48 protein-coding genes, 1 tRNA gene and 3 pseudogenes (1 of these 52 running past the window's edge) are annotated in these 57,671 nt (G+C 45.5%); 21 read left to right on the top strand and 31 right to left on the bottom strand.

The window, feature by feature from the left end; all coding sequences use genetic code 11:
* Window positions 1-314: 314 nt before the first annotated feature.
* The 4 genes from QZW47_RS08415 to QZW47_RS08400 all read right to left on the bottom strand — a co-directional run bounded on the left by QZW47_RS08415 (window position 315) and on the right by QZW47_RS08400 (window position 4,356).
* Entirely contained in the window at window positions 315-794 is a 480-nt protein-coding gene (locus tag QZW47_RS08415) for a DUF4079 domain-containing protein (protein WP_293126011.1), read from the bottom strand.
* A 999-nt stretch (window positions 795-1,793) separates the two neighbouring features.
* Window positions 1,794-2,138, bottom strand: coding sequence for a DUF1815 family protein (locus tag QZW47_RS08410; RefSeq protein ID WP_293126009.1), 345 nt, complete (start codon window positions 2,136-2,138; stop codon window positions 1,794-1,796).
* 317 nt (window positions 2,139-2,455) lie between these two features.
* Window positions 2,456-3,187: a DNA repair protein RadC gene (gene radC, locus QZW47_RS08405; protein WP_293126007.1), complete on the bottom strand. Its 732-nt coding sequence runs from the start codon at window positions 3,185-3,187 to the stop codon at window positions 2,456-2,458.
* A 935-nt stretch (window positions 3,188-4,122) separates the two neighbouring features.
* Window positions 4,123-4,356, bottom strand: coding sequence for a hypothetical protein (locus QZW47_RS08400; RefSeq protein WP_293126005.1), 234 nt, complete (start codon window positions 4,354-4,356; stop codon window positions 4,123-4,125).
* A gap of 240 nt (window positions 4,357-4,596) precedes the next feature.
* On the opposite strand from QZW47_RS08400, the gene QZW47_RS08395 reads away from it, so the two are divergent.
* Window positions 4,597-5,613, top strand: coding sequence for a succinate dehydrogenase/fumarate reductase iron-sulfur subunit (locus tag QZW47_RS08395; RefSeq protein ID WP_293126003.1), 1,017 nt, complete (start codon window positions 4,597-4,599; stop codon window positions 5,611-5,613).
* Between the two features lie 93 nt (window positions 5,614-5,706).
* Window positions 5,707-5,898: a chlorophyll a/b-binding protein gene (locus QZW47_RS08390; RefSeq protein WP_293126001.1), complete on the top strand. Its 192-nt coding sequence runs from the start codon at window positions 5,707-5,709 to the stop codon at window positions 5,896-5,898.
* A gap of 345 nt (window positions 5,899-6,243) precedes the next feature.
* Here the strand turns inward: QZW47_RS08390 and QZW47_RS08385 are convergent, their stop codons facing one another.
* The 6 genes from QZW47_RS08385 to QZW47_RS08360 all read right to left on the bottom strand — a co-directional run bounded on the left by QZW47_RS08385 (window position 6,244) and on the right by QZW47_RS08360 (window position 11,950).
* Entirely contained in the window at window positions 6,244-6,861 is a 618-nt protein-coding gene (locus tag QZW47_RS08385) for a pre-peptidase C-terminal domain-containing protein (RefSeq protein WP_293125999.1), read from the bottom strand.
* A 246-nt stretch (window positions 6,862-7,107) separates the two neighbouring features.
* On the bottom strand, window positions 7,108-8,556 hold the full coding sequence (locus tag QZW47_RS08380) for a trypsin-like peptidase domain-containing protein (protein ID WP_293126147.1): 1,449 nt from the start codon (window positions 8,554-8,556) through the stop codon (window positions 7,108-7,110).
* A gap of 204 nt (window positions 8,557-8,760) precedes the next feature.
* The gene (locus QZW47_RS08375; RefSeq protein WP_293125997.1) at window positions 8,761-9,894 is read right to left on the bottom strand and encodes a redoxin domain-containing protein; all 1,134 of its coding nucleotides are present in this window, start codon (window positions 9,892-9,894) and stop codon (window positions 8,761-8,763) included.
* 542 nt (window positions 9,895-10,436) lie between these two features.
* Window positions 10,437-11,255 (bottom strand): Ycf66 family protein, encoded by an 819-nt coding sequence (locus QZW47_RS08370; protein ID WP_293125995.1) that lies wholly within the window; start codon window positions 11,253-11,255, stop codon window positions 10,437-10,439.
* A gap of 292 nt (window positions 11,256-11,547) precedes the next feature.
* A complete protein-coding gene (locus QZW47_RS08365; protein WP_293125993.1) occupies window positions 11,548-11,667 on the bottom strand; it encodes a photosystem II reaction center X protein in 120 nt (39 codons plus the stop codon).
* Window positions 11,668-11,719: 52 nt separating this feature from the next.
* Complete coding sequence (locus tag QZW47_RS08360) at window positions 11,720-11,950, bottom strand: hypothetical protein (RefSeq protein ID WP_293125991.1); 231 nt, start codon at window positions 11,948-11,950, stop codon at window positions 11,720-11,722.
* Between QZW47_RS08360 and QZW47_RS08355 the strand changes: the two genes are divergently transcribed.
* Together QZW47_RS08355 and QZW47_RS08350 are read left to right on the top strand one after the other, a co-directional pair.
* Window positions 11,949-12,233, top strand: a complete 285-nt coding sequence (locus QZW47_RS08355) for a YggT family protein (protein ID WP_293125989.1) — start codon at window positions 11,949-11,951, stop codon at window positions 12,231-12,233. The genes QZW47_RS08360 and QZW47_RS08355 overlap by 2 nt on opposite strands.
* Window positions 12,234-12,252: 19 nt before the next feature.
* Window positions 12,253-12,489 carry a hypothetical protein gene (locus tag QZW47_RS08350; RefSeq protein ID WP_293125987.1) on the top strand — a complete coding sequence of 79 codons (237 nt, stop codon included), beginning with the start codon at window positions 12,253-12,255 and terminating at the stop codon, window positions 12,487-12,489.
* A gap of 141 nt (window positions 12,490-12,630) precedes the next feature.
* Here the strand turns inward: QZW47_RS08350 and accC are convergent, their stop codons facing one another.
* Window positions 12,631-13,983 (bottom strand): acetyl-CoA carboxylase biotin carboxylase subunit, encoded by a 1,353-nt coding sequence (accC, locus tag QZW47_RS08345; protein WP_293125985.1) that lies wholly within the window; start codon window positions 13,981-13,983, stop codon window positions 12,631-12,633.
* Between the two features lie 230 nt (window positions 13,984-14,213).
* On the opposite strand from accC, the gene QZW47_RS08340 reads away from it, so the two are divergent.
* The 3 genes from QZW47_RS08340 (at window position 14,214) to QZW47_RS08330 (ending at window position 15,060) form a co-directional block, all read left to right on the top strand.
* Window positions 14,214-14,297 (top strand) — tRNA-Leu (locus QZW47_RS08340).
* A complete protein-coding gene (locus tag QZW47_RS08335) occupies window positions 14,265-14,426 on the top strand; it encodes a hypothetical protein (protein WP_293125983.1) in 162 nt (53 codons plus the stop codon). Before QZW47_RS08340 ends, QZW47_RS08335 begins: the two co-directional genes overlap by 33 nt.
* A gap of 253 nt (window positions 14,427-14,679) precedes the next feature.
* Entirely contained in the window at window positions 14,680-15,060 is a 381-nt protein-coding gene (locus tag QZW47_RS08330) for a hypothetical protein (RefSeq protein ID WP_293125981.1), read from the top strand.
* On the opposite strand, the gene QZW47_RS08325 is transcribed toward QZW47_RS08330, so the two are convergent.
* From QZW47_RS08325 to QZW47_RS08305, 5 genes are all read right to left on the bottom strand, one after another.
* The gene (locus QZW47_RS08325; RefSeq protein WP_293125979.1) at window positions 15,057-18,536 is read right to left on the bottom strand and encodes a CHAT domain-containing protein; all 3,480 of its coding nucleotides are present in this window, start codon (window positions 18,534-18,536) and stop codon (window positions 15,057-15,059) included. The genes QZW47_RS08330 and QZW47_RS08325 overlap by 4 nt on opposite strands.
* Window positions 18,537-18,987: 451 nt before the next feature.
* Window positions 18,988-19,650 (bottom strand): hypothetical protein, encoded by a 663-nt coding sequence (locus QZW47_RS08320; RefSeq protein WP_293125977.1) that lies wholly within the window; start codon window positions 19,648-19,650, stop codon window positions 18,988-18,990.
* Window positions 19,647-20,111, bottom strand: coding sequence for a hypothetical protein (locus QZW47_RS08315; RefSeq protein ID WP_293125975.1), 465 nt, complete (start codon window positions 20,109-20,111; stop codon window positions 19,647-19,649). The genes QZW47_RS08320 and QZW47_RS08315 overlap by 4 nt, the downstream gene beginning before the upstream one ends.
* A 272-nt stretch (window positions 20,112-20,383) precedes the next feature.
* Window positions 20,384-21,655: an FAD-dependent hydroxylase gene (locus QZW47_RS08310; protein ID WP_293125974.1), complete on the bottom strand. Its 1,272-nt coding sequence runs from the start codon at window positions 21,653-21,655 to the stop codon at window positions 20,384-20,386.
* Window positions 21,656-22,558: 903 nt separating this feature from the next.
* Window positions 22,559-25,636 (bottom strand): PAS domain S-box protein, encoded by a 3,078-nt coding sequence (locus tag QZW47_RS08305; RefSeq protein WP_293125972.1) that lies wholly within the window; start codon window positions 25,634-25,636, stop codon window positions 22,559-22,561.
* An 875-nt stretch (window positions 25,637-26,511) separates the two neighbouring features.
* On the opposite strand from QZW47_RS08305, the gene QZW47_RS08300 reads away from it, so the two are divergent.
* Window positions 26,512-26,841, top strand: coding sequence for a hypothetical protein (locus tag QZW47_RS08300; RefSeq protein ID WP_293125970.1), 330 nt, complete (start codon window positions 26,512-26,514; stop codon window positions 26,839-26,841).
* 146 nt (window positions 26,842-26,987) lie between these two features.
* On the opposite strand, the gene QZW47_RS08295 is transcribed toward QZW47_RS08300, so the two are convergent.
* Entirely contained in the window at window positions 26,988-28,124 is a 1,137-nt protein-coding gene (locus QZW47_RS08295; RefSeq protein ID WP_293125968.1) for a serine/threonine-protein kinase, read from the bottom strand.
* Window positions 28,125-29,137: 1,013 nt separating this feature from the next.
* Window positions 29,138-29,803: a glycosyl hydrolase 108 family protein gene (locus QZW47_RS08290; RefSeq protein ID WP_293126145.1), complete on the bottom strand. Its 666-nt coding sequence runs from the start codon at window positions 29,801-29,803 to the stop codon at window positions 29,138-29,140.
* 99 nt (window positions 29,804-29,902) lie between these two features.
* On the opposite strand from QZW47_RS08290, the gene QZW47_RS08285 reads away from it, so the two are divergent.
* From QZW47_RS08285 to QZW47_RS08275, 3 genes and pseudogenes are all read left to right on the top strand, one after another.
* Window positions 29,903-32,083, top strand: coding sequence for a tetratricopeptide repeat protein (locus QZW47_RS08285; protein WP_293125966.1), 2,181 nt, complete (start codon window positions 29,903-29,905; stop codon window positions 32,081-32,083).
* Window positions 32,084-32,330: 247 nt separating this feature from the next.
* Window positions 32,331-32,908, top strand: a pseudogene (miaE, locus tag QZW47_RS08280) (tRNA isopentenyl-2-thiomethyl-A-37 hydroxylase MiaE).
* 226 nt (window positions 32,909-33,134) lie between these two features.
* The gene (locus QZW47_RS08275; protein ID WP_293125964.1) at window positions 33,135-33,617 is read left to right on the top strand and encodes a GNAT family N-acetyltransferase; all 483 of its coding nucleotides are present in this window, start codon (window positions 33,135-33,137) and stop codon (window positions 33,615-33,617) included.
* A 136-nt stretch (window positions 33,618-33,753) separates the two neighbouring features.
* Here the strand turns inward: QZW47_RS08275 and QZW47_RS08270 are convergent, their stop codons facing one another.
* From QZW47_RS08270 to QZW47_RS08260, 3 genes are all read right to left on the bottom strand, one after another.
* Window positions 33,754-37,587 carry a PAS domain S-box protein gene (locus QZW47_RS08270; protein WP_293125962.1) on the bottom strand — a complete coding sequence of 1,278 codons (3,834 nt, stop codon included), beginning with the start codon at window positions 37,585-37,587 and terminating at the stop codon, window positions 33,754-33,756.
* 164 nt (window positions 37,588-37,751) lie between these two features.
* Window positions 37,752-39,143, bottom strand: a complete 1,392-nt coding sequence (locus QZW47_RS08265) for a malic enzyme-like NAD(P)-binding protein (protein WP_293125960.1) — start codon at window positions 39,141-39,143, stop codon at window positions 37,752-37,754.
* 786 nt (window positions 39,144-39,929) lie between these two features.
* On the bottom strand, window positions 39,930-40,325 hold the full coding sequence (locus tag QZW47_RS08260; protein WP_293125958.1) for a hypothetical protein: 396 nt from the start codon (window positions 40,323-40,325) through the stop codon (window positions 39,930-39,932).
* Window positions 40,326-40,688: 363 nt separating this feature from the next.
* On the opposite strand from QZW47_RS08260, the gene argS reads away from it, so the two are divergent.
* Complete coding sequence (gene argS / locus QZW47_RS08255) at window positions 40,689-42,446, top strand: arginine--tRNA ligase (RefSeq protein WP_293125956.1); 1,758 nt, start codon at window positions 40,689-40,691, stop codon at window positions 42,444-42,446.
* 347 nt (window positions 42,447-42,793) lie between these two features.
* On the opposite strand, the gene QZW47_RS08250 is transcribed toward argS, so the two are convergent.
* The 7 genes from QZW47_RS08250 to QZW47_RS08220 all read right to left on the bottom strand — a co-directional run bounded on the left by QZW47_RS08250 (window position 42,794) and on the right by QZW47_RS08220 (window position 46,657).
* Window positions 42,794-43,192 carry a type II toxin-antitoxin system RelE/ParE family toxin gene (locus tag QZW47_RS08250; RefSeq protein WP_293125954.1) on the bottom strand — a complete coding sequence of 133 codons (399 nt, stop codon included), beginning with the start codon at window positions 43,190-43,192 and terminating at the stop codon, window positions 42,794-42,796.
* A complete protein-coding gene (locus QZW47_RS08245; protein WP_293125952.1) occupies window positions 43,182-43,679 on the bottom strand; it encodes a hypothetical protein in 498 nt (165 codons plus the stop codon). The genes QZW47_RS08250 and QZW47_RS08245 overlap by 11 nt, the downstream gene beginning before the upstream one ends.
* Before the next feature lie 61 nt (window positions 43,680-43,740).
* Window positions 43,741-44,583 (bottom strand): YheC/YheD family protein, encoded by an 843-nt coding sequence (locus tag QZW47_RS08240; RefSeq protein WP_293125950.1) that lies wholly within the window; start codon window positions 44,581-44,583, stop codon window positions 43,741-43,743.
* 171 nt (window positions 44,584-44,754) lie between these two features.
* Entirely contained in the window at window positions 44,755-45,201 is a 447-nt protein-coding gene (locus QZW47_RS08235; RefSeq protein WP_293125948.1) for a nucleic acid-binding protein, read from the bottom strand.
* Window positions 45,201-45,548 (bottom strand): hypothetical protein, encoded by a 348-nt coding sequence (locus tag QZW47_RS08230; RefSeq protein ID WP_293125946.1) that lies wholly within the window; start codon window positions 45,546-45,548, stop codon window positions 45,201-45,203. The genes QZW47_RS08235 and QZW47_RS08230 overlap by 1 nt, the downstream gene beginning before the upstream one ends.
* An 80-nt stretch (window positions 45,549-45,628) precedes the next feature.
* Window positions 45,629-46,318: an ImmA/IrrE family metallo-endopeptidase gene (locus tag QZW47_RS08225; protein WP_293125944.1), complete on the bottom strand. Its 690-nt coding sequence runs from the start codon at window positions 46,316-46,318 to the stop codon at window positions 45,629-45,631.
* Between the two features lie 15 nt (window positions 46,319-46,333).
* Window positions 46,334-46,657, bottom strand: coding sequence for a helix-turn-helix transcriptional regulator (locus QZW47_RS08220; RefSeq protein ID WP_293125942.1), 324 nt, complete (start codon window positions 46,655-46,657; stop codon window positions 46,334-46,336).
* 253 nt (window positions 46,658-46,910) lie between these two features.
* On the opposite strand from QZW47_RS08220, the gene QZW47_RS08215 reads away from it, so the two are divergent.
* From QZW47_RS08215 to QZW47_RS08175, 9 genes and pseudogenes are all read left to right on the top strand, one after another.
* A complete protein-coding gene (locus QZW47_RS08215; RefSeq protein ID WP_293125940.1) occupies window positions 46,911-47,177 on the top strand; it encodes a hypothetical protein in 267 nt (88 codons plus the stop codon).
* A gap of 1,012 nt (window positions 47,178-48,189) precedes the next feature.
* Window positions 48,190-49,959 (top strand): group II intron reverse transcriptase/maturase, encoded by a 1,770-nt coding sequence (gene ltrA, locus QZW47_RS08210; RefSeq protein ID WP_293125938.1) that lies wholly within the window; start codon window positions 48,190-48,192, stop codon window positions 49,957-49,959.
* A 19-nt stretch (window positions 49,960-49,978) separates the two neighbouring features.
* Window positions 49,979-50,278 (top strand): annotated as a pseudogene (locus QZW47_RS08205) (hypothetical protein); the annotation flags it as partial.
* A gap of 582 nt (window positions 50,279-50,860) precedes the next feature.
* On the top strand, window positions 50,861-52,654 hold the full coding sequence (gene ltrA, locus QZW47_RS08200; protein ID WP_293125936.1) for a group II intron reverse transcriptase/maturase: 1,794 nt from the start codon (window positions 50,861-50,863) through the stop codon (window positions 52,652-52,654).
* 19 nt (window positions 52,655-52,673) lie between these two features.
* A pseudogene (locus QZW47_RS08195) lies at window positions 52,674-52,982 on the top strand (hypothetical protein); the annotation flags it as partial.
* Window positions 52,983-53,043: 61 nt separating this feature from the next.
* On the top strand, window positions 53,044-53,412 hold the full coding sequence (locus tag QZW47_RS08190; RefSeq protein WP_293125934.1) for a hypothetical protein: 369 nt from the start codon (window positions 53,044-53,046) through the stop codon (window positions 53,410-53,412).
* A 57-nt stretch (window positions 53,413-53,469) separates the two neighbouring features.
* Complete coding sequence (locus QZW47_RS08185) at window positions 53,470-54,447, top strand: hypothetical protein (RefSeq protein ID WP_293125932.1); 978 nt, start codon at window positions 53,470-53,472, stop codon at window positions 54,445-54,447.
* Between the two features lie 430 nt (window positions 54,448-54,877).
* Window positions 54,878-55,963 carry a hypothetical protein gene (locus QZW47_RS08180; protein ID WP_293125930.1) on the top strand — a complete coding sequence of 362 codons (1,086 nt, stop codon included), beginning with the start codon at window positions 54,878-54,880 and terminating at the stop codon, window positions 55,961-55,963.
* Between the two features lie 343 nt (window positions 55,964-56,306).
* A complete protein-coding gene (locus tag QZW47_RS08175) occupies window positions 56,307-56,588 on the top strand; it encodes a YiaA/YiaB family inner membrane protein (protein ID WP_293125928.1) in 282 nt (93 codons plus the stop codon).
* 77 nt (window positions 56,589-56,665) lie between these two features.
* On the opposite strand, the gene QZW47_RS08170 is transcribed toward QZW47_RS08175, so the two are convergent.
* The 3 genes from QZW47_RS08170 to QZW47_RS08160 form a co-directional block, all read right to left on the bottom strand.
* The gene (locus tag QZW47_RS08170) at window positions 56,666-57,133 is read right to left on the bottom strand and encodes a ferredoxin (protein WP_293125926.1); all 468 of its coding nucleotides are present in this window, start codon (window positions 57,131-57,133) and stop codon (window positions 56,666-56,668) included.
* 79 nt (window positions 57,134-57,212) lie between these two features.
* A complete protein-coding gene (locus QZW47_RS08165; RefSeq protein WP_193974477.1) occupies window positions 57,213-57,599 on the bottom strand; it encodes a DUF1257 domain-containing protein in 387 nt (128 codons plus the stop codon).
* Between the two features lie 40 nt (window positions 57,600-57,639).
* Window positions 57,640-57,671, bottom strand: partial view of a DUF2997 domain-containing protein gene (locus tag QZW47_RS08160; RefSeq protein WP_194071124.1) — the end only. Its footprint extends 178 nt past the window's final position; only the last 32 of its 210 coding nucleotides appear in the window; the start codon falls outside the window, past its right edge — the gene reads right to left on this strand; its stop codon occupies window positions 57,640-57,642.

The raw sequence follows: 57,671 nt of genomic DNA, 5'->3' as shown, positions 1-57,671 counted from the left end.
AAGCAAGTTTTTCTGCAAAATAACGTCCTCACGGTCTTGGTAGTTGCTAAACTTAGCCAAGTCTTGCTCTGAAACATATAGTTTTTTTGATTTTTCAAAACGGAACCATTTAAGCTGAATATCAGACTTATTTAGGTTTATTTTTTGGTCTCTATGCCCTTAAATTAGCCTAAACAAGGGGAGTAGGGGGTTGACTTTCATCGCTCCAGTCCTGCCTTTTTTTAAGAGATACTCTGATTCTCTTGTCCCCCCTTTTTTTAAGGGGGGTTAAGGGAGATCGGAGCTGATCTGAATGACAAAATACCGATACTACGTTAAATCGACAAACCCAATTTTAAACCGAAAGCCGCGTGCAGCACCATAAGTGCTAGGGCAGTCGTCCCCAAATAAGCATGAACCGCGCGCAGTGCTAGCTTATTGCCTCCAAAACCCGTCAGTGAAATCAAGCTACCAGCAGCCAGCAACACCAGCACTCCCGAACCTGTCCAAAAGTGCGGGCTTTCCATCACAGGTTTGTGCTGCATTACCAGCGACAGCAAGCCGCCAGTATAGCCCAAAGCTAGAAACAGAAACATCCACGGTGCTAGCTTGCGGTGATCCGCGCGACTTTTGAGCGCGACATCCTTATCGGCAGCCAAACGTCCCTGCCATCCCGTATACCCGACGAAACTGCCCATCGCCACCACCACAATCCCCATCATGACAGGATGTCCCCAATGGGTAATTGGTTCTGGAATTCCCAGACTGCGAAATTGGCTGGCGATGGGTTCTAGAAGTTCGCTTACATTTACCATTTGATTTTGATTCCAACCTAGGCGATAAAATTTTTCGGACTAATTCTTAAAATATTATAAAATTATGAGTATTGCAAGTGCGATCGCCCGCTTCAAAAAACCGTTTACCGTTTAACGATATAGCAACGGCGTCCGAAGGTGAGGACGTTCTCGAATTGCTGACAAATCAGCTTTTATTGCTTCTGACTGATGACGAATGACGAATGACTGATGACTGATGACTGATGACTGATGACGAGTGACTTCTGCGATCCCAGCCAAACATGATGCAGAAGCTTAGATTTAGACAAAACTTAGCCGGCTAAAGCCGGCTGTGAGATTGTTACAGCAGTGAAGCTGTTTCAAGTTAATTGTGAGCCTTATCAGCTAAATCGAAAAGCAAAAATAAAAGCAATTCGCCTGCACATCACACCCCGGGGCGGCTTTTCGCCCAATCTTCACAGCCTCATCCTCACTCTGGATGTTAAATTTTACCTGCCTGCTTAAAGTTAATTTTAAGGTCTTGACTTTGGAAGGTCAAAGTGAGAAATTAACATCGCAGGCGACGAACATTAGCACTTCTACGTTTTGCGAATCGCTCTTAAGGGAGAATTAAATTCTGCCAAAAAAACTAGAGGTTCCAAGTTTGACATTTCCTGCATCAAGTACGCAGATACCTTTAATCCTCAAAAATCTGGCTGATGCCGGAGTTTTCCGTTTGTGGCACCATCTGAAATGAAACTCTCATGTCAGATGTGGAGGTATCTGTCAAAGCCTTTAACAGATTGTTAAAAGCGCCATTGAGAGCGCGCGCTATGAATAGCGTGACTGCTGTCGGCCCTGGCAGACTTCGATCGACTGAGGACGAAACTGAATGTCTGAGGGCACCCCGAAAGCACCCTTGTTTGTTGGGCTGCCATCGCTGGGCAACCTGTTCCTCTCAACTAACTCGCTGGGGATTGGGTTGTCGCAGGCTTGCCACCGACTTCACGCTTTACTTGCCTCGGAACCGCGCCATCGCTAAACTCGCTGCGCCGGCGCCAAAGTAGCTTCCGAAGGTTGGATCTGGTACTTTACGAGATTTGCCAGTTCTTGTAACTGACTAATCGCTTCTGCACCTTCGAGTTTCATCAGTTCGCGGTCGTCCCGCATCTCAGTCCAAGTGATACCGTAATCTGACACTAAAAATCGAATCAGATGGTTGTCCGTCAAACTGACCATAAATGAGGCACTGTTCATCTGACCCCCGCAAGTGTAGCAGGATGCCAGATAACCCCGACGCTCTAGCACGATCGCCAAAGCTTGGAGGTTCATTACCAAATCTTGGACGAATTTACGGTGTTGTTCTGCAAGTCTCAGAAACACAGTTATCCTCCTATCACCACACCGTGTATTTTACACCCAATTTAATAATTTCTTAAGCATTGGGCTTTTAGGTGTTGGTTCAGTATATGTTTAGTATGCTTAAAAAAAATCGAATTAGCGACCTCTTCAGCCTACTTATACTAGATTAACCGAGTTGCGATCGAAACTAAGTATCAGCAGCGACATTCAGCCACAACACTTTGTCGCGCGGGACTCTAGGCGAAAAATTCGCCTGCTGTGACGGCTGATTCAGCCCTCGCACAGCCCACAGATACAAATAACTAATGATAGCAATCGATATAGTTAAGTATAAAAGTTCAATCGCCCTGGGGATACTCATCCCAAAGCGTTGTAGTCTGCCGCAAGCTCCGAAAATCGCCATTTCCCAAAATCAAGTGATCCAGCAGCGGAATCGACAAAAACTGCGCTCCGGCCAACAACTGCCGCGTCAAAGCAATATCCTCAGGGCTCGGCTCGACATTCCCCGAGGGGTGATTGTGCGAGATAATCGCCCGCGTCGCTCCCTGGCGGATTACCTCCCGAAAAATATCCCTGGGATGAGCTAAAGTTTCCGTAGCGGTGCCGATCGTAATTACCTGAGTTCCCAGCAGCCGATTTTTCACATCCAGCAGCACCACAGCAAAGTGTTCCTGAGACTGCCACATCAAATCCTGACTCAGAGCATCCGCAGCCGATTGTGGAGAGTCAACCACGGCCATTTCCGGCGGCCGCGACTGAAATACCCGTTTACCCAACTCCACCGCAGCCAAAATCGAAGTAGCCTTCGCCGGGCCGATCCCGTGAATCTGTGTCAACTCCTGCACGCTAATGCTGCGAAGCACGGCCAGAGGGTCACGGGAATGCAAGCTCAACTGATTTAAAATATACTGTCCGAGTCCGACGGCCGAAAGTTTCCCTGGGCCCTGACCGGTACCGAGCAAAATTGCAATCAATTCCGCAGTCGCCAAACTTTTCGGGCCGCCCGCCATCAGCCGTTCCCGCGGCCGTTCGCTAGTTGGCAAATCGACAATTCTCAAGCTGTAAGTCATAGCTGCACCCGCACCACAAGCTCAACAACTAGATGATTTTAGCCGATCGATTTCCCCATTCAAATCAGTACGATCACCCAAAACAGCCAAAGCGTTAGCTGAGGCTTTGGGCGCGCAAATCTAGCGCAGCGTATCGCTATTCGATCGACATCGAGTTCAAACGTATCGCCCGCATATGACTCTAACACTTGCTGCGCTTGGGCTTGAGTCGTGTCAGAACAGTAGCAATCCGAGTTAACGCAACTCGGAAAATCGATTGTTTTAACCTTGGGTTTAGCAGAATTGTAGATCGCTTTAACAATGCCCAGAAATCAAGCAGGAATCGAGAAGAGAAAGCTTAACATCAAAAAATTAAACATAGCCACCTTTAACAGTAAAAAAGACAAGTAGTCTCAGACGCAGAAACCTATTTTTTTAAGCCAAATACGACCGGGAGCGCCAGGGCTATCTGTTGCAAAAACCCGTTTATTTAATGGCTGTGGATAAGTCATGAGAAGTTAACTTCCTTGTCGAGCGGCAAACTCACAAATGCCTATAATAGACAAGATTGCAAAAATCCTTTTAATCAAATTTTAGGACGGGCAAGATGCCCATCCCACAAGAGAAAAAATTTTTTGTGGGATGGGCATCTTGCCCGTCCCAGATATTTTTGCAATCTTGTCTATCTAATTTACAAAGTAAATAGCAAGCTAGACATCCGACGCTCATCAACCCGGTTGCCAAGTATAATTATAGTTACTCAACCTACAATTTTTTCCGATAGTATTGAATGCACTCGCCACCCCTATAAACCGATTATTTAACTGTACTCGATCGCTAAAAGCAAGTATTTTCTGTAAAAAACAATCTTTCTTCTCCCAAGCGGGCGTAAGTCCTGGTAAAATTCCTCGTAATGTTGCCACAAAAGTGAGGTGCAGGCCCAGCTATGTTTAGCGCTAAGGTGCGCTTACCGTAGATTGTGACCATTTTGTCGAGGTCAGCAGCGAGGCAGCAGGCTGCGACGGTTGAGGTGAGCGCACGCCAACCAATACAAACGAAGCCACCATCAAAACGCCGTAGAAAGCCACAGATAGCTTGCGAGTTTTCAGTCCCACCCATTGAGGATTGACAATACCGAGACAAAAGGCTGGAGTTGAAAACATGAAAGTTAAGACAAACAAGCTGGACATCAAGCACCTCCGACTCGCGAACTGCACCGATCGATTACCTGTTTATCCCATTAAAACGCTAAAAATCCGCTGAAAAAAAGTTGCAGTCGATGATTTATAACCTGAGGATTATTGCTGCTTATAAAACAATAATAAAGCTGCTTAAATCTCATACTTTAGCTAGTTGTTAAAAAAAATAATGTATTTTGGGGAGGCTATAAAATCTAGCTTAAAATAGAAATTAAATTCTTTACTCAAAATATGCAAGTCCGCTTTAACGTAGTCCGCCAAAATCAAAACGAGGCTCCCCGCGTTCACGCTTACACCCTAGACGTGGATGAGAGCAATACTATCCTAGACTGCCTCAACAGTATCAAGTGGGAACAGGACGGTACTTTAGCTTTTCGCAAAAATTGCCGCAATACAATTTGTGGCAGTTGTTCGATGCGAATTAACGGACGCTCCGCCTTAGCTTGCAAAGAAAATGTCGGTAGCGAACTCGCAAGATTGGCAAAAATAGCGAATTTTAGTTCAGCAGAACAGCCTGCTGATTTGATTCCAGAAATTACCGTCGCCCCAATGGGAAATATGCCGGTAATTAAAGATTTGGTGGTTGACATGACCAGTTTTTGGGACAACCTAGAAGCTGTGGAACCCTATGTTAGCACGGCCTCGCGAGCAATTCCAGAGCGCGAATTTCTCCAAACTCCCGAAGAGCGATCGAAACTCGACCAAACCGGCAACTGCATCCTCTGCGGCGCGTGCTATTCTGAGTGCAACGCCCGGGAGGTGAATCCGGAATTTGTCGGCCCCCACGCCCTCGCCAAAGCTTACCGCACGATCGCCGATTCCCGCGACGGCGAAACCGAAAATCGCCTGGAAAAATACAACGAAGGAACCGCAGGCGTCTGGGGATGCACCCGCTGTTACTACTGCAACTCGGTTTGTCCGATGGAGGTGGCGCCGATGGATCAAATTGGTAAGATTAAACAGGAGATTCTCGATCGCAAAGACGAACAAGCCAGTCGATCGATCCGCCACCGCAAAGTCTTGATCGAGCTCGTCAAAGAAGGCGGCTGGATAGACGAGCGCAAATTTGGCATCGAAGTAGTCGGAAACTACTTTCGCGACGTTCAAGGTTTGCTGAGTCTGGGCCCGTTGGGTTTGAGAATGATCGCTCGCGGCAAATTCCCGCTGTTTTTTGAGCCTTCAGAAGGTACCGAAACTGTGCGGAATCTGATTGAATCGGTGCAAACTTTAGAAAAGTCAGCAGATTAGCGAGCTGCGGTCATTTTCCGGTAAATTACAAGTTGTGCGATCGTCAAGCTTCCCAAAAACCCTTACTCAAAACTCAAAACTCAAAACATTTAAATGACTGCTAAAACTCCTCCCTCCCCAAAACCGACAGCCCCAAATACGCCAACACAAGCAGAACCAGCCTTTGGCTGGAATGCCTATGCCGAAAGAATTAATGGACGATTTGCCATGGTGGGATTTGTGGCACTTTTGCTGCTAGAATTCTTCACCAGCCAAAATTTTTTAACCTGGCTGGGTCTGCCTTAATTTGACATAAAAAAGGTTTGTAGTCAGGAATGCGAGTCCAGCAAAATAACCATTTGCATTGTTTGCTACAAACCTTTTTATGACCAGAAAGAATTGGTTGAAAACCTCTCCTTTTAGGTATAAATTAAAATCTGACTATTCATTACTCCAATAGAAACGAAGAGAAGATTGCTTTCATAAAAGAACGCTTCAAAGAGCGTTCCTCGCTGCGGATAAAAAAACCTTAACCCAACGGTATTCGGATATCATCAGCCATGCTTCATCGAATATTTTAAATTCTATGAGTCTTGGCAAGCTAGCCGTCACGTTAAGAATCATTGACAGAAATACTCAATTTCCAGCCAATTAATTACCCGCTGCTTCGCGGACGGTCAAAGTATACTTACCTCTACCTTTTGGAGGTGGCTCGTAAGCATTGACAATAACGCGGTAGCGACCGCTCGCAGATAAGGTAAGAGTAATCTCAGAATTGGAATTTTGCTGTGTGATATCGTCATTTTCTGCTAGCAGTTCTGCCTGGGAGTTGAAAATAGCGAGATAGGTATCAAACTCGGTACTTTCTACAGTAATAACCACTTTCTGACCCTGAGTACCTTCAAACGTATACTCGTCGTACAAACTGCTGTCAGATGGCAGTACAGAAGATTTAGCAGGGCTGAGTTCTCCCTTTTGCTCTAAAATAACCTTTGACGAACCCCCAGCAGGACTCGGGCTGGGTACATTTGGCGTCTGAGTTGGCGAGGGCTTTGGAGATGTGGACGGAGTTGGGCTGGCTTGAGCTAAAGCAGCCTTGCCTGCATGACTCGCATGAGTTGATTTTTGAGGAAATTCTGCTGAAACGATTGTGGAACTGCTGTTAGTCACTCGACTTGAATTTGACACCGGCACCGAAAGAGTCGGATTGCCATAAAAATTAGCTAGTAGAGCAATTGGCGCGATCGCCCAAAATCTAATTTGACGCATGAATTACCTCGATTTGCAAGGAAGGAAGAGTAGACAATTGACAGTTGACAGTTGACAGTTGACCGAAGGAAGAAGGAAGAAGGAAGAAGGAAGAAGGAAGAAGGAAGAAAGCCGGTCGTTGAGTTGAGAGTTGACCGAAGGAAGAAGCAATCGGAAATAAGGAAGTAAAAAATCGATCGATTACCAATTACCAATTACCGATTACCTATTACCTATTCCCAATTAATGATTACCAATTACCTATTTTCAACGGACATTTAAGGTATAACGACCCCGACCTGAAGCATCGTAAGCATTGACAACTATGCGGTAGCGACCCGTAGCGGGCAAAGTAACGCTCAGAAGCGCATTTTTAGTCGAATCGCTCGCATCGTCATTTTCTGCGAGCAATCGGTTGTTAGGGCCAAATATCGCCACATAGGGATCGAAATCCGTACTTTCGAGGGAAATTGTTACAGACTGACCCGATCGACCTTCAAAAGTATACTCGCGATACAGGCTGTTGTCAGACGGCAGTACCGGGCCGCCTGCAACTAAAGCGCCTTCTTCTTGCAAAATCGCCCGAGAAGGTGCCGTAGGAGCACTCGCTTTCAGTTCTAGCGTATAAGCCCCAGACTGCCTAGCTTCGTTGGAATTTGCCAGTAACGTGTAAGTGCCGTCTGCGGGCAGCCTGACTGTAATTCTGGCGTTTTTACCGCCTGCGCCGTTATTATCCTGGGCGATTTCGCGCTGGTTGGGCCCGATCAAAATTAAATAAGGGTCAATCTCTTGACTTTTCATTTCTATTGTGATTTGCTGGCCTGCTCTGCCCTCAAACGAGTAGAGGTCAAAAAAGCTGTTGTCTGCGGGGAGAATCCCAGACTTTTCGGTAAGTTGGCCGCTGACTGCTGGCCCGTTTAACGCCACTTTTTGAGGTAATTTGTTGCCAAAGGGCGATCGTCTCTGCGCCACCCGGGGAGCTCGCCCTTCTCGCACTGCTGTCAGGAAAGCTGGCACTTTATCTATGACAATTGCAAAACCGATACCGATATTGCCTCCGCCCTGGCCGCGAGTAAAAATAGAAGTATTGACGCCGATTAATTCTCCTGAACTGTTGAGCAGCGGGCCTCCTGAATTGCCGGGATTGATGGCGGCGTCTGTTTGAATTAAGCCCTGGGCTGCGTCGATGCGGCTGACGATTCCGATCGTAAAAGTACCTTGAAACCGGCCGAAAGGATTGCCGATCGCAAATGCTTGTTGTCCCACTTTCACAGAACCGGGACGGGCTAAAGGAATGGTGGGCAAATTGTTTTGACCGCGAATCTTCACCACGGCTAAGTCTAAACCTTCTTCGCCGAATCCGACGACATCGGCGACAAATTTTCTGCCGTCTGACATAATTATATTTACGGTACCGCCTGCTGAAACAACGTGGGCGTTAGTTAAAACCATGCCGTCGGGGCTGATAATTGTCCCGCTACCGTTAGATTTAGCTGTATCGACGGTAACAACTGCGGGACTGGCTTTTTCATAAATCCGAATATTGGTTTGTTCTTCGGCATTTTCGGCGATCGCCCCTGTCCAAGGCACGGAGTTAAATTCCGCTAAATTTGCCTCCTGCTGTCCGGGGGGCACCTTAACAACCGCAGCAGCACTGGCTGCAACCCCAACTGTTAAAATTCCCGATACTGCTAAACTTAGAAATTTGAAATTCATCATCGTGAATTAGTATTTTTTAACTATCGGCAGGTAGCAGTTAGGTTTTCGGGCAAACTGCTACCTGCGGCCTGTAATTATTTTAGGACTTGCGGAAGGGTAATGAGAATTTTCAGCTTGAGATTGCTTTAAGATTTTGCCTGTGGGTGGATTTTGAGGAAATCGATCGACCTCTGGGGCCAGAGTTTGGTTGGCAAAATAAGATCAGCCAGCAGTTTCGACAATTCTCGAATCTTCTTGGGAGCGATCGATATACTTAAGATTAGCGTTTCGCAGCAAAGCATCCTCATCGCCGTAGAAAAAAGACAGCAAAGCAAAACGCTCACCGCTAAGCATCGGTGTTGCTTCGTGCAACAGAGAACACGAAAAAATAATCGCCGTGCCCGAATCGCCTTTATAACCGTGCGGCGCGTACTCAGGGAACCGCAAAAATCCCCCCGTATACTCCCCCACATTCAAGTTCAAAGTCATCGCAAACCTGCGGTGCAGCGTACCTTGGCTTGTATTGTCGCGGTGTGGCTGAAAATAACCGCCTCTGGGGGCATCGTAACAAGCAATTAAATACCGTTCAAACCGAGTAATTCTAAACTGGAAAGCTTTTTCTACTTCCGGCGCCACCCTTCGCATAATAATCGCACTCAATCGCTGCTGCAACTTTGGGTCTTCAATAAAATAATCTCGACGTTTCTTGAAATTATCGTCGCGAAGGCCAACAGTTTTCCCGTCTATTTCCCTCATAAAACCTGAGGGACTGCCGCCGTCAGCTTTGTACATATCGATCAAACTGCGGCATAATGAAGCGTCCAAAACGTTAGGAATTACCAACACCGGGGCGTGGGAAGTAGTAATCGGGCGTGCTTGCTCAATGGGGGGCAAACTTTTGATAAAATCTAATACTTGTTGGGCGTGTTTGTCGCTTTCACCCATGGGAAAAATGTTAATTATCTGAAGGTTTTCGTTGAGAACAAAAGTTTGAGGTGCATAGTGAATTCCGGCAACTCCATTTTGTTCGATATCTCGGCAAACACCGTACTGCTGGCTGACTTGTTTGTCGAAGTCCCAGAAAAAGATGAGTGACGGAGCAATGGTTGTCGGTCTATTTTGTTCCTTGTCTGCGGCATCAATACTAACTCCGAACAGGGCTGCTTGAAAAGTATTGAATTCTTCTGAAAGCTCTTGAAAGCTTTTGAGGATAGTTTGGATTTGTTCAAAAGCTGCGCTGGCAAAGAAAAACAGCACGATTCGCCGACCGCCAGCCATCGAGAAATGAAATAAGGGGTTATTGGAGGCAGGAATGGAAAACCAAGGCGCCGGATCTCCTATTTCTAGTAATGGCATATTGCTGATTTTAGATTTTAGATTTTAGATTTTAGACTATTGTACTTTGGGTTAGTTGCACAGGTTGTATTTTCTGCGATCGCAGAGGTTCGATCGTTCGGAATGCGAGTCCGCAAAAATCATAACTAAAGTCCCCACAGGTTCGTAGTGAGGACTTTAGTCCGCATCCCAAGAAGGACTAAAGTCCTCACTACGAACCTGATAAGCGTTATTTTAAAGGAATACTACTAAATCTATTCAAAGTATTAGTTTTTTTTGCTATTTTACGTCAGTGAGCTGCATTTAAAATCTTATTTTATAGTGGTTTAAACATTCTAATATCTCAGAATAGCAGTTCTCAGAAAGATGAGGTATTGACAGGATGGATATCTCAATCCCTCAATCCTAAAATCTAAAATCTAAAATCTAAAATCTAAAATCTATACCTATACCTCACCTTTTTGAGACTCGGCTATAAGTAGATGGGTATCAATAAACGCAACTTAATTTTTTGCCTTGCTGGCGCCAGAAATGTTGAGTTTTACCCACCTACTTATTTGTACCTATTTGTTGTCAAAATTCGGAGAACTATCCGGTTGGTCTTCCGGGTATTCTACTGGTCGATACTCCACGTAGTCTGACGGCGGTGGTTCTACGTCGCGGTTGCTGGGGCGAGACTTCGATGCTTCCGCAGGGCGGGTTTTTTTGGTTCTTGGCGGCGTATCAGAACTGCGGTTTTCCGAAGCTGGGGGGCGGTTGCTGCGGCTGCGGGCCGGTCTTTCTTCGGGGTTGTCTGAAGCGTCCCAGTTGTCATATCCCTGACTGGGCGGGGCTTCTGGGCGGGAGGGACGTTTGCGCGAGGCCGCGGATCGATCGATCGACTCCCGGGATGTGTTAGGGCTACCGTTACGATTCGAGGAAGGACGGCGGCGGGGCTCATCGTCGTAGGCTTCCCGCGAGGAACGATTGTCTTGACTACCTCTAATCCGGGGACGCTGCGGGTAGTCTTCCTCTGGTTCTATCTGGTCCAAGTCGTTATCGTAGCCGTCGTAAGCGTAGGCGTTGCTAACAGGTCGCTCTTCATCTACGTATTGAGAGCGACTTTTAGCTTGGGCTGTGGTCGCTCCGCGCAGTTTGATGCTTTCGGCCGCAAAAAATATCGCGGAACCTGCGAGTAAAAATTGACCGAATGCGAGAATTGGGTCAAGCCGCCATCCTTGAAATAACAGAATACCGCCACACAGCAAGCCCACGGCTGCAAAAAAAATATCGTGGTCTCGGGCTAGCTTGGGACGCCACGATCGCAGAAAGTACAGTCCTGCCCCTGCTACTGCTAGGATGATCCCTAACAGGCTGCTCAAGTTCAATCCTAAATTGACCATTAGCCTATCTCCTATCTCTTTCCTATGTTAGCGAGTTAGATTTTACATCTATCAATAAGTCGGTCAGTCTGTTATCCCGGCTGTGGTTTCACAGAGCAGCCTCCGGTCAAGCTTTCATCCGAGGGAAGCGCACCTTATAGTAATGAGTTTAACGGGAAAAAACCTCAGCTTGGCCGTCAACCGAAGGTTTTGCCTTCACAGTTGCTGGTAGCCGAGGTTTCGCAAGCGGGGAAATGCCCGACGTTTAGGCCAAAATTGACTCGCCCGCCGGACTTAGAAATCCGCCGATTTTTTAGGTACGCTTGATTTTGTCTTTTTGGCTGATAAAGATCAGGGCGATCGTTGCTGGAATCACTACTAACGAAATGCCAATCAGCAGGCTGTACAAAAAGTTCGCAAGTGAAGGAGTCATAAATTCAAGACCTTTGTTACAACAATTTGATTTTTATTAATTTTATCAGCAGTCAGTTCTCAGGGAGAAGTTCGGCAACGGATTTTGCGATCGATGCAGTCGCAGAAGCAATATGTTTACCCTGGAAAACTCGAAGCTTCGCGCCCTCAAACCCTTTGACTGTTTCCATCCCGGCGGTGTGGCCACAAAACTTCTGGTAATTCTGTTCGATCGCACCTGTGAAACGGTTAAAATTATGAAGAGCTGACTTAACAAAACTTAAGATTTTTGAGATAAGACCCATGACTGGTATTACCGTTGCAAGTTGGATTCTGGGCTCTGTTCTAGTATTGATGACTTTGCTATTTATTTTTCGGATCGTTCTGACTTGGTATCCCGAGGTGAATCTGAGCAAGCTGCCGTTGAGTCTGATTGCTTGGCCGACGGAACCTTTTTTAGCCGTAACTAGAAAGATTGTACCGCCGATCGGCGGGGTGGACATTACACCGATTATTTGGGTCGGCATCTGTAGTTTGCTGCGGGAAATGATGCTCGGTCAGCAAGGCATTCTCACAATGATGATGTAAGAGTCAGTGGGCATGGGGCATGGGGCATGGGGCATGGGGCATGGGGCATGGGGCATTGGGCATGGGGCATGGGGCATTGGGCATTGGGCATGGGGCATGGGGCATGGGGCATGGGGCATGGGGCATGGGGCATTGGGCATTGGGCATTGGGCATTGGGCATTGGGCATTGGGCATTGGGCATTGGGCATTGGTCAACTGTCAACTGTCAACTGTCCACTGTCCACTGTCATTGGCGATCGCACTCGCCCCGGCTAGAAACCGGGTTTTTTGCCAAATCTGCTGGCTCAAACACGTCTTTTCGTGAAAAAACCCGGTTTCTGGACACCCGTGCGTCCTGGACTAAACTATTGACTAATGACTATTGACTAATGACAACTGACAACTGACAACTGACTACTAACTATTTTGGTTCATGAACTGTTCGACAAAATTCGTGTAAACTTCGCCGCTGAGAAACTCGGGGGAATCGAGGATTTTTTGGTGGAAGCTGAGGGTGGTGGGGACGCCGGTGATGGCGCATTCGCGCAATGCCCGTTTCATCCTGCGGATGGCTGTAGGTCGATCGCGCCCCCAGACAATTACTTTACCGATTAAAGAATCGTAGTAAGCGGGTATTTCGTAATCGGTGTAAACGTGAGAGTCCATCCGCACGCCGGGGCCGCCCGGAGGCAAATAACCGCTGATTCTGCCGGGGTGGGGTCGGAAATTGCGATCGGGATCTTCAGCATTGATCCGGCACTCAATGGCGTGGCCGCTGAGAATCACTTGGTTTTGCTTGATTTGCAGTTTTTCGCCTTGGGCGATGCGAATTTGTTCGGCTATCAAATCCATGCCTGTAATCATCTCCGTCACGGGATGTTCCACTTGAATCCGGGTGTTCATTTCCATGAAGTAGAACTTGCCCGATTTGTCAAGCAAAAATTCGACAGTACCAGCACCAGTGTAGTTGATGGCTTTGGCTGCGGCGACGGCGGCGTGACCCATTTGATCTCGGAGTTTCTGGGTGAGGGCGGGACTCGGCGCTTCTTCCAGGAGTTTTTGGTGTCGGCGCTGAATCGAACAGTCTCTCTCGCCGAGGTGAATGACATTACCGTAGTTGTCGGCGAGGATTTGGATTTCGATGTGGCGGGGCTTTTCGATAAATTTTTCGAGGTAAACTCCGGGGTTCCCGAAGGCTGCATCGGCTTCGCCTTGGGCTGCATGAAAGAGTTTGGGGAGTTCGGATGCTTCTCTCACTAGCCTCATGCCGCGGCCTCCTCCGCCGGCGGTGGCTTTGACCATCACAGGATAGCCGATGTCGCGGGCGATCGACAAAGCCTCATGTTCGTCTGCCACCAATCCGCCACTACCGGGAACTGTCGGGACTTTCACCCGCTGCATCGTTTCTTTGGCGGTCGATTTGTCGCCCATCGCCCGCATGGCTGCCGGAGACGGGCCGATGAAAGTAATTTGATGGTCAGCGCAGATTTCGGCAAATCGGGCGTTTTCGGCAAGGAAGCCGTAACCGGGGTGAATCGCGGCGGCGTTGCGCGTCAGGGCTGCCGAGATAATGTTGGGGATGTTTAAATAGCTTTTGCTGCTGGTGGGGGGGCCGATGCAAACGGCTTCGTCAGCCAACTGGACGTGCAGGGCTTGTTTGTCTACGGTGGAGTGAACGGCGACCGTGGCAATCCCCATTTCCTCGCAGGTGCGTAGTATGCGGAGGGCGATTTCCCCCCGATTAGCGATTAAAATTTTCGAGAACCCCATCTTCGCTGCTTAATTCACTCAATATTCTGTACAATAATGCCTTTCGGTATGTTCTGGATAATCGTTTTTCAGAAATTGTTTACAAAAATTTATTTTACATTTTGGTGATAGTTGTGCTATGGTTTTAAATCGGTGGTCTCAAAGGGCTAGTCACAAGTTAAATTTGCAAGAACCTCAACCTGTGAATCTTTAACTCGTAACGCAAAAAATCCCGGAGATTGTCAGAAAAAGCGGATGTGGCGGAATTGGTATACGCGCACGCTTGAGGTGCGTGTGGCATTATGTCCTTGCGAGTTCGAGTCTCGCCATCCGCATTGAATGTAAAAAGGCTGCTGACAGTTTTGACTGTTGGCAGCTTTTTTATTGGGCGGCGTGAGATTGGCGAGATGGGCGGAGAATTTGATGATTTTAGTCAAAGAATAGTCAGTCGATCGGATAATTAAGAGGGAGGTTGATTTTCGGAACTAGGTAAACTTGTGCGATTAGATGATGGTTTGAACAGTTTACGCGCAGTCAGCAAAGCAAGCCCCCCGAAGATTCCACCGCAGATGCAACTAACTATAATGCCACTAAAGAAGGGATGAAGTTTCTTCGTGTGTGTAGCCGCAGTTTCCAATCACTGAGTTTCTACACAAAAGAAGTATAATAATTATGGCAAAATAAGAATTACTCATTTAATCGATCGCCATTATCCCAATGATTACCGTTACCCAAGCAGAAATTGAGCAGTATCGCTCCCAATTACAAGAATATCCCGATGCTCTAAAAGCTCTTGATGTACTTGAAGAGTGTGAAGGCGATTTAGAATATGCAGCCGAAACCTTAGCAATTGAGTCAGGAGAATTAGACGATGTTCTAGGTGACGAAGACCCGAATGAGCCTAGCTGGTTAGAAAAATCAGCCGATAAATTGCGTCCTCATATTTGTACGCAAGCCTTTAAAGACGTATTGAGTCAAGGTTTTGCCGTTGCATTGGGTTCGCTAATAACTGCTGGCGTTTACCCAGGAGTACCATTAACACTGGTACTTATTTACATAAGCACGAAAAATTTGGACAATTTTTGTCTGGATTGCTAAACACCGATCGCAGTGAAGCCAGCCCAGTAATGAGGTTCAGTAAAAGGAAACGGCTTGCGGTTCAGTGCACCATCCAGAGGAGCATTAACAAAGCGTGTGCGGTCTTTTTTGGGCAACAGTTCAAATGTTCGATCGATTTGCGGTTTTAGGCATTCTAATAATGCTTCAAGCCCCTCTGAGGTCAGATTCCGCAGCCATTGTTGTGCCTCATTGAGAGCAGTAACCGTTGATAGAGTTTCTAGGTTGTCATAGAACCGCATCAGTAATAAAGTGCTGGCGAGTTGATCTACCTCCCAAAGGGTACTAACTATACTAGGGCTACCAGCCAAGAGAAAGCCAAAAGGTAAGCCAATATATTCATCGCTAGTTTTGGATTTTGTCAATCCAGTTTCGCAGGCAGAGAGGGTGACAAGACGACATTGATTTAGGTCAAGATTCAAGATTTTCAACAGTGTCAAACGTTCTTTATTTGCGAATACCAGAGATGATTCCAAAGGCGAATCAGGCTCGAACTTGCCGTGACAGCCGAAATGGGCGCAGTTGGCAAAGCTGAGTTTCGCGTTTAGAATTGCGTTCTTATTAGCATCATCTCTTGCCAAGAAATCATTAGATTTGAATTTGTCACGGATGTTAGCGGCTTGCAGTTCAAGTAAGTAGCGGTCTTTGGTAGGATTGGCAATAGCAAATAGGTGAGAGAAATGAGGGCGTTGTCGCTGTTTCGCCTGTTGCAGTAGTTGGCAACTGGGGGCATAGCTGACTCCACCAGGGAATAAGTCGAGAAGGCACGATTCCGATTGGGACAGGGATACAGTGATAGAAGAATCGATTTCATCGGTGTATCCGCTTTCAAAATCCCTTTCGTGGGAGATTGGCAACGCATGAAGGGGTAAAAGATGCAGGAAGCGATGGGGAATTAAAATCAGTCGATCGCACGGTTTCGGAATATTCTTTAAAATCTGATCAAGATGCAAAATCTCAGCTAGATTTTGGAGGCGGGAGGCTAGTTTTTGCTTCCATTGGGGTTTTCTATCTGGTGGTTTACTCTCTTTGTAGTCTTTTCGATACTCGTTATCCCAATTTACTAAGGCTTCAAAGTCTTCTGTTGAAGATTGCCAGATTATTGGTGTTGGGGTTTGCTGGGTGATGATGAAAGTAAAAAATTTGTCGCCTGTGATGTACCACTCAAGAATAGCGGTGTTTTCACCTGTCAAAGTTTGAATGTCCTTGTAGAGGATGAGTTCAACTTTTTGGGTTAGGCTAAAACCACGATCGATTGGTGTAATTTCATCTGCAATCAATTCATCGAGTTGTTTACGCAGTTTGGTGAGATGAGTAAAATCGCGCCTAGTGGTTAGGCTGTCGATTTGGAGGCTGCGTTCTCCCAATATTGTGCCACCATTACTGTTACGGTTTATCTGTTCGATTTCCAGTCGTCGCTGTTCGGCCTCAATTTCTCGACTGAGGCGCGACAGTTCGTTGAGAACAGTTTCGGGGATATTGCCTTTAGGTTTGATTTCACGGTTGGCAAAGAGTTCTACAAGGTTGCGGGCTTTGCTACGTTCGACGTATTCTATCGCTTCGGTGTAGTGTTCGAGTTCTATGCAAACTTCCACCATTCCCAGATAGAGTTTATTCCATTCTTCGGCTAATTTTTGTTTGGTTTCATCCCCAGATTTAATCTCACCCCGTAAAAATTCTACTGTTGCAATGGCTGGGGCGTAGGTATCATAGGCTAGTTGCCATTGCTGGTTGCTTCGATAAAGATTACCTAAATTAGATAAAGTTTCTGCATGATTTTGCGGGAAAGCCTCACGAGTGCTGATAGTTAAAGCATTGTGATAAGATGCGATCGCCAGTTCCAGATTATCCGTCCGCAAACCGTTGATTCTGTTAGTGTAGGCAATCGCTAGGTTATTTTGAGTTCCTGCCCATTTTTCAGGGAAATCTTCAAGAGTATAAACTGTTAAAGCTGCCTGATAAAATGCGATGGCCCGTTCCAGATTTTGGGCTTGCGAACCGTTGATTCTGCATAAGTAGGCATTAGCTAGGTTATTTTGAGTCATTGCCCATTTTTCAGGGAAATTTTCAACAGTGCGAACTGTTAAAGCATTGTGATAAGATGCGATAGCCAGTTCCAGATTATCTGCCCGCGAACCGTTGATTTTGTTACTATAGGCATCAGCTAGGTTATTTTGAGTCCCTGCCCATTTTTCAGGGAAATCCTCAAGAGTATAAACTGTTAAAGCTTCCTCATAAAGCACGATCGCTCGTTCCAGATTATTCGCCTGCGAACCGTTGATTCTGTTGCTGTAGGTCATAGCTAAATTATTTTTAGTATCTGCCCAATCTTCAGGGAAATCCTCAAATGCACGAACTGTTAAAGCACCCTCAAAAAAGCCGATCGCCAGTTCCAAATTTTCCGCCCGCGAACCGTTGATTCTGTTTCTGTAGGTTTCTCCTAGGTTATTTTGAGTCATTGCCCATTTTTTAGGGAAATCCTCAAGGGTATAAACTGTTAAAGCTGCCTGATAAAATGCGATCGCCCGTTCCAGATTTTGGAGCCGAGAACCGTTGATTCTGTTACTGTAGGCAAGAGCTAGGTTATTTTGAGTCGTTGCCCATTGTTTAGGGAAATCCTCACGGGTAAAGACTTTTAAAGCAGCGTCATAAAGTGTGATCGCCCGTTCCAGATTTTGGGCCCGCAAACCGCTGATTCTTTCCCAGTAGGCAAGAGCTAGGTTATTTTGAGTCATTGCCCAATCTTCAGAAAAATCCTCAAGAGTATAGACTGTTAAAGCTGCCTCATAAATGCCGATCGCCAGTTCCAGATTGTCCGTCCGCAAGCCTTTGATTCTGTTACTGTAGGCAACAGCTAGTCTATTTTGAGTTTGAGCGTATTTTTCGCTTCCCGGTTGCCGATTATTTAAAACTATTTGATAGCCAGTAATGGCAATTTCAAGATTATTCGCTCTATTGCCACGGGGAAATTCATAAATATTAATACTCAAATTTCCAATAAGGGCGACAATTAACTCAATTGCTTCGGGATGTTCGGCAATTAAATTCTGTGCCACTTGCTGTAAAATCTCGGCAAAACGGTCATTGAGGAGATGTTGCCGCCCGGCCAGCATGGGGTAAATTACTTTAATATCGCTGTTACTATCTTGTTCTGCTTGCAATAATTCTAGGATAAAATTTGCATACTCTTGGGGATTTTCACCTTCAGAGTTATCGCTATCTCCCCCATCGTTCATCCCCAAGAATTGTCCTACCTGACGGGCCAGATTTCGCAATAAATTAGCTTGATTGTCCTGCCCTTGCTGTGTCAAGGTTCCGGCTACTGACTCGCAAGCTTGCATAAATTCCCGATCAAGTAATTCTGAGTTATCCTGTAAAATCTGTGCTTCATCACCGTTGGGGCAAGTGAGGACTGTATGAATTAGTTGCAGGTAGGCTTGGGCGCGAGTTTCGTCCATTGTGGGGAGTTGTGAATAACACCGGAATTTATTTTATCATGATTTAGATGGGTTAGGTGGCCAGAAACCGGGTTTTTTTGAGAGACTTCGTTACTGTCGGTAAAAATCGTAAAAACCCGGTTTCTTAGATGGTGCGTGGGTGGCCAGAAACCGGGTTTTTTTGAGAGACTTCGTTACTGTCGATAAAAATCGCAAAAACCCGGTTTCTTAGATGGTGCGCGGGTGGCTAGAACTTGACAAGTCACTATCCAGTTGTTACATTACCGACTTTTTCCTTAACTTGCTCTACTTCTGATACCAAATCCGGGTATCGTACCCCCGTTATCACTCGGCGGTTGAAACCGCAGCTACACAAACAAAGCCCTAGCATAGAGGGACTAAGAGATGACAAAATATTGCAAATTGTCAATATCTTTCTTAGTTTATATACTGTAAATACTCTATTTGGCTGTTAGGCTTTCGATCGCATTTCTGTTTCACTAGCGCCTGCTCGTACCATAATTGTCCGAACAAGAGAACCAAATATCCTCCACCCGACAAGACTTAGGCTGGCGTGCCGTGTTGCTAACAGCAAATCATCAAGGCGTATCTGTATAACCCCATCAAATACTACAGCATTACCCACTACATTGCGAGAGTCCCCTGGTAATGGTGGAAGATACATTCGCTTAGTGGATTTAAACTTTAGCATTTCACCGAGGAGTTGCTTTGCTTGAGGATTGTCAGAAAAAATTGGTTGCAATCGCAGCAGTGAGGCATAATCGCGGCGGCCCAGAACAAGGTCACAGGTTGAGCTTGCAATAGCAAACTTCATGTTAGTAATACGTTCTCCCAAAAAGTAGCCAGCGTCACTACTAACAATATCTCCCTGCAAAAGGGCGAAGGCATCTTCATCATCCCGAATCAGACCTCTTGCTAACATATCCCGATACTCAATTGGCTGACGCACCAGCGCTCCCTCTGCTCCGAAAACTTTCTGACGGTCTTTTGTCTTACCAAGTCGATCGGCAAAGTCCTGAATAATTGTGAGAACTCGATCGTCGTGAGAAAGTTCGCGTAGCTGATTTTCAAGAGTTTCCAGATTGTTAGGCTCATTATTTGCTACAGCCATCATGATCGATCTATCCTATTGTCGATCGCACTTTCAGATTGCAAAGGACGCTCAATTTCATCAGGATCGAGCATTACTTCATCATCCTCATCCAAGTCGAAATTCTCTGGAACTAATCCATCGAAGCTATTGCGGGTAGGAAGTTCAGGCAAATCTCCCAGCATAGCAACTGCTTCAGCAAGTAGATTAAGATTCTCTGGATCGGGGTGTTTTTGTGCGGCACGCACAGCCAAGATGACCACACGCAATCCTCCCCTTAGCCGATCGACATCACGGGCTAGTCCATACATTGCTTGAAAGTCACGTTCCTCAATAATGCGGTACTGTCCTGTTTTTGTCTGGAGGGTAGCGATCGCACCATTGGCGATCGAACTGAGTGCTTCTGCGCCCTGCAAACGAAACTTCTCAAACGATGTCCAATTTGCACCGCTTCGCAACCTAAATTTTTTATTTGTAATCTGCATAGTTTCACCTCTTTACTATATCCTAACGTAAACCCAACGAAAAAACAACGGCTTTTGATTTTGATGGGTGGGTGGCCAGAAACCGGGTTTTTGCGACAGTCGTTACTGTCGGCAAAAATCGTAAAAACCCGGTTTCTTAGATGGTGCGCGGGTGGCCAGAAACCGGGTTTTTTGAGATACTTCCTTACTATCGATAAAAATCGCAAAAACCCGGTTTCTTAGATGGTGCGTAGGTATCCGGCCGATGAAGGACTGAAGTCCTCACTACGAACCTAGTTTTGAGCTAATTCCGGCGGGCGGCCCATTAAGCCAGTCATCAAGCGCAAGGCTAAAAACCTCACTGGGGGAATTGTCCGCAAACACCACAATCCGAAGCGGCGAAATGTGACTATTGGTAGCCAAGTATTGGAAAATAATCTGTCTAGAAAATCGGTAAATCCTAACACAACTAAATTCTCATTTTTGCGCCAGTTGTGATACCGTTTTAATACTCGCAAATCGCCGATGTCTTCGCCTTTTTGGTGGGCTTGTTGCAAGATTTGGCCGATCGCCCCAGCGTCACGAATTCCCATATTTAAGCCCTGTCCGCCGACGGGATGACAGCAGTGGGCGGCGTCGCCAATGAGTGCTAATCTGGGCAGTACGTAGCGATCGCTCTGCATTAACTGTACCGGGAATAAAAAGCGATCGCTCTCCAATTCCAAACGCCCTAACAGCCCGCCAGTGCGCTGTTCCAACAAAGCTAAAAACTCTTTCTCGTCCATTGACTGCAAAGCTTTTGCTTCCGCGTGGGGCGCAGTCCAAACTACTTGACAGCGGTTTCCCGGTAATGGTAAGACTCCCATCGGGCCGCTTGGCCAAAAGCGCTCAAAAGCAATATCGTTGTGCAGCTTTTCGGCTTTAACAGTGATAGCAATGCAGGATTGCCAGTATTTCCAGCCGCGAGTGCTGATGTTGGCTTCGCTGCGGATGCGCGATCGCGAACCGTCGGCGGCGACTAATAATTTAGTGCGAATTGTGCGAGTTTCGCCCTCTTCTTTGATTTGAATTTCGGCGCAATTAGTTAAATATTTTACTTCGACTACTTCCGCAGGACAAACCCAACTAAAATTAGAGTTTTTTGCTAAGGATTCTTGCAAAGCTGACAGCATGACTCGGTGCTCGCCAACGTAACCTAAAGCTGTTTTTGGTACGGGTAATTTCCCAGTATTTCCTAAATCGGGGCGGTGGAATTCGACAACACCGGGATAGTCGCCGTCGCAGAGGCTAATTTGCTCGAAGGTGGTGATTTGTGGCAGAATTTGCTCCCATACGCCGATGCCTTCTAAGATCATTCCCGATAGTAGGGTAATTGCATAGGCTTGTTTTTTGGCTGCTGCTGCTGCGGGGAGTTGGGTTTCAATGATGGCGATTTTTAATCCTGAATCTTTGAGGGCGCAGGCTAAGGTGGCGCCGACTATGCCGCCTCCGACGATCGCTATGTCAAAGTCGAATTCCTGCGTTTGGGTGGAGGCTGTGGTTGCAGAAAGTTGGTTTACAGGCATTTTCAAGGGATTTATTTAAGTGAATAATCATATTTACTCTTGTATTGTAAAGAATTATTTCGATTTTGGGCGATCGATCGACGAAGTTGAGGAGACGGGGAGAGATGCAGACGGCGGTTGAAACCGCGGTACTCCAAGATAAGACGGCGGTTGAAACCGCGGAGTTTACGGGCACACAAACGAAGTCCGCCTCCGCGGACTGAAGAAGTACCTCAGAAACCCGGTTTCTTGCGATATTTCTCGTCACTCAACCCAAAACTCGTAGAAACCGGGTTTCTCGCCCCAGGCGTGATCCTCAGAAACCCGGTTTCTTCCGATATTTCTCGTCACTCAACCCAAAACTCGTAGAAACCGGGTTTCTCGCCCCAGGCGTGATCCTCAGAAACCCGGTTTCTTCCGATATTTCTCGTCACTCAACCCAAAACTCGTAGAAACCGGGTTTCTCGCCCCAGGCGTGATCCTCAGAAACCCGGTTTCTTCCGATATTTCTCGTCACTCAACCCAAAACTCGTAGAAACCGGGTTTCTCGCCCCATGCGTGAATCTCAGAAACCCGGTTTCTTTCGATATTTCTCGTCACTCAACCCAAAACTCGTAGAAACCGGGTTTCTCGCCCCATGCGCGATGTTGAAAAATTCATAACTAATAATACCATTTAGACAAAAGCTTGCTACGAGAGAATTGTTGGGCTTGTCTCGTTCATCTAATGTGTAAGGTGCGTCGCTATTAGATTTTCGCTCTTTTTTAGAGATTGTCGATGGCGACACACCCTACAGATACTCAACCCAAAATTCATAGAAACCGGGTTTCTCGCCCCATGCGTGAATCTCAGAAACTAATGACAAATGACAAATGACAACTGTCAACTGTCAACTGTCAACAGTCAACAGTCAACAGTCAACTGTCAACTGACCATTTCCTTGACGTTTTCCGTCGCCGCTGCTGATAGATTCTGGGAAATCGGAATCTCGATAACAAACTCTGCACCTTTCCATGGTGCAGAAACACAATGCAATTTGCCTCGGTGTTTTTCAACTATAATTTTATAGCTGATTGACAGTCCTAAACCAGTGCCTTTTCCGACAGGTTTAGTAGTAAAAAATGGGTCGAATAACTTGCGGATGACCTCTTGATTGATTCCCATTCCGTTGTCGGCAATCCGAATAGTTACTGTGTCTGAAGTCGCACTGGTGCTAATCTTAATTGTGTTGGGGCTAGCATATATTTCTTGGGGAGAACGCTTGGTATTGTATTCTTCGAGGGCGTCGATCGCATTTGCTAACAAATTCATAAATACTTGATTGAGCTGACCTGCATAGCACTCGACTTTGCCGAAGCTGCCGTAGTCTTTGATAATCTCGATCGCCGGACGAACGGCATTAGCTTTGAGCTTGTGCTGCAAAATTACCAGAGTGCTTTCGATTCCTTCGTGAATGTCTACTCGCTTCATCTGCGATTCGTCGAGTCGGGAAAAGTTGCGCAAGGAGACAACTAAGTCGCGGATGCGATCGGCTCCTACTTTCATTGATTCCAAAATCTTCGGAAAGTCTTCCATTAAGTAATCAATTTCTATGTCTTCGGCTGATAAAGCAATTTCCGGGACGGGATTTGGGTATTTTTCCTGGTAAAGGTGGAGCAATTCGAGCAATTCTTTGGCGTATTGACTGGCGTGGGTGATGTTACCGTAGATGAAGTTAATCGGGTTATTGATTTCGTGGGCGACTCCGGCGACTAGCTGCCCGAGTGAAGAGATTTTTTCGGTTTGGATTAGTTGAGTTTGAGTTTCGTGCAAGTCGCGGAAAGCTTTTTCGAGCTGGGCTGCTTGCTGGCGATATTGGGTGGCTGATTCTCGCAGCGCTGCCAAAACTTGCACTCGATCGCTAATATCGGTGTGAGCGCCCACCCACTCGCGAACGCTGCCGTCGGCTGCCACAATGGGGACGCCCCGCACCCAGAAGTATCGGTAGCTGCCGTCTGCGGCCCGCAAGCGGTGTTCGACTTCGTAGAGACTTTTAGTTTCTACGGCGCGCGTCCAAGCTTGTATGGTGCGATCGCGGTCTTCTGGATGTACTGCTTCTGTCCAGTTGTCCCTCGTCTCTTCAAAGCTCATGCCCGTATAAGCTATCCAATCGGGCAGAGGCTCGTCGGGAACTCCGCTAGCGTTTGTTGTCCACACCATCTGTGCGGTGGCGATCGCCAGCGATCGGTATCTTTCCTCGCTCAGACGTACAGAGGCTTCGGCTTGCCGGCTGGCTGTCACGTCGCGCAAAATTGCTGTGAAGATGATTTCGCCTGCCACTTCGAGTTGGGAAATAGAAGCTTCGGCGGGAAATTCCGTACCGTCTCGGCGGCGGGCGAAAATTTCTTTGCGGTTGCCCATTTTTCGGGCTTGTTTAACGCCGCCGCCGAAATTGGTGACGAGGTGGCTGTCAGAGGTGGCAAAAGCTTCTGGCAACAGCAGGTTCAGGGATTGCCCGATCGCCTCGGCGGCAGTCCACCCAAAAATGCTTTCTGCACCTTGGTTGAACATGATAATTTTTTGGTTGGCATCTACCGAAATAATCGCGTCGTCGGCAATTTCTAGAATGCCCGCGAAACGAGCTTGAGACAGTTGCAGTGCTTGCTCTGTTCGTTTGCGATCGCTGATGTCGCGGGCGATCGTAGAAATGTATGCGAGTTGGCCGTCGGGTGCTTGGTGGGAGATGATGACTTGGCTGACGGGAATTTCGACTCCCGAGGCTGACACAAAGGCTGTTTCTCCGCTCCAAACGCCTTCAGAAATAGCGGTGGCGATCGCCTGCTGCAATGTACTGCGGGCTGATGGTGCTGCGAATTCTCCAACTTGTCTGTGCGATATATCTTCGTTTTCGTCGATACCGACCATTGTTCTACCTGCTTTGTTCATGTAAACAGCGTGTCCATCGAGGTCGCAGATACCTACAAAGTCGGGCGTTGCTTCGAGAATTGCTGCCAGACTTCTGTTGGCGACTTCGGCTTGTTTGCGATCGGAAATATCCCGCGCAATGCTAACTATACCGCTGATGTTTCCTTGCCCGTCTCGGTAAGCATTTTTAGTTGAAAGAAATGTCCGCAATTTTCCTTGAACAGGCAGTTCTTCTTCCATCACTTGCGTTTTTCCCGCTGTCAGGATCTGGCGATCGGTTTTGGTAATATTAGCCGCAATTTCCGGCGGAAATAACTCGCTGTCATCTCTGCCGATAATTTCGTCAAAAGACTTGCCAATGATGCTAGCTCCCGCAGCGTTGAGCATCATGTAGCAGCCCTGAATATCTTTGACAAATAGGGCTGTAGGCGTACTGTTGATGACTGTGAGCAAGAGGTTGTAGTTTTTTTGAAGCGCTTGCTCTGTTACTTTAGAATCGAGAATTTGCTGCTGCAATTGCTCGTTAACGAGTTGGAGTTGGAGAGTCCGTTGATCGACTTGAGTTTCTAAGTCTGATTTAGCTTTAATTAGCCCCATTTTGGCTCGATAGCGCCTCCGGTCTGCCGTGCAGAGAGTTTTCGCATTCTGCCAAATTAGAACAGTAAAAATAATCACGTTCAATACGCTTAGCAGCGATATTCCTACTTCCGGCGAGTAGACTTGCAACCGCTCTCCCGACATGATAAAATAACCGGCTATGGGCGGGATAATTATTGCCTGCGGTAACAAGCGCCTTGCCATGATGCCGCCCGTGCGATCGCTCGCAATTACTGCTATCAATCCTCGCTCTGGATTGGCGAATAAAATGCCGAGGCTCAGCAACATCAATGCTACAGACGTGTGCAAAGCCATTCCTATATGAGGGTCAATTTTGTAGAACAAAGCTTTGCCGTAGATGTAGCCTATAAACCCTAGAAAAGCAATTAAAAATGCTGAGCAGCTTAAGATTTGAACCCGCAGGTATTTAGGGCGACGTACTGACAGCAGCAACAAGGCAGAACCCAGCAATAAAAAAGCAGCAAGAGTATTCGGTGCCATGGGTCCCGGTGCCCAGGAGCTTGTGAAGCTCGAACTATCTTTGAATAGTAGTTGGTCGATGCCTAAATCTAAATCAAAGCTATATTTAAATAAGGTTATAATGCTAATTAATACTATTAACAATGAGCTGGCAAAATTTAAAAAACAATCGATTTTTAGATGTTTAATTGTGGTTAATTTTGCTCGCCTGCGTTGTTGGAGCAAGAGAGAACATCCGCCTAAAATAAAGCAGATAGCTGTATTGGCTTTCATGCTAATGAGTCCGGGCAGAACGTTCTTTAAGAGTTGCCGATCGAAGATCCAATCTAAAATGACTGTACAGCCGATCGCGATTACGGCAATTCCAGCTTTTTTAGAAAAAGACTGGAGCGCAATAATTGGGGTTGAGGGTGGCTGCACTTGTTGTGTTCGTTCAAAAACTTCCAATTTCTCGCTCCCTCAAATTATGTGGGTTTCTAGGTGTTGAAGGTAACAATAAACACTCTGCTTATATTGTTGCCAGCTATACAAAAGCTGCTTAAGATATTGTTAAAACTGTGTAGATAGCACATAATACTAGCGATCTTATCTAACTTGAGATAGACTGTCAACTAAAAGTAACAGACTTTGATCTATAAGGCATTCGTCAGAGTTCAATAATTTGGATTGATTATTACTTAAAACAAAAAATTCTTTTTTCTTTCGGATTTTAGATTGTTTTTTGTTACTTAGGGCTCCCTGAAAAAGTATACAGAGCGAATCAGGGAGGCCGCACAGCTTGAAAAATAGTAGGTGCGTCGCCCAATTCCCAAATTTACCGGGGGAGTTCGCACTCAGCGTGCAAGGGTTTTGGGCCTTGCTGATGCTATAACTTGCAGTTATTCGGTCAAAAATTATTGAAACCCTTGCCTAGCCTGCCTTATGCTTTGATTCAGCAAGCCCTGCTTATTCGTTGTTCGGGCGATCGCACCAAAAGCGCGATCGCCCGATTTATTTTCGGGGCAGAGTGTTTGTACTCAGTCCTTCGAGGCATAACGATCGAGGATTGTGCGATCGACTCCCAGGGCTGTGCTAACCTCACAAAAGATCGGACTCGGCCCTTGAAACCAATCGTACACAAACTTTCGTCCGCGAAAGCCGAATCAAGAAGCAGTATAAAAGCCAGATTTGGTATCAAATCTCACATCAATAATCTTAGCTTTCGTTCTTTCATTAAGGACGACTGACAACTCTTCGACTTCCCTCTTCGGGCTCTTCTGTCAACTCTTCGACTTCCCTCGACTTCGCTCGGGACAAGTCGCTCGGAGGGCTCTTCTGTCAACTGAGGGCGGGCACAGGGGCACCGCCCCTACCAACTAACAACTGTCAACTGTCAACTGTCAACTGTCAACTGTTGAAGTGCTTCCCAAGTTTCGGTTGCTGACGGGTAACGCTGGGGGAAAGCGTAGAGCACCATCTGGTCTAAAATGCTAGCAAACTGTGGGGTAACAGTTGCATTTTTTTGCCAAATAAGATTGCCCAAATTATCGACTTTGAGTTGTTTCGGACGCATTCCTGTCAAGGCTTGAATCCCGATGATTCCGACAGCATAGATGTCGCTGCAAAATTTCGGCGCACCGATGGCTTGTTCGGGAGGAATGTATTCTTGCTGAGTGCCGCCGCGCGATTTGGTTTGACCATTGCTATTTTGCGAGGTGTTGATTTCTTTAACTGCGCCAAAGTCAATTAATACAATCTTGCCGTCGGAGGCGCGCTTGATTAAGTTTTGCGGGTGCAAGTCGCGGTGAATTACATTTTGTTTGTGAACGAAGACCAGCACTTCTAAGATATCTTTCAACAAACCAATAACTCGCTCTTCTTCCCAGGGTTGACCTTCGATGAGTTCTTGATACAGTGGTTGTCCTTCGATGAATTGATAGACCAAATAAAAATATCCGTCTTCTTCAAAACGAGCTAACAATTCCGGTATGCGATCGTGTTTGCCCAGTCGAGATAACACTCGCGTTTCGATATCGAATAGCTTGCTGGTTTTCTCTGACTGGCTTTTCAGGCGCTTGACGAGGCACAAAGGTCGATCGGGCAAATTTTCATCTTCAGCCAAATACGTATCGCTGTACTCGGTGCTCACCAAGTGTTCTCGGATTCGGTAACGCATCCGCAGCAGCTTTTCCAATATCGGATCGACTGATTTAGCAGGGGGTTTTGGATCTTTTTGTACAGTTCTCATCATGCAGTCCCAAAGATTTGCTCCGACTACTCTTTCTTCTGGTTCAATAATTCCTGCTTGCTTCAGTACCTTGGTAAGGTCTTTCCACAAGTTGTAGCCGACATACCGCCCCAGATAGCCCACTGAATAGCCGCGGGCGATCGGATAGTTTTCCTTAATTTCTTGGTACGTCAAACCTTCTACAACGCCTTGAATTATCGCCTTTTGCAACGGCTTTAGGCGTTTTTCTGTTTGTTCGCATACCAGATTATCCAAAACCAGGATTGCTTCTTCTACGGTCATAGGTTTCATCGGTTAAGTTAATTGTGCAGCTAGACTTTTTATTTTTATTTGTGTGTTATATACGGTTTACTTGAAATTTAGTGTTTTTGTCAACAGTTGAAATATATCTTGATAAATATGACTTTTATGAAACTAAAGTTATGACTTTTATGAACTTGATTTATTTGGCAAAACTTTGAGAAATGAGTGCAAATTCACTGATTTTAAGTAGTCGTTGGGAATAAATATTAAATTTGCAGGAGCTAATACGCTTGGGATCAGCCCATCAAGAGAGTAAAACCGATGTGAAAATAGACACGGAGATTGCTTCGTTCCTCTCTTCGGACAATTCTAACCCAAGCGTATTGGGGCAGGAGCGATCGCTTGGAGTGTCGCCGGCTATGGGATTGCTGCGCCCGCAAGCGAGCAATGACAACAGGATTTACCCGCCCGCGTCCAGAAACCGGGTTTTTTATTGAGATTGAAGGTTTTGGGCAAATATTTAGGTTAAAAAACCCGGTTTCTAGATATCTGTGCGTCTAGAACAAGACTATTACAGCATTCTCACTAAAAACAAACGGATAATAGACTTAAGTTGCAAAAATAGCTGGGACGGGCAAGATGCCCATCCCACAAAAAGTTTTTTTTATTGTGGGACGTTGCTCTGAGCAGCGTCCTAAAATTTGATGAAAAGGAGTGAGGCAATTCAAGTCTAATCACTAGGAGCGATCCTAAATGATTTGTACATATTTGTAGGGGTAGCGCCCCCGTGCCTACCCCCAGCGTCTAAAGAGGGCAACCACGGGGGGTTGCCCCTACAAGAATTACACTGATGAACGGACTGGATAATGATTTAGGATTGCTATAGCAGCGATCGCAAATTTTGAGATTATAGCTCTTGCAAAAATAGTTAGGAACGGGCCGGAGAGCCCGTTCCTAAATTTGATTGATCTAAAAGACTTTTGCAAGATATCTCTTGCTGTGCGCGCAAGTGAGCAATGACAATTACAGCATTCTGAGTATAAACAAAATGGTTAATTTCTAATCTTGTTGACGTAGCCCCACAAACTGTAATCGCGACTCAGCCAACCTCGGAAAAAAGCCATTTGACTCGGATCTTCTTGCACCCGTTTGTAGCGGTAAATTATTCGTTCGTTAATCATTTGCAGCGCCGTATTTTTGTTGTTAGCTGCCTTCAGTGCTTCTCTGGTGCGCGCGTCAAAAATTCCGGTTTGCGGTAATCCTAAAGCTTGCTGCAAAAATGTAATAGAGTTGTTAATACCGAAATTAACCGCAGTGTCAAACATGACGATCGCCAAAGCCGGCTGCATAGTCCCCGAAAGGCTCGAATCCCAGTAATATTTATAAATTTCCAGGAGCTCTGCTTCGGACATCTGCGTCACGTCGAGGGGTGGCAGCCCGCGACTGTAGCGGTAGGCGTTGTATTCTGTTTGCAAGATGCCCCGATAAGTTCTCCCGCCCTTATCTGCTGGGTGATTGCTGAATCCACCCTCAAAATATAAGGTGAAATAAAGCGCTGTTTGAAATACTCGCTGCCGAAAGTCGGCTGTCTGCTTTTGTGCGAAACTCTTTTGAGCAAACGGTAAGGGGATTGCTAAGGCTAACAAGAGTATCCCCAGCAGAAGGTTTGGTTTCCACTTGATGTGGTGTTGGCGCCTTGAAGCTTGCTTGTCGCTCATAAATTCTCTGTGACGATCGCCCGTAGTTCCGCTAAAACTGCTACTCTGCAAAATAATCTAGATTCAACCTTTAACTTGATAGCACAGATAGGCCGCCAAATGAATTCCGATTTTAGCAACCAATCAGAAACACCCGAATTAGAAGATGCTGCATCGCTGACTGTCGTTGCAGAAATGTATTACTCCCAAGGCGATTTACCAGCAGCCGTCGCTGCTTGTCGGCGAGCTCTGGAATTGCAACCGGATTGGGCGGCGGCTTACGTGACAATGGGTAACGTGCAGCAAGCAAGCGGGCAAATTGAGGAAGCGATGCGGTTTTATTCGGAGGCGATCGCCCTCAATCCCGATTTTGCTGAGGCTTATGCTAATTTAGGCAGTATGCTCTACAAACAAGGGCATTTCGTGGAGGCGATTGTCAATTACCAAAAGGCGATCGAACTCAAACCAACTTTGGCTGCTGCTTACTGGAATTTGGCAGGGGCGCTGAAGCAGCAAGGAGAGTCGGATGCAGCCTCCGCATACGAGCAAAAAGCTCTCGCACTCAATCCGCATTTGGCTCAGGTTGATTTTCACATAAATTTAGGCGATCGATTAGCGCGGCAGGGAAGGTTAGATGAGGCGGTGGCTGCATGGCAGCGGGCGATCGCCTTTAAACCCGATTTACCCGAAGCCTACTGTCAAATAGGCATAATTTTGCGCCACCAGGGCAAAGTTAAAGAAGCCATACCAAACCTCCAAAAAGCCCTAGAAATCAAACCAGATTTTATTTGGGCCCACCAACATTTGTGCGGCATTCTCAGAGATACTAGCGATTTAGCCGCCGCGCGGCAAGCCGTACACAAATACAGCCAAATGTGTGCCGAAACCGATCCGATCATGACGGCGATTTACTTCATCAGCACCTATCAAGTCTCGGGATTGAATCAAATTGCTGCCGATCGTTTTTTACAGTTAGAGTCGTACTTGCAGGACAATTTAGAGACCACTAGCTCGGTAGAAATTAAATCGCTTTATGCAAATTTATTATTCAGCACGCCCTATTTACGAGATGACTTGGCAGCCAACTCTAAACTTTACAGATTAATTGCCAAAAAGTACACCGACCAATGTATAAAACCTAATTCTACTCAACCGGCTAATTACACTTGCCAACCAAAAGCCCCAGCCACTCAGTTAAAAATCGGCTTTTTGTCCAATCACTTCAGCCGCCATTCTGTAGGCTGGTGCAGCGCTGACATCATTCGCGAATTGTCCGAGATCGCACCCAATTTGTATTTGTACGCTTCCGAAAAAATCATTCCAGACGATCGCACTCAGGTATTTGACAACTTAGGCAAACTGACTTTCCCAAAAACCTACCCGAACGGGCTTGCCAATGCAACCGAAATTATCAACCAAATTCAGCAAGACGAAATAGATGTTTTAGTCGATTTAGATTCTCTCAGCGTACCAGTTCACGCAGACATTCTCTACCACAAACCTGCGCCTGTTTGTGTTTCTTGGCTGGGATTTGATGCACCTTACATATCGTCCAAAAATTATTTTTTGACAGACTGGCACTCGCACCCCGCAGGTAGGGAAAAATATTATGAGGAGCAGCTAATTAGGATGCCGGATTCCTTTGTAGCGGTGTCAGGATTTCAGAGGTATGGAGTCGATCCGGTGGCGTTGAGAAAGTCAAATCGGATCGGTTTGGATCAGATTGTTTACCTGTGCGTCGCTCCCGGAAGAAAATTTAATTCTGAGTTAGTAAAAGCACAAATTGCGATTCTCAAACAAGTACCGAACAGTATCTTGATTCACAAAGCTTTGGGCGATGCTGCGGTGTTTGAGGCGGCGTATCACCAAGCTTGCGAAGCTGAGGGAGTCAGCCGCCACCGAATTAAGTTTTTGCCGAGGTTTGCTACGGAGGAAGAACACAGAATTGTCTATTTGCTGGCAGATGTTTTGTTAGATTCTTATCCTTACAATGGAGGTACTCATACTTTAGAGGCTTTGTGGTTTAATTTGCCTGTGGTGACTCGCACCGGAGAGCAGTTTTTGTCGAGAATGGGTTACTCGTTTTTGCAGGCTTTGGGGATTGATACTGGTGCGGCTTGGTCTTGGGCTGAATATGTGGATTTGGGTGTAAGATTTGGTAAAGATAGCGAATTGAGACGCGCCATCCAATCACATTTGGTGAAGTCTAAGGAAGCAGCGAATTTGTCGCCGCTGTGGAATCCGAAAAAGTTTGCGGGTGATATGTATGGGGAACTTGAAAAACTGTGTAAAATGATTTGATGGCGGTTAAAACCGTAGTTAAAAGCGTAGTAGTTAAAACCGTAGGGTGCGTCAGGATTGCAGATTCGCTCCTATTGCTAATATTTTCGCCTGACGCACCCTACAATGACTGCTGTTCGATCGGAGGGAACAGTTAAAACCGTGGGGTGCGTCAGGATTACATATTGGATTGTATTGCTAATATTTTCGCCTGACGCACCCTACAATGACAACTGACAACTGACAACTGACAACTGACAACTGACTAATGACTATTAAGTTTTTGAAACAGCCGACTTCGGATGCTTGGATCGAACAGGCGATCGCCCATTTAGATACAATCTTATTAGATCACTCTCACTGCGAGCGGAAAGCGGCGGGAGTAGCGTTAAATTTAATGTTTCGCTACCCAGCGCGGGAAAAATTGGTGAGGATGCTAACCGCCATCGCCCGCGAAGAATTAGAGCATTTCGAGCAAGTCAACCAGCGGTTGGAACAGCGCGGGATCGCGTTGGGCTCTTTGGTGGCGCCTCCCTACGGTGCCGGTTTGTCCAGATTCGCAAGCAGGAACCGGAGAGACTTTTGGATTGTTTGTTGGTTTCTGGTTTGATTGAAGCGCGGAGTCACGAACGGCTGGGGCTGTTGGGCGAGTATTGTCCAGACGCGGAACTAGCTAAGTTTTATCGCAGTTTGATGGCTGCGGAAGCGCGCCATTACGGGGTTTATTGGATTTTGGCTACAACTTATTTCGATCGCCCTCTTGTGATTGAGCGACTCGAGCAATTATCATTGGTAGAAAGCGAGTTGCTGGCAACTCTTTATCCCCAACCGAGAATTCACAGCTAAAATTTCGGTGCATTTCCCGACTCTCAAACAGGAAACATCATTCAGTTGACAGTTGACTCCGAAAGCAGTTGGTTTCGGAGAGCGACCTCTACTTGGAAGCAAGAGAATTAGAGCAATCAATAGTCTGATTTTAATTTCTCGCTTACAGGGATTCGCTGTCAACCAATTGTTTCTGCTAAATTTACTGTTACCAAAATACCCAAATAAATATAAGTTGTAACAACTAATGAAAACCCAACATCTCGATTTTTTAATTCGTTCTTGGGAAACGCGCGATCGGGCTGATGCGTTCCATTTAATTCGGGATATTTTAGCAGAGTACGGCTTGCAATGCGAACCTTACGGAGCCGATCGAGATGTCTATGATGTGGAACTGTTTTATCATACCAAGGGTGGGGAATTTTGGGTAGTTGAACGCCAAGGAAAAATAGTGGGTACGGCGGGTTACTATCCGATTGAGCGCGGAAATAATGCTGTGGAAATTCGCAAAATGTATATTTTACCCGCAATCAGGGGCAAAGGTTTGGGTAAATTTTTACTGCGAGAATTGGAAACTAAAATTATCGCTCGCGGCTTTGATGAAATCTGGATCGAAACTGCTAGCATTCTGAAGGAAGCTGTTCAAATGTACGAAACTAGCGGATATCTACCGACAACGGGTGTGGAAACGCCAAGGTGCGATCGCGTTTATGTAAAATCTTTAGGTTAGCAGCAAAGTCTAATCAACCAAACTTACACGCTAAATCAAAGCAACCGAGTTTCTGGATAAGTCCTATGATTAGGATCGAGCGTGAGAACTTTAGTCCTCGGAAAGAAGGACTAAAGTCCTCACGCTCGATCCTATTTTAATTCCTTTTTTGCCGCAGCGGAATCTCGATCGCAAATTCGGAACCTTCTCCCAATACAGAATTGCAGGTAAGCTGGCCGCCGTGTTTTTCTACAACAATAGAGTGCGAAATCGCCAATCCTAAGCCTGTGCCTTTGCCGATGGGTTTTGTGGTGAAAAATGGGTCAAACAAGCGCCGTTTGACGTTTTCGCTCATCCCGGGCCCGCTGTCAACTATCCGCATCGCCACGCTGTGATTGTCGGTCTGTTCGGTGCGAATCGTAATTGCGAGATTTTTGCCCGTGCGATCGGGTTTATTCATCTCCATTTCCAAGGCGTCGATCGCATTGCTCAACAAATTCATAAATACTTGATTTAACTGGCCGGGATAACATTCAACTAAAGGCAACTTGCCGTATTCTTTGATAATATTAATTTGCGGGCGATCTGGTTTGTTTTTCAGGCGATTTTGCAAAATCATCAGCGTGCTTTCTATGCCTTCGTGAATGTCCACTTGCTTCATTTCGGCTTCGTCAAGTCTGGAGAAAGTCCGCAGACTCAAAACTATGTCGCGGATGCGATCGGCTCCGACTTTCATAGATGTGACAATTTTTGGTAAATCTTCAACAATATAATCAATTTCAAATGCTTCTCTGGCATTTAAAATCGCTGCGTTAGGCTGGGGGTATTCCTGCTGGTAAAATTGTAGCATTTTTAGCAAGTTTCCACTGTATTCGCTGACGTAGCTGAGATTGCCGTAGATAAAATTAACTGGGTTATTGATTTCGTGGGCGACGCCTGCGACTAATTGCCCCAAACTAGACATTTTTTCACTTTGAATTAATTGAGTTTGGGTGTGCTGGAGTTGGTGCAAAGTTTGTTCAAGCTGTTGGGTTTGAGCTTGAGCTAATTCGGCAGTTGTGCGGGTTTGGTTGTACAGTTCGGCGTGATCGATCGCGATCGCAATTTGAGCAATCACTGCTTGCATCAGTTCGACTTCCGAGTCGCTCCAATTTCGCAGGGACAGAGCCTGATAGCAGGTAATCGCACCAATATCGCCGGAAGCAGTATGAATTGGTAGCGACAGCACTGATTTAACTTTTAAAGCCTGGAAAACTTCGCGCAATTCTGCATCTTCAAAAGTGCTGACATCATCAATTCGCAGAATTTGTCGGCGCAAAATTTGCTCGACTCCGGGACTGGATTCATCCTCTACAACATAAGTACCCAGTAAACTCGGCAAAGCTGCCTTTTTGGCTTCGCAAACTATTTCCCAAACCGGAGGATTGCTGTTGGGGCGATACCAAGTGAAGAGGCACCAATCTGGCTGCATCAAATTGCGAATTTCTTGAACTGCTGTTGCTAAAATTGTGTCTAAATCTAAAGAATTGCGAATTTGGTTGGCAATTTGATTGAGCAGTTGTTCTCTCTGAGCTTGCTTTCTGAGGGCTTGTTCCGATCGCACTAATGTTTCTTCGGCAAGTTTGCGATCGGTTAAATCTTGAACGACTGCTTCAATAAGTGTTTGATTGCCAACTTTGATGATTGTCAGCACGACTTCTGCGGGAAAATCCGTACCATCTAAGCGCTGATGCAGCCAATCAAAACGGTTATTGCCGCGCTCAAAGGCGATCGCCATCATTTCGCTAGCCATGCTCAAAGAATCTCTGCCGTTGGGTTGGAAAGGTGGCGAGATTTTGCCAGGATTTTTGCCGACAAACTGGTCTTTACCAGTGCCTCCAAATAGTGCTATGGTGGCGTTGTTGACATCGCAAATCCCATTTTCATCTAACATTAAAACTGCTAAACTGGTTAGTTCGTAGAGCGATCGAAATTTGGCTTCCGACTCCTGCAAAGCGGCTTCTGTTCGCTTGCGATTTGTAATATCGGCAACCATTGCCAAAGCGCCGACATAGCCTCCATCTTTGTCGAATAAGGGATTGCTAGAAACGATCGCCCACAAGTCGCTCCCATCTCGGCGCAGGAACTTAAAATCGTGCTGTTCGCGAATTCCTTGACTGCGGCGGCTGAGATTGGCTTGGGCGATCGCGATGCCTTCTGCATTCATGAAAGCAAATAGTGGCTGCCCGATCATTTCCTCTGCGCTGGTGGCGAGCATATCGGCCATTTTTTGGTTGACAAAAGTAGTTTTACCCTCCACATCAATCATCCAAATTCCTTCGTCTGCTGTCTCGACAATGCACTTGTATTTTTCCTCGCTGTCTCTGAGCGCTTCTTCTGCTAATTGGCGAGCCGTAATGTTTTGAGTCATCAGCAATCCGCCGGTGATTTCTTGCAGTTCGTTTCTGACTGGCAAAGTATAAGCGAGGTAAATGCGCTCGCCATAGGTAAATTCTGTAACTACTGTTTCTCCAGCCAGCGCCGCCCGATAATTTGGCTCGACAGCACCGCAAAAATCCGGCTCGAATACTTCCCAGATTGTCTTGCCTTCCATCAACTCTTTAGAAAGCCCCACGGCTGCTAATTCTGTGCCTTCTACCAGAGTAAAGCGCATTTCTTTGTCAAACAGCATCACCGCACCGTTAGGAATGTTGCTTGCCATCGTGCGGTAGAGCTGTTCGCTTTTTTCCAGTGCTGCTTCTGCTTGTTTGCGATCGGTAATGTCAATAACAACTGCACCAATGCCGATCGCCTCACCATCTTTGTCTAGCAGCGGAAAATAAGAGGCTGTCATGTGTCGAACAACCCCGGGCTTTCTCGGATTTTCAGCGCTCATCTCGATGTTAATTAGGGGTTGCTTCGTTCTCAATATTTGTTCATATAAAGGCTCTACCATTGGAGCGATATCCGGCAATATTTCGCGTAAAGTCTTGCCAATATGTTCTGCTGGACTCAGGCAATTTATTTCAGCTAGAAATTGATTAATTTGTACGTACCGCTGTTGGGAATCTAAAATGCAAAATCCCGTCGGTGCCTCCTGCAAAAAAGAATCAAAACGAGCTTGTCTCTGTGCTAATTCTTGTTCTAAGTTTTTGCGATCGCTGATATCCCTGATGCAGCCCACACTGCCCAAAATTTCGCCACCAACATCTTTAACCAGAGAAACTGACAAATGCGAGTAGAAGTCTTCCCCGGACTTACCCCGCATTGTGATTTCTTCCTCGCACGCGCCTTTTTCAATTAGCGATTTTCCAACTAATCTTAATATTAATTCTCGCTCTGCGGGTGGATAAATTAGACTAATATTTTGACCTATAACTTCACTTTTGTCATAGCCGTACATCCTCTGAGCACTTTGATTCCAACTGGTAATCGAGCTATTTACATCCGTGCAGATTACGGCTTCGCGAATTTGGTCTAGAATCTGATTTTGCAGGCACTGTTGCGATTTTGATTGTTCTAGTTCGGCAATTGTTTCTTGGAGTAGTTTGTTAGCTTTTGCGAGTTCGGCAGTCTGCTTTGGCAGCAATTTTTCTAGATGTGAATCGTAGTCCGACGGCGCTGATTCCAGATTTTCATCTCGATGACTAAATATTTCTTCAGCACTCAGATAAATCGCGTACTCTCCATCAGTTTCAATTGCCCACTCGGAAACTCGCACGGATACGAAATGGCTGTTTTTATGTTTGTATGCTGCTTCGCATGGGCTAGTACAGCTATTTTTTGCGGGAATTTCTAAATATTTTTCTCTACCAGGGCAATCTGTTTGCAGAATTTCCCAGTAGTTGAGGTTGAGAGTTTCTGCAACTGTGTAGCCGATAATATTTGCAAAAGCTGGATTGATGTCTAGAAAAGTCCCGTCTGTCCGGCACAATGCCAGTCCGATCGGACACAGTTGTAACAATTTGCTGTTGCAGCGATCGAGATTGACTTCTCTTAACTGGCTTTGCATTTGACCTAGCTGGGCTTGGGATACTTAATTATATATCTGTTTATTATGTCTGATTTCTGTGACTTTTATCACTCAGTGAGGAAGTTCGGGATCGTTGCCGAACTTCCCTCTATCCGTTACATCCGCTACATCCGTTAAATAATCCGTTGCCGAACTTCCTTCTATTAATCGCGGGCGATACCTTCGGCTCGGGCGGCCAACTGCACTGCACCAGCGACAGCAATGGCAACTCGTTCGTCAAAAACCGACGGTATAATGTGTTCTTTGTCAAGTTGAGAAGGGCTGACTAAAGAGGCGATCGCATAAGCTGCACCCAAATACATACTTGTGGTAATCGTGCGAGCTTTGCAATCCAAAGCACCTCGAAATATCCCCGGAAACGCCAACACGTTGTTAATTTGATTCGGGTAATCGCTGCGTCCGGTGGCGATGATCGCCGCATCCTCCATAATTAATTCGGGTTGAATTTCGGGAATCGGATTTGCCATTGCAAACACGATCGGATTCTCGGCCATCGATCGCACCATCGATCGCGTCAGTACCCCGGGCGCGCTGACACCTAAAAATACATCAGCACCGGCGATCGCATCTTCCAAAGTACCGCTCGAAGCCACAGCAAATTCTAGTTTTTCTGGGTTCATATCCGTGCGATCTTTGGAAAGGACGCCTTTGGAGTCGCACATGATGATGTTTTCGGCGCCTGCTTTGCGTAACAAACGGGCGATCGCCACTCCGGCAGCCCCGGCGCCGTTAATCACGATACACACTTCTCCGATTGTTTTTTTGACGAGTTTCAAGGCATTAATTAATGCTGCCAAACTGACAATCGCAGTTCCGTGTTGGTCGTCATGAAAAATCGGAATATTTAAAGTTTCCCGCAATCTTGCTTCTATTTCAAAGCAGCGGGGAGAAGAAATATCCTCGAGATTGACGCCACCAAAAACCGGGGCGATATTCTGCACAGTGCGAATAATTTCCTCTGTATCTTGGGTATCCAAACAGATAGGAAAGGCGTCTATTTTGGCAAATTCTTTAAATAGCATGGCTTTGCCTTCCATGACTGGCAGTGCGGCCTCGGGCCCGAGGTTTCCCAGTCCCAAAACGGCGCTACCGTCGGTAACAATAGCAACAGTATTTTGTTTGATTGTCAGGTTGTAAACTTGTTGGGGGTCATTGGCGATCGCAGTACAGATGCGGGCGACTCCCGGGGTGTATGCCATTGCCAAATCTGACTGGCGTTTGAGGGAAATTTTGCTTTCTACGCTGATTTTACCGCCGCGGTGCAGGTTGAAAGTGCGATCGTACACATCGATCACTTTGATATTCGGTAGCGCTTTCACTGCTTGCACGATTTCCTCGCTGTGCTCGGTGCTGTAAGCATCGACGGTGATATCGCGAACTGTAGTAGCGCGAGTTTGCTCAATCAAGTCGATTTGGCCGAAGTTACCGCCCACAGATCCGATCGCGCTGGTGACGCTAGCGAGCATTCCCGGCTGATTCGGCAGAGCAACGCGAATCGTTAAACTAAAGCTAGGGTTCGGTGTCAGTTTTACCATGGTGGCTTGATTTTAGATTTGAGAATTTCAATCTTAGATTTTATCGCCAATGTTAGACATAAAATTTAATAATTCAAACTTTCAACTGAAATTTTTAACAAATTCTCTGATCTTGGGATGCGAATCTTTTGACTTGAGATTTGCTCTGTATATGGCTTGTAACTCGCCCACAAGCAACCTATTTTCTTTCAACTAGCGAACCGCGAATCTTTCGCACCGGGCGAGAAACCCGGTTTCTTGGTATATTTCTCGTTACTCGTCGCAAAATTTTCGTAGAAACCGGGTTTCTGAGGTCAGCGTGCGATCGCGAATTCTCTATTTTTCCAAATATTTCTGCTCGCTGCAAACTTAATAAATATGAAGCAGAACTTCTTCCATTCATCCGTTACATAATCCGTTGCCGAACTTCCTTCTGTCAACTGTCCACTGACTTTCTTCTGTCCACTGTCCACTGTCCACTGACTAAAGCTGTCTGTTGAAGCGAGACACCCAGGAGAGTTGGTGCGGCTGTTTAGCGGCTTTGATTGGGGAGGTAAAAAGTAGATGCACGGCTGTTTGAGCCGGCAGGTAAAAATCAGATCGACCCACAAGCGGCCATGAAGGTATATTAATTGTCCCTGCTTGTTTGACACTCTTCCATAGCGAGTGCAACCTTGGTTTCGATCGAATTACCTGCACGCTTTGCCCCGAATTCGAGGGACTGTTACTAATAGGCAATCTATCCCGCGCCGACCCGGGCACAGGTTTAAATTAGCACAGCGAGTTGCTGGTTGCTAATTGTTAATTTTAGCGATCGCTCGTTGCATCCGCACACATAATTGTAAATAATTTGCAAGCGAGACAATCGGCGGGAACTTTTTCTAAGTTTTGCAGATCGACTGGTTGCTCGTCCTCGCTGCCGGGGGGAACGATGCACAGGGCAACTTGTCCGACTCCAGCCATGAGCTCGGCAACTCGCTCTAAAATGCTGTCGATTTTGGCAATTAGTTGCTCTGCTGCATCCAGACTCGGGGCGATGATGAAAAAGGTTTTGACTCCATCGGGACAAGGTGCGAAGCCGAGGGTACACTCGCGTAATAATGCTTGAGTCGAAAGACTCAGAGGGTCGTCAAAGCGATCGATTACAGCTTGATAAAAGGCTTGGGTCAGAGAACGATCGCCAAAAACAGGTTGAGATAACATAACTACATCCTTTCGTAGAATTTTTGGGAGCATTAAAAAGATATTAACATACCTTAATGTAAGTCATTTGATTAAATTATATGGCGATCGCGATCGTTGACTAAGTGTGATATTTTTTGAGTTGTCTAGCGATCGCCACTATGATAAAATGTCGTCTGTGTTAATAAAGCCAGCGCTTTCGACCGCATCGGCAGCTCAAAGCTAAGTACACAAAATTTTTGAGGGATTCCGGAAGAGGGGAGAGAGGAAAGAGGGGGAGAGGGCGTGAGGGGGTGAGGGAAATTGCCTAGGTTGTAAGAGTATTATTGGCAAAAAGTGTTCGATGTAGAGTTTAAAATAAACATCCAATCAAAATATATAAAGATGAACTCGATCGCCCAACAGTTAAAAACAAGATTTGAAAAAGCCTTCACCTCCGCATTCGGCGAGAGTTATGCCGATACGGATCTGATGCTAGCGCCTGCGGGGAATCCCAAGTTTGGGGACTTTCAGTGCAACGCGGCGATGAGTTTGGGGAAAAAGCTAGGCAAGCCCCCGCGGGCGATCGCCTCTACGATCGTCGAAAATCTAGATATTGCCGACATCTGCGAAACCCCAGAAATCGCCGGCCCGGGTTTTATCAATTTGAAGCTGAAACCGGCTTATTTAGAAGCGCAAGTTAGCGCGATCGCCGCCGACACCCGTTTGGGGATTTCGCCGACTCAAACGCCTCAGAGAATCGCGATCGACTTTTCGAGCCCGAATATCGCCAAAGAAATGCACGTCGGACATTTGCGATCGACAATCATCGGAGATGCGATCGCCCGCACCCTCGAATTTCAAGGCCACCACGTACTCAGAATCAACCACATCGGCGACTGGGGCACCCAATTCGGAATGCTCATCACACACCTGCGGATCGTTCACCCAGAAGCCCTCACCACCGCTGACTCCCTAGACTTAGGCGATTTAGTCGCATTTTACCGCCAAGCAAAACAGCGCTTCGACACAGACGAAACCTTCAAAGAAACCGCCCGCCAAGAAGTAGTAAAACTGCAAGCAGGCGCAGAAGACACCCGCCGCGCCTGGAAACTCCTGTGCGATCAATCCCGCCGCGAATTCCAAGTAATCTACGACTTACTCGACATCAAACTAACCGAACGCGGCGAATCATTTTACAATCCATTATTGCCCGCAGTAGTCGCAGACTTAACCGAGTTAGGTTTGCTAGTAGAAAGCGACGGCGCAAAATGCGTATTTGTAGAAGGTTTCACCAACTTTGAAGGCGAACCATTACCGCTAATCGTCCAGAAAACCGACGGCGGCTACAACTACGCCACAACAGACTTAGCCGCCATCCGTTACCGTATCCAACAAGACAATGCAAAGCGCTTAATTTACGTCACAGATTCGGGACAATCCAACCATTTCGCCCAAGTATTTGCAGTAGCCAGAAAAGCCAATTGGATTCCCGAAGATGTCGAGATTATCCACATTCCCTTCGGTTTGGTATGCGGAGAGGATGGCAAAAGATTAAAAACTCGTTCTGGGGATGCAGTGCGGCTGCAAGATTTGCTCGATGAGGCGATCGTCCGCACCCGCCAAGATTTAGAAGATAGATTAAAAGCAGAAGAAAGACAGGAAACGGCAGAATTTATTAACAACGTATCTCGAACAGTTGGTTTGAGTGCCGTCAAGTATGCCGACTTAAGTCAAAACCGCGCCAGTAACTATGTATTTAGCTACGACAAAATGCTCGCATTGCAAGGAAACACCGCACCTTATATGCTGTATGCTTACGTGCGTGTGCAGGGAATTCGCCGCAAAGGTGAAATTGATTTTGACAACTTAGATGCTGGTGCGACAGTGATTTTGCAATCCGATGCCGAATTGGTATTAGCAAAGCATTTATTGCAGTTCAATGAAATTGTAAATGCTGTTGGCGGCGACTTATTGCCAAATAGAATTTGTCAGTATTTGTTTGAATTAAGTCAAAAGTTCAATCAATTTTTTGAGCAATGTCCGGTGTTGAAAGCTGAGGAACCATTGCGAACTTCGCGGCTAATCTTGTGCGACTTGACGGCGAGGACTTTGAAATTAGGATTAGGACTTTTAGGAATTCAAGTGTTAGAAAGGATGTAATCTAAGGTTTGTAGTGAGGACTTTAGTCCTTCCAAAGTCTTGAACAATACCGATGCAACCGGAAATGATATTACCCGAAATCAGGACACAGCAGTGCCGTTTCCCTACAATTAATCTGGCGATGTTTACATCTCTCATAGAGCGATCGCGATCGTTTCAGGGTAGGGACATGGCACTGCCGTGTCCTCCGTTGTCTTGTGCTTTTGTCAAGATTTGAATTAGTTAATTATAGACCAATACGGTTTACTTAAGATTGTCATTGCGAGGAACGAAGCAATCGCAGAGTTTATTTTTCATGGGTTTTTCCTGTTGTCATCTCTTAAGTGAACCGTATTGAATTATAGACTTTAGTCCTTATCTTGTATTTCTTCTGTTGTCTCTACTGAGTTTTCAATCAAATCATTAAATTCGCTGATAATTTCTAAAATTATATCGGATGCAATATCTGATTGTTCGGATTTTGAATAAATGGCAATCAAGATAACGATCGTCATTGTTTGAAGGTAGTAAATGAATCTATATCCAGCGCTTTTTCCTTTTTGAATGTCGCTATTTTTGACACGCACCTTAAATATCTCGTAACCAGTCCCAGGTATCCGAACTCCCAGCAACTCTCCAGCTTGCAGTTTTTCAATAATCGGCTGAACATCCGATCGAATATGGCGGTACTTTTTAGAGAGAGTCCGCAAGTCACGTTGAAATTCTCGTGTAGGTATAATCTGCCTTAAAGGAGGATTATTCTGCATCAATTCCCTCCCACAGTTCAGAAAGCGGTACAGTCTCTCCTGTCATTGCTTCCTTCCATCCTTGACGAAAACACTCTTCTGCTGACTTCAACGTTTCGTCACAAAGAACCATTTCTTGTTTAGCTTGTTTGGCAGCAGCCACAAGTTGCGGTTGCGTTTTCTTGAAAGATTCCTCCCATTGAAGCTCATCTTTTAAGTCTTCAATATACTCTTTCAAGTATTCTGCTACTTGCTGCTGTAAAGTTTCCGGCAGAGACTCCATTATCTTGATCACTGCATCAATGCCTTCCCACAGTTCCGATACAGGTCTAGTTTTTCCTGCCTTTATTTCCAGCCATGCTTGCTGAAAACTTTCTTCTGGAGATGGGAGTGCTGCTTCATCTTCGTTAGCAAGAACAATAACGCGGACTCTGCGTCCAGAAAATTTGGCTGCTTGGGCGAGAATCTCTTCCCACGTCCCCTCTAGTTCTAACACTTGTGCTGTCATTATATTTTCTTGTGTAATTGTTGGATTTAGTTAATTGTAGCGCACTTCTCAAATCGAACATTTACGGTTTTTTGTTAACAATCAAGCTCTCCAAGATGCCTTTAAACATCTCTACAGCAATCCGGCGATGATTATCTCTCACAAAAATCTCAAAATTAGGACTAGAATTAATTTCAATCAACCAATATTCCCCATTTGTATCTAAGGCGATATCAAACCCACCATAATTAATCATAATTTCTTCAAAAACAGGGCGAACAAAATTTTCAATTTCCGAAATAATCTCCGAATCTGTAATATGCTTAGCTTTTGCGCCCTCCCAATGCAGCGGACTTAAATTCCCCGCAAATTTAGCATCTGATTTATCTTTTTCATACAGCAAAACCAGCTTTTGATTAAAGAACACCGCCCGGTATTCGTGTCGGATATCAATGTATTCTTGAGCTAGACAAACATAGTCATAATTTTTGCTGTTGACATCAAATACAATTTCAATCGCTGCTTGAACTTGCTCGTGCGTTTCACAAAGCAATACATTGTTTCCAGCCGAACCGCGATTTCTTTTCACAATCACCGGCAGAGAAAATGTTTTGCCAACTTCGGCTGCAATTTCTGCACAATCTTTAAACTCTAAATACTTATGATACTTTTCCTCGCAAAAAGGCGAGAGAAATCCTAGAGTTTGAGGATTTTTAATCTTGTCTTTCAGCAAATGATAGGTATATTCTTTGTCTTTAAGTATATGTACAATTTGCTCGTTGTTAAACGGCATACTGAAATTAACAAAGTAATAATATTCACCATTCAGTTTAATTCTAACTAAGTTTTGGTTGGGCGCGAGGATTTCATAGCTGATATTTAACTCTTGACAAGCTTCGAGAACGAGACTGATATTTGTCTGCATAATTTGCACAGTATATTTGTTTATGACTTGCCCGCGCTCACTTCAGAAACCGGGTTTCTTCGACTATTTCTCGTCACTGTTTGCAAAACTCGTAGAAACCCGGTTTCTAGCCCCATGCACAGTTCATGATTTTTTTCATTCATACTGTAACACAGAAGCCAGCAAAGAGAATTATTGAATATCTGGCCACTCGCGAGCATCCACAAATCGCGACAAATGCCCGACATTTGTTGTAGCAATGACAACCTCTTCTCCACCTTCACCAGCCAGTATAGCTTGAGCAGCTAAAATCACATCTCCATCAAGTTCTTTGGGATCTGCTGTTGGCATTCCAGCTTGACGCGATGTCGCCCACAACTCAGCCGCCTTCAGGATCACTGACGTTGTTATCGGCAAGTATTCAAGCCTCTCTTTCCAGTCATCAAGCCGTTGAACTCCTGTAACTTTATTTGCCCGGAGCAACTCTCTTCGCACCTCGTAATCTGCTATTTCAGGTAACTTAACTTTGTAGCCTTTTAATAACAGAGAGCGCACCCATATCCGACATTCAACTGTAACTGGAGATCCTTTGGGATTTGTCAATATTCCCAAAGGGCCAGAATCTAATAATACTATCATTATTTTTGAAATAGGAGTCGCTTAGATGATAGGCGGTTTTCGTCTAAGGCTTTTTGCAGATATTCAAAAGTTTCTCGTTGCTCTTCTTCATCTCCTTCTTCTGCCCACTTATCTAACCATTCTACTAAAGCTAAATTCTTCTGCATTTGTTCTTCTTTAGTTGGCGAAGGCAGAACAGGGGCTGATTTTTGATTGACTAATTTTATCCAATAACTTAACCGAATATCGACAACTTCCGCAATTATCGATTTCAATTCTCCAACTGTCAAGTCTGCTACTCGTTTAGTTTCGAGAATGATTGATTGCAGCTCTTTAACTGTCAAGTCTGCTACTCGTTTGGTTTCCATTTTGCCACCTCATTGTGTGAAAATAATTTGAAAGATTTGAGAATCGATCGCAATTCTCAAACCTCAAATTCAATCAAATTCTATCCGAACAGCCGCTGTTGCCCGTTTGCTGCCTCTTTCCCAGCATAAATCTCGCGGGTTCCCTTGGGAATGTAAATCCAGCCAAACTCTTGCAAGCGGTTGGTCAAATTGGAAATGCTCACTCCCAATTCATCTCTCATTTTGTATAAATGCGACCACTTTGTTAAATCTCGTCCTTGTCTTTTATCTTCCAAAATACATCGGGGCATTAACAAGCAGCTTGCGAAATATTGGGCTTGCCATTCGATCGACAAAACCTTATTATCCGCACTCGCGCCCCGACACACAAACGGTTCCTCGACATCTTGGGCGGTTTTTGTTCGATCGCCCAAATCTAGTTCCAACTGTTGCACAGTTCCGTCTGCTTCGTCTTGATTGACGTGCAGCACCCAGTGCCCGATTTCGTGGGCGATCGTCGATTCGATGAACCCCGGCGGTTTTTCGAGAATCAATTCGTTGATTTCGATTAACCGCTGCTGGGGTAAAATCCTCGCGGCGATCGCACCTTCGGAGTCCGGCTCAATGTAGTCCCAGACTACGCCCAAATCCAGGAAATCAGCCACCGTTGTCGCTTCAAAAGGCCATTTCGGAGCAAAATTTTGCGTTTTCTGCATCTGCATCAGGATGTCATTTGCCAAACGCTCGATCGATTCTTTGGGATAGAAGCAATACGGTTTAAAAATACTCACTGTGATAGGCCTCTGTTACGCTTCAAAAGATTGTTTGAGCCAATCTGGATTTTCTTGCATCCGCCGGAAAAGAGCCTGCATTTCCTTCGGATTCTGCTTCAGCAGCGCTTCGTACTGCTGAGGCAGCCTCCCCGCCAGAAAAATCAATTCCTCTTCGTTAATGTCGAGATTCCGCGCCAACGCTCGGATTACGTCTTCTTTTGGCGCATAATCCGCGCGATCGTTCTCCAGCTTCGACAAATAAGTAAAATCCACACTTAACATACCAGCTAGCTCACGTTGTGAGTAAGCCTTGTCCTTGCGAGCTTGACGGATCAGTCTTCCAAATGTTTCTTCCACGGTTTTTTGCCTCCTGACAAGCATTCTAGCCTGTTTTGATGAAAAGTTCAACAAAATACTTGACGGGAAAATCAACCCGCGCTACGATAGGTTTAGTTGACGGTTTAATCAACCAGCGTAACCACACTGCTGTGGTTAAAAACGCAACTCAGCGAAAAAGACACACTACATACAGTGCCATCAACTTGAGAGGAGTGAGTACCGCTGGGCATCTAAACCCTTGTAGGCAGCAAATAAAAAGGAGCGATCGCAAATGCTGAGAACCTGGACAGACACACATTACAAGCTAGAAGACGATGACTGGCTATACATCGCCACCCACGAAGAACAAAGCTCAGCCTCACTGGTTTGTCCGGGCTACGCACGGGATGGCGAAGGCTTTAGCATCCACTTCACCCCGGCGCACTTAGAAACCTTAGAACATTTGCTCACCGCGCTGCGGATTATTAAAGCTCAACAAGAGGCGATGCTTGACTACACCTATCCAGAACCAAAAGTGACAACACATCTTATTAGGTAATCAATCGAAGGAAGAAGGAAGAAGGAAGAAGGAAGAAGGAAGAAGGAAGAAGGAAGAAGGAAGAAGGAAGAAGGAAGAAGGAAGAAGGAAGAAGGAAGAAGGAAGAAGGAAGAAGGAAGAAGGAAGAAGGAAGAAAAATAATTCATTTTTGTGACTTCCAGATTCCCAATTCCCAATTCCCAATTCCCAATTCCCAATTCCCAATTCCCAATTCCCAATTCCCAATTCCCAATTCCCAATTCCCAATTCCCAATTCCCAATTCCCAATTACCGATTACCAATTTCCAATTCTCAGTAAATCAATAAATAACCAAGGAAAAACGAACAATGACTACCACAAAAGAAAGACCTACATTTTCAGTATTTGGAGCCAAACCTAGCAATGCTTTGCTAGTACCAGAAATCCCGATCGCCGTCCGCAACAATTGTGTGTGATTCGTTTAGCCTAAAGTGAGCCGAAAGGCTTACGGGACGGTTAGCCTAGCTGTTAAGTTAGCTAGTGATAACTGATTACACTTGTAGGTGACGACCTTGAGTCAAGTCCTACCCCGCAGGTGCAGCGGTGAAAGCATATCCCCTATCCTATTGGGTAGCAACCAATAGGATAAAGCGGGGATAAAAGACAGAACTACTGGTAGCCGAATCTGGTAACTGTCAAGCAAGAACTCATGCGTAGCGCAAGCAAAGATGTGTTTGAACCATCGTCATACGGAATGGTCTAACGGCTGATTAAGACCAAGCCAAAAAGGCAAGGATAGGGTATTGGCAAATACAGTTTTGACCAATAAGCATTACCCATAAACCCGGTGGAGAGCATCACGCTAAAAGTTCAATCAATGTGTAATCGGAACGAAGTAACCCTTATATATCTCTGGAAAAGGTCGATGCCCAGTAGGTTGCTAGCCATATGGTATACAAGGGAAGGATTGAGTCAAAAGCGAATGCCTTGTTGTAATAACAAGGATATGCTGACAGACTCACGGTAACTTTAACGAAAGGGTTGCAATTAGCAATGAAAAAGTCTAAAACGCTGAACAATCAGACGGTGGAATGGAACCAAATCAATTGGCGAAAAGTCGAACGATTGACGTTCAAGTTGCAAAAACGAATCTTTCAAGCGAGTGAACGTGGTGATGTTAAAGCAGTTCGCAAGCTCCAAAAGACCCTGATTAGGTCTTGGTCTGCAAAATGTATCGCAGTCAGAAGGGTGACACAAGATAACCAAGGGAAAAATACTGCTGGTGTGGATGGACAAAAAAGTTTGACCCCAAAGCAACGTATTAACTTGGTAGGAAAGTTAAGGCTAACGGGCAAGGCAAAACCCACTCGTAGGGTTAATATTCCCAAACCCGGAACAACCGAAACCCGACCATTAGGAATACCTACAATATCTGACCGTGCTTTGCAAGCGCTGGTAAAGCTAGCGCTAGAACCAGAATGGGAGGCTAGTTTCGAGCCAAACTCTTATGGTTTTAGACCAGGGCGTTCCTGTCACGATGCAATAGAAGCAATTTTTACCACTATCAACCAGAAAGCCAAATACGTGCTAGATGCTGATATTGCCAAATGCTTTGACCGCATAAACCATGCCGCGTTACTCAAGAAAATTAACACATTCCCAACTTTAAGAAAACAAGTGAAAGCTTGGCTTAAAGCCGGAGTGTTAGACCAAGGCTATCCTTTTCCTACCAACGAAGGCACACCACAAGGTGGCGTTATTTCACCCCTTTTGGCAAATATAGCCCTACATGGAATGGAAGAAAGAGTCAAACAATATGCCGAAACATTAAAAGGGAATGAAAGTAAGACGATTAAACGTCAATCCCTGAGTTTGATTCGTTACGCCGATGATTTTGTGATAATTCACAAAGACGTAAACGTAATACAGGAATGCCAAAAAATAATCGCAAACTGGTTAAGTGACATCGGACTGGAGTTGAAACCTAGTAAAACAAGATTAACCCACACCCTCGACAAATACGACGGAAATGTTGGGTTTGAGTTTCTAGGATTCCATATTCAACAGCACAAAGTAGGGAACTATCGAAGTGCATCGAACAGATATGGAGTTCTTGGTTTCTGCACACTAATCACCCCTTCCCAACTCAAGCTTAAGGAACACCTAAAAAACCTTGCAGAAGTAATAGACACTCATAAGACCGCGCCACAGGCAGCTTTGATATCAAAACTCAACCCAATCATCAAAGGCTGGTCAAACTATTACTCCACCGTATCGAGTAAGAACACTTTCTCAAAAGCAGATATGCTCACATACAGCAAGTTAAGAGCTTGGGCGAAAAGTAGGGGAGAAGGTAGCATCAACAAGGACAAATACTGGAGAACAGTAGGCGACCGTAACTGGTGTTTCAGTACGGAAGAAGGACTAGAACTAGCACTACACGGTGCAACACCAATAGTGCGACACACAAAAACAAAGAACACTTCTAGTCCCTATGACGGCAACTGGATTTATTGGAGCAAGCGACGCGGAGAATACCCAGAAACGCCTAGTAGAGTTGCAAAATTACTCAAAAGGCAGAAAGGTAAATGTACCCACTGTGGTCTGTACTTTACACCTATAGACATTGTAGAAGTTGACCATATAAAACCAACATCACTAGGTGGTAAAAACACCTACGATAACCTTCAACTTTTACACAAACACTGCCACGATATCAAAACAGCCAATGATGGCTCACTAACTCGTACCTATGACAAAGGTAAAGTTACTGAGGAGCGGAATGAAGCGAAAGTTTCACGTTCCGTTCTGAAGGAGAGGTAGGAGTAGCAATGCTCCTATCGACTCTAACCAGTCTGGCCAATGGGCGATCGGCGACACAGATTACGGTTCCAAGTGTTCCATCACAATCCTCAAATTTGCCAAATTCTTCGGTTCCCTCGGTCAAACTTCCCACACACTTTGGGGTCAACTTTGGTTCGTCGCAGAAACCGGCGAACTCCCCCAAGGAGTTGTCATGGTGACATACATCAAAAACCGCAGCTTGAACGACTTTAACCGTTTAGTCGCATCAGTTCAATCGCGCGGCGTAGAGCCTGCAACCGGAATATTTGTTCCCGAATTTGTCAAGCATTCCGGTCAAGTGCGATTCGTTGGATAGAAACCAATCACAATAAAAGATTGGGGGATTATCCTCTAGTTTAAAAGCTAGAAACTTAATAACCATGTGGGTGAAGGTCAATACCTAGTCCCACCCCGTAAGTGCAACGGTGAAAGCATATTCCTCAAGGTAGCGACTAGCCATCAATCCTTGGAGCAGGAATAAACGGTGGTAATCCTAAACCTAATAGGAAATCCCATCTAGCAAGAACCTATGGGTAGCGCAAGCAAAGATGTGTCTGAATCATCGTTAAGTGTACCCAGCCAAAGTAGGTTGATAGGCTGGAGCCAAAAGGCAAAGGATAGGGAATTGGCGGTTTTGTCCCCGACCAATATGCACCTCCCATAAACCCGGTGAATAACATCGCCCTAAAAGTTCAATCAATGGTTATTAGGAACGAAGTAACTCTATGTATGTTCTTGGAAACGTCGATATCCAAGTAGGTGCTAACCACAAACTGCATAGAGTGGGATTGAGTCAAAAGCGAATGCCTCACTGTAATGGTGAGGATATGCAGACAGACTCACGGTGATTTGGATTGTAGGGTTGCAAGTAGCAATAAATATGTCTAATACGAGTTTAAAGACTACGGCGGAATGGAATCAGATTAACTGGCGAAAGCTGGAACGTCAGGTTTTTAAGTTGCAAAAACGAATCTACAGAGCCTCTGTCCGTGGTGATGTGAAAGCAATTCGCAGGCTCCAGAAAACGTTGATGAAGTCTTGGTCAGCAAAAGCATTGGCGGTTCGTAGGGTGACTCAGGATAACAAAGGAAAAAAGACGGCAGGTGTGGACGGGGTTAAATCACTATCCCCAAAGCAACGACTTGACCTTTTAAGAACACTAAACCTGAGTGCAAAGGTTAGCCCAACCAGACGAGTTTGGATAGACAAACTTGGTACGGATGAGAAAAGACCTTTAGGCATACCTACAATGAACGACCGCGCCTTGCAAGCACTTGTCAAACTGGTTTTAGAGCCAGAATGGGAAGCGCGATTTGAACCTAACTCATACGGGTTCAGACCTGGACGCTCATGCCATGATGCAATTGGAGCAATATTCAATGCAATAAATAAGCAGCCTAAATTTGTTTTAGATGCAGATATTGCAAAATGCTTCGACCGTATCAACCATGAAGCACTGCTAAGAAAATTAAATACATCTCCCACCATTCGCCGTCAGATACGAGCCTGGTTAAAAGCGGGGGTGATGGACGGTAAGCAGTTGTTTCCAACATCTGAGGGTACGCCACAAGGCGGGGTCATTTCCCCACTATTGGCAAACATTGCCCTTCACGGGATGGAAGAAAGAATAAAGGAATATGCGAAAACCCTGGATATGAAAGACCACCGGGGATATCAAAAAGGCTGGCAAATGAAATGCCAAAGCTTAACCCTTATTCGGTACGCCGATGACTTCGTGATTCTCCATGAAGACATAACCGTTGTCCAAAGATGCAGAGAATTAATTTCTGAATGGTTAAAAAGCATGGGATTGGAATTGAAATCAAGCAAGACAACATTAAGTCACACCTTAATCGAATATGAAGGGAAAATCGGATTCGATTTTCTAGGGTTCTCAATCCAACAATACAATGTGGGACAATATGAGTCAAAGCAAGGTTTCAAAACAATCATCACCCCAAGCCAAAAAAAGCAACGAGAACACTATCATGCAATAGCTAGTATCATAGACGCCCATAAGACAGCACCCCAAAAGGCGCTCATAACTAGGTTGAATCCAGTTATAAGAGGATGGGCAAACTACTATTCTACTGTAGTAAGCAAAGATACTTACTCAAAGCTAGACCATGAAATATTCTTCAAGCTAAAAACTTGGGCAAAACGTCGCCACCCTAAACAAAATTGGAGTGAGGGAGCCGGGAATTACTGGCACACAATCGGTGGTAGTAACTGGAATTTTGCAGCCAAAGAAGAAGATAATAATTTACTTCGGCTACTTTCACACGCCGAGACACCAATAGTGCGTCATGTGAAAGTTAAAGGCAACCTGTCACCCTATGACGGAAATCTAGTTTACTGGAGTACAAGAATGGGAACAAACCCAGAAATGCCTCACAGAGTGGCAACACTTCTGAAGAAGCAAAAAGGGAAGTGTACCTACTGCAAATTGTATTTCAAAGAAGAAGATGTAATGGAGATTGACCACATTTTCCCTCGTTCATTAGGGGGAAAAAAAGAATACAAAAATCTCCAATTACTGCATCGACATTGCCACGACACAAAAACGACTGAAGATGGTTCAGTTAGAGGTTCCTATGACAAAGGACAAATCACTGAGGAGCCGTGTGAAGGGAAACTTTCACGCACGGTTCTGAAGCAGAGACGGGGGAAGTGATTCCCTCGCCGACTGTAACAAACCCGACGACAGCGGAGTAGTAAAACCGATCAATTACTACAGTTTAAAATGGTCGTGGATGGAGCGGAAAGACTGGGGAGTTATCGATCAAGCAGCAGCAGTTTTGTCCGATCAGAGCAATCAATCGCGGATGATTGACTTGGAAGGAACCAGGGCTATGATTTGTTTAGATAACCTGCCGGCGGCACAAGTTACCTCCTTGATGGCCGCTCACGCCAATGGTGAAAGCGATGTTATTGCTTTGAATTCCAACGGTAATATGTCGCTGCCATCAGCGGAAGACAGAGCGACTGCTGACTTGTTCTAATTTTGTGAAAAAGGCGCGATTCGATCGCGCCTTTAGCATAACCGTTACAACGCAGAGTACAATGAAGAAATTAACGAAAATCAAACCCAAACCAAACCTGCAAGAAAGTCCTTTGCGAGAAAATTGTGAGCTGCTAGACCAAATTCGGGCAGATACAGTCAACGACATCGAAAGCCTCACCGAAGACTTCCAGCACATGAGTGTAGTTGCCGAATCTATTCGGCGAAATTACCAAGCTTTGCTATCAGAAAATCAGCTACTGAAAGACACACTTGTAAGTATAGTTGACGATTGCGAGTGCTGGCAAACCAATCGGTGCAATCGCTGTAAAAAAATCCTCAAATCTCTAGAAAGCAATCATCCAGACTTTCCACCGAATGCAACCAAAAAGTATCGAAGCATTCTCAGCCAACTTCGGAACTTAGGATAAGTCAAAACGTCTCAGTAACAAGGTCTAGAAAAGTTAAAATCAGGAGCAATAAGCATTATGACACTAGCAACTGCCAAAGATAGCAAAGCCAAGATTTTGCAAAGCTTTCAGCAGATTTTAGGAGAGAAGAAAAAGATTGAATCGAAAGTAGAAACCAAAGAACAATCAGCCGAAAAAGCCAAAAACAAACAACTCCTCGAAGTCGCCTCCACCTACACCATTGACAGCATTGTCAAAGGCTTGGCTGACTTGCAATTAGATTTCGGCAGCATCACCAGCGGACTTTCGGAAAAACTGAAGGCGGAATCTGCAAAATTAGATGAGTTAAAAAAGGCGATCGAAATTGAAGCTGAACAATTGCAAGAGTTGCAGCAAATCCGAGTCGTAGCAGATGCCCTCCACATTTTAACTCAAGAACATCGGGAAAAACTGACTCTCCTCGAACAAAACGCCACCAATCAGCGCGAAGTCCTGGAAAAAGATACAACCCAAAAACGCAAAATTTGGGACAAACAACAGCAAGAATTTGATGCCACAGTTCAAGAAAAAACTGCATTCACAACTAAACAGCGCCAGCAGGAAACCGCCGACCATCAATACGAATTGCAGCGCGAACGTAAAATTGAAACCGATGAATACGAAGAAACGAAGCGCAAACTAGAACGGGAATTGCAGGGATCTACTCGCGAAAAAGACAAGAACTGGGCAGAAAGAGAAAAAGTTCTCACCGATAATCAAGCTCAGTTTGAAGAGAATCAAAAGAAAGCCGCCGGATTTGAAGAAGAACTCAAACAGGCTTACATTAAAGCCAAAGAAGAAGCAATTCAGGAAGTTTCCCGCGAAGCTAAAGTTAAGGCCGATTTAGCAGATAAAGAATGGGAAGGAAGCAAGCAAGGATATGAGTTGAAAGTCCAATCTTTACAGCAGACAATTGCGCGCCAAACTGAACAAATTGCCGAAATTTCCGCACAATTGCAAGCCACAATGAAGCAAGCGCAAGATTTGGCAATGAAAGCTTTTGCGACCAAAGCTTAAAACCAGGTTCGTAGTGAGGACTTCAGTCCTTTCCCCGGCTCGTAGTGAGGACTTCAGTCCTTCTTCATCCAGGTTCGTAGTGAGGACTTTAGTCCTTCTTCATCCAGGTTCGTAGTGAGGACTTTAGTCCTTCTTCATCCAGGTTCGTAGTGAGGACTTCAGTCCTTCTTCATCCAGGTTCGTAGTGAGGACTTCAGTCCTTCTTCATCCAGGTTCGTAGTGAGGACTTCAGTCCTTCTTCATCCAGGTTCGTAGTGAGGACTTTAGTCCTGAATTTATCAAAAGTTTAGGACTGAAGTCCTTACTACAAACCTTTTCGGACTGAAGTCCTTACTACGAACCTTTTCGGACTGAAGTCCTTACTACGAACCTTTTCGGACTGAAGTCCTTACTACGAAACAAATTCACAACTATTAACAAATCAACAGCCATGAACAAAAAACTTACGGACAAAAGCACTAAGGCTGAAATCTTAGAAGCGTACAAGGAAGCCGCGCAAGAAAAAGCTGCATTAGAACTGCAAATCAAACAGCTAAATACTTCTCCAAAGCAAGCACAAACATCAGCACCAGAAAAACCTATTGTGGAGGCACAAAAACCAATGGCTTTAACTCAAAATCAACAAAAAATGCAAGCTACCATCGACAATTTGATTTTGCTGCAATTTGGCTTTGGTGGCGCTGTCAGCGAGCTGTCGGAAAAATTAACTTCGGAAGCTGCTAAACTTGAAGAATTGCGCCGCACTGTGGGCGAGGAAATTCAACAACTGCAAGAGTTGCACAGTTTAGAAGATGTTGCCGAAGATACGCTGGATAATTTGATTCAAGAGTACGAAGAAAGTGCAAAAACTTTTACTAACGAACTCAGCGAACAGCGCGAAACTGTTGAACAGGAATTGTTGGAACAGCGGCTAGCTTGGGAAAAAGAGCAGGAATTGCAAAAGCTGGCTGTTAAAGAACGTAATGAGAATCAGCAAAAAAATCGCGATCGCGATGAAGAGTTGTATGATTACGATCTGAATCTTCAGCGAGATTTGGATATCGAAGAGTACGAACAGCGCCAGAAAAGGCTGTATCAAGAAATCGAAGAGTCTCGCGAGGAACAGGAGAAGCAGTGGGCGGAACGCGAAAAATCTATTGCTGAACGGGAAAAACTGTCTGCGGAAGTTAAGGCTAAGGTTGAAGCTTTCCCGAAAGAATTGGAAGCTAATATCAAGAATGGCAAAGATAATGGTCGCAATATTGGCAATTATCAAGCTAAGATTAAGGCCGATTTGTCTGCGAAGGATATCGAGGGTCAGAAGCAGAATTATGAATTGCAAATTCAAGGGATGTTGCAGACAATTCAAAACCAAGATGGGCGGATTGCTAGTTTGTCGAAGCAGCTTGATTCTGCTTTGAAACAGGTTCAAGATTTGGCGGTGAAGGCGATTGAGGGTTCGTCGAATTTGAGTTCTTTCCAAGCTGTGAGGGAAATTGCGATCGAGCAAGCTAAGACTCAGCAGAAAAACAAGTAGATAAGTCGGCGGTTTAGCTACCCAATGGATTAACCCGCCGAATGGAATTCGGGGCTACACAAACGAAGTCCGCCTCCGCGGACTGGGAGAAGTTGGGCGCGGATGTCGCGCCTTACGCTATTTTGAGGAAACAATAGCTTTCTTTAGTAGAGTTTCTAAATTGTCTACTCACGCCGTGTCTTGATTGAGGATCAAACCCTATTTGCATGGTTCTAATTTTGAGTTAAAAGCCCGATCGCCCTGTGCGCTTCTAAAAACTGTCCCTAACCTTCCTGAAGCCCCGGATCGAATTGCCTATTGTTTAAGTTAATCCACCAAAAGATATATTTGAATCGGAAAGATTATGTCACAACAAATTGTACGTCAAAAAGATACTAATGCTTGGATTCTTCAGTGCTGGATTTCTTTTGTTTTTGCCATTTCGGCAACTACGGTCGGTGTCATTTATTTACAGGTCGATCCTTGGCAAAAAGCTTTTATGGGTATGGGTTTAACTTTCTCGGTCGGCTCCTCTTTTACTTTAGCAAAAACCATTCGCGATAACAACGAGGCCACAAGATTAACCGCCAGAATCGACGAAGCCAGAGTTGAGAAAATTCTAGCGGATCACCATCCTCTCAAATAAACTTGAATTATATAATGTATAAAAAAACAGCCCGCATGGGCTGTTTTTGTTGAGCCTGATGTGAAAACCTGTAGATTTCAATGGTGGCCTTTGAACTGACGATCGCCCTTAGCCTTCTGGCGCTGGCGAATACCCGCCTGAACCGTAGCCATATCCACGGGAAAACCAACTACAGGAATCACCTGATCCTTGCGCTCTTCTTCCAGATTCTTGAGTTCGGTGTAGTCAACCCAGTGAATGCAATTTACCGGACAAGTGTCGATCGCCTCAGCAATCAACTCTTCCGAATCACCGTCTTGTCGAACTACGCGCGATCGCCCGTAATCCGGCTCAATGTAGAAAGTATTGCGAGCAACATGAGCGCAGTGCTTGCAGCCAATGCAGGTAATCTCGTCAACATAGACTCCTTTTTGGCGAAACACGCCGCCTAATTCCGGTTCCAAACCAGTGCGATCGGGCGCATCTCGCAAAAATCCGCCCAACTCCGGCTCTAAACCAGTGCGATCGCCTGCTGTATCTATTCCGAGTCCAGAAAGCTCAGACATTTAGATCCCTCACAATAATAAATAAGCCCGCCTGGGCGGACTTTAGATAAAACAAGATTGTAAAAATCTCGAACAACTCTTAAGCGCACCAGCGCTGAACCACCAAGCGGATCGAACCGTCTTGATTTTGTTTTTGCTCAGAAACTTGGAAACCTTGCTTAGCGCTTTCATTCACCACAGTGTGGTAAGCATAGCGCTGAGTCACCTTATTAAGAAAGCGATCGACAGACCAAGCTTGCTGCCAAAATTGCAAATCAGCCACCAACTCATACTCAGTCCCGTTCCAGCTAAAACCTAAGTCATAGCCGTTTTCTTGCTCGATCACCACCTCAGCGGTGCTGGTGAGGCCGCGATAGCCGCGCACCTCAGTCGGGCCCGACTTCCAGTCGATACCCAAATCAGTTAAAGCAGCTTCCAAAGAATTCAAATTGCGGATCTGGGTCTTAATTTGGCTAAAGTGTGACATGGTGGTTCCAAAAAAATTTAAGTGAACTCAACAAAAAAGATTACCAATCGCTAAAAGCCACTTGGGCCGTCG

Origin of the sequence: Microcoleus sp. bin38.metabat.b11b12b14.051, from assembly GCF_013299165.1 — a bacterium.
Taxonomy (GTDB): domain Bacteria; phylum Cyanobacteriota; class Cyanobacteriia; order Cyanobacteriales; family Microcoleaceae; genus Microcoleus.
The sequence above is the reverse complement of the archived record's forward strand: the minus strand, read 5'-3'. Positions and strand labels throughout refer to the sequence as shown.

What these genes read in the sequence shown, in the direction of transcription:
- QZW47_RS08415 (WP_293126011.1), bottom strand. Translation starts at nt 794, where the DNA reads ATGGTAAATGTAAGCGAACTTCTAGAACCCATCGCCAGCCAATTTCGC.
- radC (WP_293126007.1), bottom strand. Translation starts at nt 3,187, where the DNA reads ATGACTTACAGCTTGAGAATTGTCGATTTGCCAACTAGCGAACGGCCG.
- QZW47_RS08400 (WP_293126005.1), bottom strand. Translation starts at nt 4,356, where the DNA reads ATGTCCAGCTTGTTTGTCTTAACTTTCATGTTTTCAACTCCAGCCTTT.
- QZW47_RS08395 (WP_293126003.1), top strand. Translation starts at nt 4,597, where the DNA reads ATGCAAGTCCGCTTTAACGTAGTCCGCCAAAATCAAAACGAGGCTCCC.
- QZW47_RS08390 (WP_293126001.1), top strand. Translation starts at nt 5,707, where the DNA reads ATGACTGCTAAAACTCCTCCCTCCCCAAAACCGACAGCCCCAAATACG.
- QZW47_RS08385 (WP_293125999.1), bottom strand. Translation starts at nt 6,861, where the DNA reads ATGCGTCAAATTAGATTTTGGGCGATCGCGCCAATTGCTCTACTAGCT.
- QZW47_RS08380 (WP_293126147.1), bottom strand. Translation starts at nt 8,556, where the DNA reads ATGAATTTCAAATTTCTAAGTTTAGCAGTATCGGGAATTTTAACAGTT.
- QZW47_RS08375 (WP_293125997.1), bottom strand. Translation starts at nt 9,894, where the DNA reads ATGCCATTACTAGAAATAGGAGATCCGGCGCCTTGGTTTTCCATTCCT.
- QZW47_RS08370 (WP_293125995.1), bottom strand. Translation starts at nt 11,255, where the DNA reads ATGGTCAATTTAGGATTGAACTTGAGCAGCCTGTTAGGGATCATCCTA.
- QZW47_RS08365 (WP_293125993.1), bottom strand. Translation starts at nt 11,667, where the DNA reads ATGACTCCTTCACTTGCGAACTTTTTGTACAGCCTGCTGATTGGCATT.
- QZW47_RS08355 (WP_293125989.1), top strand. Translation starts at nt 11,949, where the DNA reads ATGACTGGTATTACCGTTGCAAGTTGGATTCTGGGCTCTGTTCTAGTA.
- QZW47_RS08360 (WP_293125991.1), bottom strand. Translation starts at nt 11,950, where the DNA reads ATGGGTCTTATCTCAAAAATCTTAAGTTTTGTTAAGTCAGCTCTTCAT.
- QZW47_RS08350 (WP_293125987.1), top strand. Translation starts at nt 12,253, where the DNA reads ATGGGGCATGGGGCATGGGGCATGGGGCATGGGGCATTGGGCATGGGG.
- accC (WP_293125985.1), bottom strand. Translation starts at nt 13,983, where the DNA reads ATGGGGTTCTCGAAAATTTTAATCGCTAATCGGGGGGAAATCGCCCTC.
- QZW47_RS08335 (WP_293125983.1), top strand. Translation starts at nt 14,265, where the DNA reads ATGTCCTTGCGAGTTCGAGTCTCGCCATCCGCATTGAATGTAAAAAGG.
- QZW47_RS08330 (WP_293125981.1), top strand. Translation starts at nt 14,680, where the DNA reads ATGATTACCGTTACCCAAGCAGAAATTGAGCAGTATCGCTCCCAATTA.
- QZW47_RS08325 (WP_293125979.1), bottom strand. Translation starts at nt 18,536, where the DNA reads ATGGACGAAACTCGCGCCCAAGCCTACCTGCAACTAATTCATACAGTC.
- QZW47_RS08320 (WP_293125977.1), bottom strand. Translation starts at nt 19,650, where the DNA reads ATGATGGCTGTAGCAAATAATGAGCCTAACAATCTGGAAACTCTTGAA.
- QZW47_RS08315 (WP_293125975.1), bottom strand. Translation starts at nt 20,111, where the DNA reads ATGCAGATTACAAATAAAAAATTTAGGTTGCGAAGCGGTGCAAATTGG.
- QZW47_RS08310 (WP_293125974.1), bottom strand. Translation starts at nt 21,655, where the DNA reads ATGCCTGTAAACCAACTTTCTGCAACCACAGCCTCCACCCAAACGCAG.
- QZW47_RS08305 (WP_293125972.1), bottom strand. Translation starts at nt 25,636, where the DNA reads ATGGCACCGAATACTCTTGCTGCTTTTTTATTGCTGGGTTCTGCCTTG.
- QZW47_RS08295 (WP_293125968.1), bottom strand. Translation starts at nt 28,124, where the DNA reads ATGACCGTAGAAGAAGCAATCCTGGTTTTGGATAATCTGGTATGCGAA.
- QZW47_RS08290 (WP_293126145.1), bottom strand. Translation starts at nt 29,803, where the DNA reads ATGAGCGACAAGCAAGCTTCAAGGCGCCAACACCACATCAAGTGGAAA.
- QZW47_RS08285 (WP_293125966.1), top strand. Translation starts at nt 29,903, where the DNA reads ATGAATTCCGATTTTAGCAACCAATCAGAAACACCCGAATTAGAAGAT.
- QZW47_RS08275 (WP_293125964.1), top strand. Translation starts at nt 33,135, where the DNA reads ATGAAAACCCAACATCTCGATTTTTTAATTCGTTCTTGGGAAACGCGC.
- QZW47_RS08270 (WP_293125962.1), bottom strand. Translation starts at nt 37,587, where the DNA reads ATGCAAAGCCAGTTAAGAGAAGTCAATCTCGATCGCTGCAACAGCAAA.
- QZW47_RS08265 (WP_293125960.1), bottom strand. Translation starts at nt 39,143, where the DNA reads ATGGTAAAACTGACACCGAACCCTAGCTTTAGTTTAACGATTCGCGTT.
- QZW47_RS08260 (WP_293125958.1), bottom strand. Translation starts at nt 40,325, where the DNA reads ATGTTATCTCAACCTGTTTTTGGCGATCGTTCTCTGACCCAAGCCTTT.
- argS (WP_293125956.1), top strand. Translation starts at nt 40,689, where the DNA reads ATGAACTCGATCGCCCAACAGTTAAAAACAAGATTTGAAAAAGCCTTC.
- QZW47_RS08250 (WP_293125954.1), bottom strand. Translation starts at nt 43,192, where the DNA reads ATGCAGAATAATCCTCCTTTAAGGCAGATTATACCTACACGAGAATTT.
- QZW47_RS08245 (WP_293125952.1), bottom strand. Translation starts at nt 43,679, where the DNA reads ATGACAGCACAAGTGTTAGAACTAGAGGGGACGTGGGAAGAGATTCTC.
- QZW47_RS08240 (WP_293125950.1), bottom strand. Translation starts at nt 44,583, where the DNA reads ATGCAGACAAATATCAGTCTCGTTCTCGAAGCTTGTCAAGAGTTAAAT.
- QZW47_RS08235 (WP_293125948.1), bottom strand. Translation starts at nt 45,201, where the DNA reads ATGATAGTATTATTAGATTCTGGCCCTTTGGGAATATTGACAAATCCC.
- QZW47_RS08230 (WP_293125946.1), bottom strand. Translation starts at nt 45,548, where the DNA reads ATGGAAACCAAACGAGTAGCAGACTTGACAGTTAAAGAGCTGCAATCA.
- QZW47_RS08215 (WP_293125940.1), top strand. Translation starts at nt 46,911, where the DNA reads ATGCTGAGAACCTGGACAGACACACATTACAAGCTAGAAGACGATGAC.
- ltrA (WP_293125938.1), top strand. Translation starts at nt 48,190, where the DNA reads ATGAAAAAGTCTAAAACGCTGAACAATCAGACGGTGGAATGGAACCAA.
- ltrA (WP_293125936.1), top strand. Translation starts at nt 50,861, where the DNA reads ATGTCTAATACGAGTTTAAAGACTACGGCGGAATGGAATCAGATTAAC.
- QZW47_RS08190 (WP_293125934.1), top strand. Translation starts at nt 53,044, where the DNA reads ATGAAGAAATTAACGAAAATCAAACCCAAACCAAACCTGCAAGAAAGT.
- QZW47_RS08185 (WP_293125932.1), top strand. Translation starts at nt 53,470, where the DNA reads ATGACACTAGCAACTGCCAAAGATAGCAAAGCCAAGATTTTGCAAAGC.
- QZW47_RS08180 (WP_293125930.1), top strand. Translation starts at nt 54,878, where the DNA reads ATGAACAAAAAACTTACGGACAAAAGCACTAAGGCTGAAATCTTAGAA.
- QZW47_RS08175 (WP_293125928.1), top strand. Translation starts at nt 56,307, where the DNA reads ATGTCACAACAAATTGTACGTCAAAAAGATACTAATGCTTGGATTCTT.
- QZW47_RS08170 (WP_293125926.1), bottom strand. Translation starts at nt 57,133, where the DNA reads ATGTCTGAGCTTTCTGGACTCGGAATAGATACAGCAGGCGATCGCACT.
- QZW47_RS08165 (WP_193974477.1), bottom strand. Translation starts at nt 57,599, where the DNA reads ATGTCACACTTTAGCCAAATTAAGACCCAGATCCGCAATTTGAATTCT.